This window comes from Buchananella sp. 103232, from assembly GCF_058725725.1.
This window is the reverse complement of record NZ_JBZXJM010000032.1, coordinates 1-45846: the sequence shown is the minus strand read 5'-3', so window position 1 is coordinate 45846 and position 45846 is coordinate 1. Positions and strand designations below refer to the sequence as shown.

Below are 45846 nucleotides of genomic sequence, written 5' to 3'. Positions count from 1 at the left end.
CACAACGAGTCTCTTGGGACCCATAGACGTTTTTCGTGCGCCGCTTCAGCCGGGCAGGATCTCTTGCACCACCTGCAGCCCGCTGCGCACTCCGCGCGGCAGGTCCACCTGGGAGACGTCGCCCGTGACCACCACGTGGGAGCCAAAGCCCAGGCGGGTAAGGAACATCTTCATCTGCGCGGGCGTGGTGTTTTGCGCCTCGTCCAGGATGATGAAGGCGTCGTTGAGGGTGCGGCCGCGCATGTAGGCCAGGGGCGCCACCTCGATGGTGCCGGCCGCCATGAGCTTGGGGATCTGCTGCGGGTCGATCATGTCGTGCAGCGCGTCGTAGAGCGGGCGCAGGTAGGGGTCGATCTTGTCGGTCAGCGAGCCGGGCAGGTAGCCCAGGTTTTCGCCGGCCTCCACGGCGGGGCGGGTGAGCACGATTCGCCTCACCATGCCGTTTTGCAGGGCGTGGACTGCCTTGGCCATCGCCAGGTAGGTCTTGCCGGTGCCGGCCGGCCCCACCCCAAAGACGATCGTGTTGGCGTCGATCGCGTCCACGTACGCCTTCTGCCCCAGCGTCTTGGGGCGGATGGTCTTGCCCCGGTTGGAGACAATGTCCGTGCCGAGCACCGAGGAGGAGCGGTCTTCTGCGTGGCTGGTGAGGATGGAGGCGGCGCGCGCCACGGCGTCCGGGGTCAGGCTCTTGCCGTCGCGGGCAAGCGCGATCAGTTCACCGGCCAGGTTGGCGGCCAGCTCCACCTGGGAGGCGGCGCCGGTGAAGGTGATTTCCGCGCCGCGCGAGTGGACCTGCAGGTGTTTGAAGCCGTCGGCCAGGGCGCGCAGCACCTCGTCGCGCGTGCCGAGCACCAGCAGCGGGTCCACCTCCGGCGGGATCGTTACGGTGCGGTTGGTCTGCGCCCGCTCCTGTGGCGCCGGGGCAAGCTGTGCCGGGCCGGGGATGGCGCTGCCGAGGGCGGCGGCCGGGTTCATCGCCTTACGCATGGTTTGGGGGCTTACCCCGTTCTCCTTTGTTCGCTTCGCCCACTTGGGCACTTTGCATTCAATGGTAAGGGCCGACGACGCCTCTCGCGCCTCCTTGTTTCCCTCGCCCTGCGGCGCAGCGGCCTTGCTTGGCCGGGCGGGAAGGCGGCAACGTCGTCCATCCCCTCGCGCCTTACGGCGGGGCGGCCGCCTTGCACAGGCCGCGCACGGCAGGCTTGCGCCCACCGGCCGAATCGGACTGTACTGGTTGAGGGGCGCGGCCCAATACCGTCCCGTGGCCGCACGGCGGCAGAGAACAGCGAGGTACCGACTATGAATCAGGCTCCCGGCGGGGGCATTTCCTCGCTGGCGTTCGTCGCGTTCGTGGCCCTCGGGGTGTGGATGGCCTGGAATGAGGGGCCCACCTACTTTTGGTCGCTGATGGCTGCGGTGGCGGTGGCCGTGGTGATCATCGTGGCTTTCCTCGCCTGGGGATTCAGGAGGGGCCAGGCCCCCATGCAAAAGCTGCGCCGACGTAAGGGCGTGATCGTCCACCCAGCCACCATGCTGCCGCTCCCGCTGGACGGCTCGCAGGACAAGATCGGCATCCTGAAGAACGAGGCCGCGCTGGTGATCTCCCGGGAGGCGCTCGAGCTGCACGACCTGCGCAAGAAGGAAGCCAACGCGCCGATCGTGCTGCGGCAGGCCGACGTGGTGGGGATTCGCCTGGAGCCGGTCTCGTTCCTGCGGCGGCCGGAATCGGCGCTGTTCATCGACACCCGCGCCGGCACCATCGCGCTTGTGCTGATGCTGCCGAAGGTGGACATGCAGGGCAGGCCGGTTGCTCCGGGCACGGCGGACGTGGCCCAGCAGCTCTACCGCTGGCACGCCGGCATGACCGGGTCCATCGACTTCTCTGGCGGGCAGTGACCCGCGTGATTCTTCGCGCCCGGCGGACTTGCCGGGGTGTTGGCGCGCGGGCCCGCGATTTGGCCGGGCAGCCCGCATAGGATTGGCCCGTGCGTGTTGAAAATGCTGACAGGGTGCCCGTTCTGCTCGAATCCATGCCCGCCAACGTGGGCCCGATCATCGGCAAGATCGTTGAGCAAGTGCCCGAGGCGACCGACGCGGCGGTGACGGACGCGGAGGCAACGACAGCGGAGGCGGGTGGGATTCGCCGCGCCGAGGCGGGCTTCGACGCCGACCTGGTCTTTTCGCTCGCGCTGCAGGGCGAGGCCGCCGCCCCGCAGGTGCCCGAGGGGGTTCGGGTGCTCCCGGTGGCCCCGCTGAAGGAGTTGGGCTCCCAGGCGCTCGCGGAGGCCTCCGGTTCCCTGGCCGACATCCTGGACGCCCTGGCGGAGGACGTGGCGATCCTGCCGGTCGGCCTGGACACGCGGGGCGAGGTTCGTCCGGTTGCCTTCACGGATCCCGGCACCGGGCTGCCCAACCTGCACATCTACTCCAGCGCCGAGGCTTACTGCGCCGACCGCCACGGCACCGAGGGGCTGTTCGTGATCCGCCACGGCGCCGTGCTGGTGGACTACGTGGTCTCGGATGCCGATTCGTTTCACCAGCTGGTGATCGACTCCGCCCCCGACAAGGAGGAGGCCGACGCGATCGACGTCTTTGTGCTGCAGCAGCTGCTGGTGATGACGCAGCCCCCGCTAGGCGAGGACGAGGCCGATGCAGCGGGGCAGGGCGAGGAATGGGACGACGTTGCCACCCGCCCTGCCCGCCCGGCCGCCGCCTACCTGCTGGACCTGCCCTCCCACTGGGCCACCATCGACCTGACCGCGAACGAGGCCAGACGCAAGGAGCAGATTCAGGCGCTGGTGAAGAAGCAAACGGTGCAGCTCTCTGACGCCGGTGCGCAGCTGCGTCACGAGATGCGCACCTGGCTGGCGCGCACCGCCTCGGACGCCGCCGCGCAGGGCGGGCGCGAATTCGCCTTCCTGGTGGCCCGCACCAACCAGGCTGCCGCCGCCCTGAACGTGGTCACCTACTGGCACTCTGTGGGCTCCTCCGGCAAGGCCACGGCCTTCGAGCTGCTGGAGCAGAAGCTGCGCGCCGACGCCGGGCCGGAGGATGACCTGGTGCTGGTGGAGACCGCAGACGACCGCCTGCTGCGGCACACCCGCACCGTGCAGGGCGCCACCGAGGTGGGCGGCGGGAACACCCCGCTGCTCATGGCCGACTACTGGCTGGAGGTACCCGGCGACCCGATCACGCTGGCCCACCTGGTCTTCACCACGCCGCACCTGTTTGCCCGCAAGGAGATCCTGGAACTGTGCGACGCCGTCGCGCTGGGCGGCTCCTGGTTCTACCCAGAGGAGAACTGAGCAGCGGGCGCAGCCCTCTTGGCACACTCGTTTCGGCACTGCAATGGAGGAGTTATGGAACTCAACACAGATTCCCCTCAGCTTGCCGTGCGCGACTTGCGTTTCAGGTACACCAAGGGCGGGGAGGAGCTCTACGGAGGGCTTTCGCATTCCTTCGCGCCGGGAAAGCTGACCGCCGTAACCGGACCGTCGGGGCGCGGAAAGTCCACGCTGCTCTACATACTAGGTTTGCTGCTATCGCCGACTAGCGGGGCAGTTCTCATAAACTCGAAACCTGTTTCCCACCTGCCAGATAGTGCCCGTTCAAGAATACGTTCTAGACAACTGGGTTTCGTGTTCCAAGACTCGGAGCTGGATCCCTCTCAAACCGTTTTGGACTCGGTGATGGAACCGGGCTTCTATATGGGGCAGGATCCGGCCCGGCTTCGCCAGCGAGCGAGCACTCTCTTGGACAAGTTCGGCCTTGGGGAACGCAAGGACCACAAGCCCGGCCAGACCTCCGGCGGCCAGGCCCAGCGCGTGGCTGTGTGCCGTGCACTTGTGAACGAACCGGACTTCATTCTTGCTGACGAGCCGACAGGCAACCTAGACCCCGGGAACGCGCTCACCGTCATAGAGGCCCTTCGATCCGCTGCTGACGAGGGTCGAACCGTAGTAATCGCGACCCACGACCCAGAGGTCAATAGGTTGTCTGACTCCGTGCTGGAACTGTAGGGGCCCAGACCATCAGCTTGGTTAGGGCGAGCGTAAGACCTTAACCGGATCTATCCGCGAGGCCCAGATCGCCGGCAATAGAGCTGAGCCGACCGTAGACGTCAGCAGGGTAATGAGCAGGGCTAATGTTTGCTGCCACACCAAGGGCGCCCCAGCGTAAAGGAAGTATCCGCTTGTTGCGGCTGCAGCCAAGACCCCACCAACCGCAGCTGGCAGAACCGTGCGCAACACCGTAAAGAGCACGAGGTCCGCCCGTGTCATTCCCAGCGCTCTGCGTCGGCCCAGATCGCGCCGGTTCGCTAGAACGTCAGAAACAACCACGGCAATGGTGAAAACTCCCCCCGCAGCCAAGGAAATGAGTAGCGCGGCGTAGTGATAGGAACCGAGGGAGCGCCGCAGCAGCTCACCAGCCATGCCAAGACCAGGTGGGTTCTGAATGGCCAGCTTGTCTGGGGACGGGGACCCAAGAATGCTCACAACTGTCGCCAGGGTTGGGGCAGTGAGGTCCACTCTTCTGACTAGCAAACTCAGCGAGGAGAGAAGGTCGCCATCCTGCGCGGGCGTTACAAGGCCAGCAGACAGAAACTCAAAACCCGGCAGAGGGGCAAAGATTCCTACGATTGGGTACTGGCCTCCCGCCGCGTCTTCTACATAGCCGACGGGCAGGTCGATGCTCTGACCAACTGCGGCATCTTCTGCGATGATGGCTTCCCCCTCGTTGGGCGCGCGTCCCGAGACGATGCGAGCCACGTCGAGCTCATGGGTAACGCGCCAAAGGGGTACGGCGGCCACCCCGGGCAACCTACCGTTTCTTACGTCCACGGGAAAGCTCAGGCCGACGCCCACCTGGACTTGAGACAAGCCACGTACTTGAGTCACCGCAGCGGGCGTAATGAAGTCTGCCTCACCCTGCGAGCGCAAGGTCAGAAGACGGGAACGGGGCTCGTTCAGGGAGTCAGCGAGCGCCGTCATTTGTGCCGCAGAGCGTCCTACCGTCAACAGGGTCAGAACGCAGGTTGCTGCCACAACTATCGTGATCAGCGCACTAGCGACTCTCCTCGTCACAGCCGTGCGCCAAGAGAGCAGGATCAGGTGCCCAAGTCGCATTGCCCAAACACCTCACGACGGGCTAACCGAGGGCGCTGGGGGACCCGCGCCGGGCTCGGGCCCGGATATCTCCACTTGAGCCCCGGCTTCCAAACCGGTAACTACCGCAACGCCATCCTGCACCGAGATCACCGAGACTGGCACGGACACCACCGCGCCCTCAGATCGTTGGCGCACCGAGTACTCCCCGTCCGGCCCTTGTCTCAACGCCGCTTGCGGAATTCCGATTCCCTGAGCCTTCGGCACGAGTACTACTTCGGCGACGAGTGTGAGAGCGGCTTCGGCGGGAAGCGTTCCGCATTGGTCCTGGCAGACCAGTCCCCCGTCTGGGGCGATTAACGCGACGTGGGTACTGCCGTCTTCCTGAACTTTGCCTTCGCCCGTAATGGCGGGCCAGGCGTGGTCCGCGTGGAGAACACGCACCGGCGCGCCAGTCGGCACTAGCGGCACCTGCGTGTTGGAGAGAACCAAGTGGAAAGACGGCGTTACGGAGGGTGACATCACGATAGATTCCCCTCCGGAAAGGACCGAACCAAGCCGGTGCTTTTCACCATCCAGCACTAGGTGAGCCGGTAGAGACGGCAATGCGACCAATTCACCAGCAGCTACTATCCCCGTCTGTTGCAGTCCCAGTTCCTTTTGCCACTGCTTGACCGCCGCTTCGGTGTACGCGTCAAACTGGTCGACTGCCTCACTCAGGTAGCCCAGCTCGACGAGGGCATTGTTCAGCTGAAGGACGTCTGTCCCTTTTGCCTCTCGGGACATTTCCCGATAGAAGGGGACCCTCCCCTCAACCGAACGAACCGGCACATCATTCACGCGATACAGCTCAGTGCCGACATCTGCACTGACTTCTCCCGGCAGTGACGTGAGTACACCGGACATCAGATTGGCCGCCACGGGAGTCTGAGGCTGTTCAACCCGCACTGTCAGAGTGAGCGTTCTACCCACTTCAACCCGTTGCGCGGTGGCAAAGACCGGCTCCGCGCCAGGGTTTGCCGCAGGCTGCCCACCACTTCTAATCTGCATCCCGGCCCAGAAACTCAAGCCTGTCAAGACGGCAACACAGAGCACGATGAGGGACACCCTCAGCGGACGCGGGGATTCACGTTTAACTTGCCTCATTGCCCCTACCCTCACTGGCGTTCTTGCGTGCTACTCACCGTACAGCGCAGCGGCAGGTGGACGGGCAGGGCAGCGCTCAAACAACTCTAACTGCGCCTCGTACGATCCAAACTTGCGCTGGCTCTCCGCGCTCCAGGTATCGAGATTCACTGGTTCCCAGCTAGCGGCGGAGGCCCCCTGCGGGTTCAAACGGCTGGCCAACCACACATCCTTTGAGGGCGGCTCCTCAGCAAACTCCACACCCGCGCTTCGCATGCACGGAACGAAGAAAGTCGTGTAGTACTCGTAGAGCACAGCATCCATCTCTGGAGAATGTTCTACAACGACGCTCTTGGGGGTGAACTGCGCGTAGCAAAGCCAAATCTGCAGAGAAACCGGAGAAGCACCCGAATCGCCCGAGCCTGCTGTTGCTGAATCGAAACGCAAACCTTCGCCAGTCTGATCCAAGCTAACGGCAAATCCGTTTTGGGCCATGCAGTCGACGATTGGTTGATGGTTTTCCCCTAGCTCTATCCACCTAACCAGATCGGGAACAGGGACGCTTTCACCTATTCCCATCACGGTACGGTTTGCCTCCACCCAGCTAAGGCGATCGGCGCTCATCTGCTCGGGACTCTGGGGAGCAAGTTCGACCTTTGTCGCAGGCTTCCACGCCGAGTAGTCATACATGGCCTGCCCCTGCACAACCCCGCCTGGCTGAACGACTTCACCTTGGGAGCAAGCCCCTGCAGATAACGCTACAACAAACGACGCTACGACCAGCTTAATCTTCAAGAGCCCTCCCTCCAGCTTCGCACACATCTGAAAACCCAGGACGTGCTACTTGGTAGCAGAATGGACAATCTACTTATTCAATATTCGCCAAACACCTTTGGCGCGAACCCTAAAATCAGCGCCACTCTACCGCCACATCAACACAATCGCTAACAGTGATACCAAACACACCCTATAGTCTGGGTTCGCATTCTGTCAACAGAAAACTTGTTTAAGGCGAGCAGAGCTAATTCTTCATTCGCGCCTGGAAGCTGGCCCGCGGGCTCTTCATGACGCCCAGTTCAATCTCCACGAAACAGTTGTTGTCCGGCTGCTCTGCCAGGACGCGCGTGCCGATCACGCGGGCCGAGGAGCAGGTGGTCAGGCTGACCGCGTCCAGGCCATCTCCCCCGGTCAGGTCCAGCAGGGCGTCGACCTCCATGCCGTCCAGGGTGTCAGACGAGAGCAGGTCGGTCTCCAGCGCGGCGTCGTGCTTGCCCCGCCACTTCGCCTTGACCAGGTAGGGCACAGGGGTGGCGGCGGTGCCCTCCAGGCTCACGGAGGTGGCGGTGACGCTGATTCCGGTCACCCGTTGCAGGGCGAAGCGGGTGCCCGTCATGGAGGCCAGTGCGTCACCGGTTTCGCGCTGTACGTCACGCAACCAATCCTCGTAGGAGTCCAGCACCTTGGAGTCCTCGCCCACTAGCTTCAGGCCTACCGAAATTGTCACTTCCTGCTTCTGGCCGGCGGTGAGGCGTTCCAGATCAAAGTAGTAGCCACACGGCACGTTCAACCCGTCCGTGGAGGCCTTCACGCGGGTTAGCCCCTCCTGCTCCTCCACCTGCGCGCAGCCGCCGTCCACGTCCGGGATCACCACCAGCATCTCGCCCGAAAGGCTCGCGCCCGGCGCCACGGAGCTGGTCAACGTCAACCGGGTGGTGGAGACCTCCTTGTCCCAGGCGGCCCCCAGGTCCACGCGCAGGCCGCTCTCCGTGAAGTCGCCCACCAGCTGGGCGGCCTGGGTGGTTATCTCCGGGCTCGCCGCCTCCTTCTGCCCATCGGACAGCTGGCCGGTCAGGGCCAGGGCACCAAAGGAAAGGGCCACCACTCCCGCGGCCGCACCGAGCAGCAGGTACAGGGGCTTGCGGCTCTTCTTCTCCGGCGCGGTCTTGGGGGCGGACTCGGGGGCAGGTAGTGCGGCGCTCTTGAGCAGCGTGGCGTCCCCGGCCTGTTCGGACTCCGCAGGCTCGGCCTGTGTGGGGGCTGTTTCCGCCCGCTTGGGCAGTGGGCGCCAGTCGTTTAGCGAGGTCTGGTCCGGGTCCTCCTCCGCCGTCTCGGCAGCAGGACCTGGCTGCGGGGGCGAGGGCTGCTCGGCCGGCTCTGCCTTGCCGCGAGACAGCGCCTCGATCTCCTCCCGCCCGGGGATAGTCAGCGGGGACTTCTCCCAGCCGGTAACGTCCGGCTGCACCGGCAGGGCGGGGGCCTGCCACACCGACAGCGGTAGGTTACAAAACGCGGTAACCAGCTCTGCGGCGGGCAGGCGGTGGACCGGGTTCTTCGCCAGCATCCCGCTCAGCAGTCGCCACAGCGCGCCATCGACGGGCAAAACCGGTGGCAGGGACTCGATGTGCCTTATCCCCACCGCAGTCGGGCCGCCCATGCCCCCAAAGGGGGTGCGACCGGCCAGCAGCTGGTAGAGCACGATCCCGACCGAGTAGACATCGGATGTCTCAAACGCGGTGCCGTAGGCGAAGAGCTCCGGAGCCATGTACTTGGGCGTGCCGATCGCCTCTCGCGCCCCCGGGGAGTCCTCCAGGATCTTGGCGATGCCGAAGTCCACCAGGCGCACGCAGTGACGATCCAGGGGACCGGAGGCGGCCAGCAGCACGTTGTCCGTCTTGATGTCCCGGTGCACGATCCCCTGGGAATGGGCGATGGCCAGTGCCTGCAGGATGCCTATGGTCAGCTCCACCGCCTCGCCGGGGCTCAGCGTGCCCCGAGAGGCCAGCAGCGCGGAGAGGGACGGACCCTCCACCAGGTCCATGACGATCGCCAGCGTGGTGCCCTCCACCACCAGGTCCCTCACCTTGACCACCTGCGGGTGATCTAGGCCCAGCAGCACGTTACGCTCCTGCACAAAACGCGCCAGGAGCGCCGGGTCGGCGCTGTGGTGTTCCTTGAGCACCTTGGCGGCCACCGGGCGGCCGGTGGTGACGTCGGTGGCACGCCACACCTCGCCAGTGGCGCCCCTACCGATCAACTCCGTGAGGATGTAGCGGCTGCCCAGCGCGCTCGGACGGGCAAATGCGTTCACTCGGAGAACCAGAACAAAGAGTGTGCTCCCTGCTGCCCGGCCGGCACGGGCCGCATGCCCGGGTTTGCGGTGGAGGCGTGCAGGGTCTTCAGCTCGCTGGCGGGCAGCGCGCTCTTGCTGCGGAAGTCCAGGCTTCCGCCCGCCAGGCCGTCTGCGGTGCTCAGGGACAGTCCGGCCAGGGCCTCGCGGACGGCGGCGGGCTCGGTGCTCCCGGCGGCCTCGACGGCGCGCACCAGCGCCACCACGGCGTCATGGCTGGCGGCGTCGGCCAGGTGCATCGACTGGGAACAAGGGTCGTCGCGGTAAAGGTTCATGCAGTCCGCGTCCCCCATGGCCAGGCGCATGGAGGTGAAGAAGGCGGAGGCCGCACTGCCATCCTCCCCCGGGGACAGGGCGGTCAGGTCGACAGAGGTGGTCCCCACCGTCAGCAGGCGGCCCTCGGCGGCGCCCGCCGCCATCACCGCCTCACCGAAGCTCGGCGTCACCGCCTCGGCGCTCACCAAGATCGGAATCTGCGCCCCACCCAGGCGCGCATCCAGGGCGGTGACCAGCGCGGCACTCTGCGCGGCCGGGGCAGAAACCACCACCGAGTCCACCTCGCGGGCATCCACCGCAGCCTTAATCGCATCGGCCGTCTTGGCAGCGTCGTCGATGGTGGCTAAACGCGCCCCGTCCACGGGCGCCTGCCGGGAGGGTGCCAGGGCCACGAAAGGCTTCTTGGCGTTCGCACCGGCCAGAGCGTCGGCCACCGCCTGGCGCAGGGCGCCAGAGTCAGCGGCCAGGCTCCACACCTCGGCGTCGGTGGCGGCCGAATACAGGGAGATCACGGCGCTACCGGCCGCGTTGGCGAGCTTCAACGCATCGGAGAGGTGCGAATCGGCCTGGGAGGCAACCACGATCCCGCTCACCCCCTTGTCCAGCAGGGACTTCACGGCGCTGGCCGCACCGGAGGCAGTGCCGTCGTCCAGCGCCACCTCCAGGCTCACGTCGGCCCCGACCAGCGCGAACCGGTAGGCGGCCAGGTTGGCGCCCTCCACCAGGGGGCGGAACTCGGCGCCGGCCCCCTCCACGGGCCCCACGAGCACCCCGATGCGCACTTCCTGCCCCTCCGTCAGGGCGGCGGTCAGGCCGGCGTCGGGCTGCACGTAGGACTCCACGGTCGGCGCCGGGGCGGGCGGTGCGGCAACGTCGTCGGCACAACCGGCAAGCAGCCCCAAGGCCAGGAGGGCACTAGCGGCCCCAGCCACGCGGTTAGCTGCCTTCATCACTCGCCTCCCATGGTGAACGTTACGACCGTGAGTACCGGGGTCTCAGAGGTGCTAAACGGCTTAAAGGACTCCTCCAACAGCTGGGCCCGCTGGTAGATGGCCGAGTGGAGGTTGATGCGGCGCAGCGCCCCCTTGCGGGAGTCGGCAAAGCTGGTCACCGTGCCGTCCACGCCGTTGAGCACGTTGCCCGTCTCCCCCACGTCCGTGGTGATGCCGTACAGCTTGCCGATCAAGCCCAGGCGGTTGTCCGTGCCCGGCTGGCCCAGGTTGAGCAACAGCGTGGAGAACTCGGAGGAAAGCTGGGTGGAGACGGACACGGACTGCTCGGCGGAGCGAGACAGGGCGTTCTGCAGTCCATCCAGCGTGTTGTTCATGGACAGCGAGAGGTCGTCCAGCGCCTTGGTGAGGTCGGCTTCCGTCTTGGCCTTGGCCTCCGTGACCAGGTCAGAGACGTCCTTCTGGGTCTGGGCGCGCTGCTGGTTCATCACGTCAGCCAGCTGCTTGCCCAGCGCGTCCACCTCCGCCGTGGCGGCGGCCAGGGTGCCCTGCGCGTTCGTGCGGGCGGTGTCCAGTTCCTTGTCCACCGCCGTCTGCGCCTGCGTGATCTCATCCTTCAGGGAGGACAGCGCGGTGCCCAGGTGCTTGTCGGTGCAGTAGAGGCGGTTGGCCAGCCACATCACGGCCTGGCCGGGGGCCTGCGGCTGGGTGGCCTCCTGCTCCACCGCCGGGCAGCCGGCGGGGTCCGGGAGAGGCAGCACCGTGGCGTCGGGCCAGACGGTATCGAGGTGGGCGGTCAGCGCGTCAATCTTGGAGTTCACCCCACCAGAGCCGATTCCCTCGGTCGAGCCCAGTACCTTCTCGATCTCCGCCAGGGCGCCCGTGGCCTGCGTCTCCGGGCCGGTGCCCTCCTTGTAGAGGCCGTCCAGCAGCTGTTCCACGCTGGAGCCTGCGGCCACTAGCTGCTGCGCCTCGGAGAGCTCGGCGGCGATCTGGTTCAGCTCCTCCTCGGCCTCGGCGGCCTTGGCGCGCGCGCTGTCCACGCCGCTTTGCAGCTGCGCCGCAGCGGCCTGGGCCTGGTCGTAGGCGACCACCAGCGCATCGGTGGCGGCGGCCAACTCCCCCAGGGCGCAGTCAGGCTTGGCCAGCTTCGCCAGGGCAGCGGAGATGTCGGCGGCGGTGGAGGTCTCGGTGATGCCCGCCGCCCAGGTGGCGTCGCACGCGGAACCGGCGGCGATCGCCTCCACGACGCGGGCGTCCAGGGCGGCCACCATGCCGGACTCGTTCAGCCACGGGCCCACTGGCTTGGCCTGGTCGTGGTTCGCCTCCAACCCGTCCAGGATGTCAAAGAGGCCGGGGGCGTCCGTGGCACCGGAGACCAGCTTGTCCTCCAACTCCTGCAGCTCCCGCGCCACCGCATCCACAGCGGTGCGCACGCCGGTCAGCTCGGTGCGGGCCCTGCCCACGGCCTCGATAGCGGCGTTGGTGTACTGACGCAGGCTGTTCACCTGGGTGCTGGACTGGTCGGAGAGCGTGGTGTTGCTGGCCTTGAGTTCATCCAACTCTGCGGAGATGCTGGTGAGCTGGGCGGCCAGGCCGTCGGCGCCCTGCAGGGCGTCCATCAGCGTCTCGGTGCCCAGGTTCTGGTAGTGCCCCAGGGCCTGGGTGGACAGGCCGGTCAGGTCCGACACGGCGGAGGCAAAGCCGCGCTCCACGCGGTACAGGGAGCAGGCCAGGGACTTGTCGGTGCTCTCCGGTGCCTCACAGGCATCGGCGTTCGCCTTGTCCTCGTATGCCTTCGGATCGCCGACGGCGCGGGTCAGGCCGGCCACGAGCGCGTCGCGGCAGCTCTCGCTCTGGTCGGAGTCCTCAAAGACCGCGCCCATCACGCCCATCTGCGCGTTGACGAGCGCGAACATCGAGGTGATGGTGCGCTGCTCGCCCTCCGCCAGCTGCGGCAGGGTGACGGTGCAGCCCTGCACCGCCGCCTGGGTCATCTTGGGCGAGTTGTTGTCACCTAGCAGGGCGTTGAAGGAGGAAACCAGGGACTTCAAGCCCTGCTGGGTGCCGTTGGTGGCGGAGCCGATGGCGGACTCGGTGGAGGAGCTGATGTTCTTTAGCTGCTCGCTGGTGGCCGTGAGCTGGTCGGTGACACGCTTGGAGCTGGACTGCAGGTCGGTGAAGGTGCGCCCGGCGATCGCGGAGACATCACCCTGCAGGGTGCGGTGCACCTGGTCCACGAAGTCGCGGGCCTCGGTGAGGTTCTTGGACACCCCGGAAACGGTGTTGACGATCTCCAGTTCGGTCTTGCCGGCGTCCCCGTTTGCCCCGAAGGCGGTGTTGACCACGGCCGTTACCGAGGGGTCTGTGGTGATGCCGCCCTCCACCGTCATGGTGAACTCGGGGGCTTCGAAGTCCTTGCTGTCCACCACCAGGGTGAAGGTGGTGGCAGGGCTGAGCACGGGCGGGGCCAGCAGGGCTGCCCACTGCACGGTGGTGACGCCCTCACTCAAGGGAGCCACCACGCCGTCGGTGGCGGCCCGCCCCTCCTGGGCACCAATCACAACGTCACCGGTCTCCACCCGCGCAGAGGCTGCCACGGTCAGCGGGGTGGCCACGAGTTCGCGCTGGCGGAACTGCGCGCCGTTGGATTCGTAGGTGATCTCCTCCGGCTTGGCGGTCAGGTTCTCCACCGACCACTGGAGCACGAAGCGCCCGGAGAGCCCCTTGAGCTGGGAAAGATCGGTGCCCACCTTGGAGTCGTGCCACCACATGGTGCGCACGCGTACCGGCAGCTGTTGGGCGGACTGCGCGGGGGCCAGGCTGGTCTGGTTTTGCACCACCGCGCCGTCCCCGCCCCTGTGCATGGTGTCCACGTTGATCGCGGTCACCGCAGCGGACGGGCTCAGCTTGACGGTCACGTGCTGTAGCTCCGCGCCGCCGGGCGCTTCCGGTGCGCTGCTGGCCTGCGCCGCCGCGCCTGCCCCAATAGCCACCGCACTCAACAGAGCCGTAAGCGACCTGCGCACCCGCAAACCGCTGTTGCCGCCAGTTCCTTGCCTCACGAGTTGCCTCCGATCGAAGACCATCTGCAACAGGCTACCGGAGATTTATTGCCCTTCCTGGGACCCATTCGGGCGCGCCCTACTGAGCGACCTCCGTCACCTTCTATCCTTGTGCCGGGTTGCCTACGCGGGTGTGGGCCCGCGCGCGGGAGGATTGGAGTCTGCTTTGCGTCTGAAGCTCGAACTGGTTTCCACGGACGGGATCCGGCCGGTAATGGTGACCGCTGAGGCCAACACGACGATTTGCGATGTGGCCTCCACTATTCGCAGCGGTCAGACCAGCCTTTACATTCCGGCGGACAATTCCCTCACCCTGGAGTTGCTTTCTGACGAGAACTCCGCGATCGCGGTGCTTCCCCCGCGTTCGCTGGTAACGGAGGCGGCGCTGCGCTCGGGTCAGCGGGTCAGGTTGACGCAGTGGGCGGAGACCGGTTCTAGCTCCGGCAGCTCGGTGCCGGCCCGTCTGCGGGTGATCTCTGGTCCCGACGCCGGGGCGGTCTTCCCGCTGCGCCCCGGCCCGAACGTGATCGGCCGCAGCGACGACTGCGACGTGGTCATAAACGACCGCCAGATTTCCAGGCGGCATGCCCGCATCGTGGTAGGCGCCCAGGTGGAGATCATCGACATGCACTCCGCCAACGGCCTGGTCTTGGCGGACGAACGCGTGGAGCAGGCCGTCCTGGGGCCGCGCACCACGGTCTTGGCCGGCGCCACCACGTTCATCGTGGAGCGCGCTGCGGCCGCTGATTCGCCGGCGCTCGTGGAGACGTCGTTCAACCGCTCCCCGCAGGTGCGGGTGCGCTACAAGGGGCGCGAGTTCGCCGCGCCGGAGGCCCCCAAGAAGCAGGGCGCGCGCAAGTTCCCGCTGATTGCCATGGTGGCGCCGCTGCTGATGGGAACGGTCCTTTTTGCCGTGTCCCGCAACATCATGAGCATCATCTTTGTGGGCTTGAGCCCGCTGATCGCGGTGGGCACCTACCTGGATGCCAAGATCACGGCGAAGAAGGCACGCAAGGCTGACGAGGAGCGCTTCGAGGAGGACATCGCTGCGCTGGAGAAGGACCTGACGCAGGCGCTGGTGGAGGAGCACCTGCACCGCCGCGACGAGATCCCCACCCTGGATTCGGTGATCGAGGCCGGTTTCAGTCTCAGCCCGCGCCTGTGGCACCGCCGCCCCGCCGATTCGGACTACCTGACCGTCAACCTGGGGATGGGGCGGGCGCTTTCGCGCAACAAGCTGACGCTGCCAAGCCGCAAGGACGCCGACGCCGCCACCTGGGCCCGGATCACTGACCTGGCTGAGAAGGTCAATTTCGTGGACGACGTTCCAATCACCGCCCCCTTTAGCGAGGCCCGCAACCTGGGATTGGCGGGACGGGAGGAGTGGCGTCTGCCGGTGGCGCGCGGGCTCGTGGCCCAACTGACCTGTCTGCACTCGCCCGCCGAGCTGGTGCTGTGCGCGATCGCGTCAGCGGACTCCAGCGATGCGTGGCAATACCTGATGTGGCTGCCGCACGTGGGCTCGCCCTATTCCCCCCTGGGTGGCTCCCACCTGGCGGCCGGGCCGGCTGCGGTCTCCGCCCTGGTCTCCGCGCTGGAGGAGCTCGTGGACGCCCGCAGGAAGGCCAAGGCGTCCTTCCCGACGGTGGTGCTGCTGGTGGAGGACGACGCCCCGGTGGAGCGCGGGCGCCTGGTGTCCTTGGCGAAGGACGGCCCCGACGCCGGGGTGCACCTGCTGTGGATGGCCGACGCCCAGGCCAAGCTCCCGGCCGACTGCCGTATCTTCCTGGCCCACGAGGACGACGGCAGCGTGACCGCAGGCTTCGTTGACCAGGAGTACAACGCCCCGATCAGCCGGGTGGAGCCCCTCACCGAGGTGATGGCCGGCAATCTGGCCCGTCAGCTCTCCCCGATCGAGGACGCCGGCGCGCCCGTGATCGACCAATCCGGCATTCCCCGCGCCGTCTCCTACCTGGCGCTGGCGGGAACCGAGTTGGCCAGTTCGCCGCAGGTGACCGTGGAGCGCTGGCAGGAGAACGGCTCGGTGCTCACGCGTGCGGCGCAGGGGCCGCGGCGGGCCGCCAACCTGCGCGCGCTGGTGGGGCAGGGCCCGCAGGGCGAGTTCACCCTGGACTTAAAGGGACAGGGGCCCCACGCACTGGTGGGCGGTACTAGCGGCGCCGGTAAGTCTGAGTTCTTGCAGTCCTGGATCCTGGGCATGGCGGCCGCGCACAGCCCCCAGCGGGTGACCTTCCTGTTTGTGGACTACAAGGGTGGCTCCGCATTCGCGGACTGCGTGCGCCTGCCCCACTCGGTGGGCCTGGTTACCGACCTCTCCCCGCACCTGGTGCGCCGCGCCCTGACTTCCCTGCGGGCGGAGCTGCAGTACCGTGAGCACCTGTTGAACCTGAAGAACGCCAAGGACCTGGCGGCCCTGGAGCGCACCGGGGACCCGGAGTGTCCGCCCTCTCTGGTGATCGTGGTGGACGAGTTCGCGGCTCTGGTGCAGGAGGTGCCGGAGTTCGTGGACGGCGTGGTGGACGTGGCCCAGCGCGGCCGCTCCCTGGGCCTGCACCTGATCCTGGCCACGCAGCGCCCGGCGGGCGTCATCAAGGGCAACCTGCGCGCCAACACGGCCCTGCGTATCGCGCTACGCATGGCCGACGAGTCCGACTCGGTGGACGTGATCGACTCTCCGCTGGCGGCGGAGTTCGACCCGCGCATCCCGGGCCGCGCCGCCGTGCGCACCGGCCCGGGCCGCATCTCCCTGTTCCAGGCGGGCTACGCCGGCGGCCGCACTGTGGCGGAGGCAGGGCCGGGCCGCATCGACATCGAGACGATGACGTTCGGCAGCGGTATTCCGTGGGATATTCCGCGCCCGCAGCAGCACGACGCGGAGGACGAGTCCACCCCCACGGACATCAGCCGGGTGGTCACCGCGATCTCCGGGGCCGCCGACCTGTGCGGCATCCCCGCACCGCGCAAGCCGTGGCTGCCGGAGCTGGGCACCCACTACGACCTGGCGGAGCTGGGGCGCACCTTTGGGGCGTCTTCGAGCTCCGAGCGCCTGCTGTTCGGCATCGTGGACGATCCGGCCCACCAGAGCCAGCACCCGGTCTTCTACAAGCCGGACGAGGACGGCAACCTGGCCGTGTTCGGTGCGGGCGGCTCCGGTAAGTCCGCAGTGCTGCGCTCCCTGGCCTTCGCCGCTGCTGCGACCTCGCCCGAGGCGCGTACCGAGATCTACGGCATCGATTTCTCCACGGCCGGCCTGTCCATGCTGGAGGGGCTGCCGGTGGTTGGCTCGATCATCGACGGCTCCGACCTGGAGCGAATCGGCCGCCTGATGCGCAAGCTCGTGGACGTGATGGAGCAGCGCTCCGCGCGCTTCGCGGCGGCCCGCGTGGGTTCGATCGCCGAGTACCGGCAGGCCACTGGGAGCACCGACGAGGCGCGCATCCTGCTGTTGATCGACGGATTTGGGGCATTCCGCACCGAGTTCGAACTCAACGCCTCCCCCAACTCCGTGTTCGCCCTGTTCTCCCGCCTGCTTTCCGAGGGCCGCGCGGTGGGCATTCACGTCATGGTCACCGCCGAGCGCCACGGCGTGCTGCCCTCTTCGCTCTCCGCCCACCTGCCCACCCGCCTGGTTTTGCGCCAGGCCGACCAGAACTCCTACGCGAGCCTGGACGTGCCCAGGGACGTTTTGGACGACGCTCCTCCCGGCCGCGCCGTCCTTGCCGGCCAGGACAACGAGCTGCAGGTGGCGGTGCCCGGCGGTTCCTCCCTGCCCGCCAAGCAGGCGCGCGCGATAGACGCGCTGGCCGAGGAGCTGCGGGCGCGCGGCGTGGCGCCGGCCCAGCCGATCGTCCGGATGGACACCCAGGTGCACCGCTCCCAGGTGCCCGACTCCGTTGAGGGGCTGCCCGTGCTCGGTATCGAGGAGTCGACGCTGGCCGCCATGCCGTTCACCGGCCAGGGCGCGATGATGATCGCGGGCATGCCCGGCAGTGGCCGCACCAGTGCGCTGGAGTCGATCACGCAGTCCATGCACCGCTGGGCCCCGGCGGCCGAGTTCTTCTTCATCGGCCCGCGCCGCTCCCGCGTGCACGCCCTGCCGCTGTGGGCTGCCACCGCGCACGACCCGGAGGAGGCGGTGGAGCTGGCCGCCAGGCTCAAGCCGCTTGCCGAGGCACCGGCCCAGAACGAGGCCCTGCCGGACGTGGTGCTGGTCATCGAGTCCCTCGGCGAGCTGGTGAGCACGCCGGCGGAAACCCCGGTGCTGGACGTGATCAAGAAGCTGCGCCGCAACGGCCACTTCGTGCTGGCCGAGCAGGAGACCAGCGCCTGGGCCTCGGGCTGGCAGCTGATTGCGGAGGTGCGCAACACTCGCCACGGCATCGTGATGCAGCCCAACCCGATGGACGGCGACCTGCTGTTCAAGGTGGACCTGCCGCGCGTCAAGCGCAGCGACTACCCGCTGGGCCGGGGCGTGTACGTGCGCTCGGGCAAGATGTGGACGGTGCAGCTGCCCATGCCGGAGTCCGGGCGGCCTAGCTGATCGGTGGGCCGGCGGGGCGTCGTCCAACGCGGAGGCGGGCGGGGCGGCGTTCAATCCGGTACCGGCGGGCGGGGCGGCGTTCAACACGGAGGCGGGCAACCCATTGGCTGTCCCTGTGGATGGCCAGTGCGCGCCGTCGGCCGGCCTCAGTACGCTTGGCGTGGCCCGAAGCTTGAGCAGGCGACTGGAAAGGTGAACCCCGATGAACAAGAAGACGACTTTCGCCACCGCTGCGGCGGCCTTCCCCCTGGCGGCGATCGGTCTCTGGCGAATCTGGGCGCGGGGCGGCGATTACTGGCTGATCATGCTCGCGGCCGTCGTCGCCGCGCTGGTGCCGATCTTGCTGTGGGTCTGGCGCCACGGCAAGTCCTTTGGCGGGGAGAGGCTGGCTCAGCTCAGGCAGCGCCCGCACCTGGCCCTGCTGCAGGGATACATCACCTGGACCCACCTGGGCCAGAAGGACGACGCCTTGTCCGCGCTGCGACGCAAGCGCGCCATCCTGGTTCTGGAAGACCGCCTGGAGATCCACGACGTCTCGAAGAAGCCCACCGAGCCGAGCGTGGTGCTGCCGAAGAACCAGATCACATCCATCACCTGTGCCGAGTTGCCCTGGGCCGGGCAGACCTACATCGCGTTGATCATCGCCACCCACCAGACCGCGTACGCGACCGTCTTGATGACCGACCCGCAGAAGGGCCTCATGGCCGTGGGTGGGCAGCCGACCTTCGAGATCGCGGCCAACCTGAACGCCTGGCTGCTCAACTAGCCCGCCCCGGCGGTCGCGTGCCCTGACAAGTCGCGGAGAGCCGTGCTGAGCACCGCCCGGCTGTAGCCGGGCAGTGGGAGGCAGGGGTTTGTCCACCGTTGTGTTTGGAACTGGTTGTGGGTTGGGGCTGGTGTGGTTAGGGTTTTTGCGTTGGTGAGCGTGGGTGCTCTAGTACACGGAAGGGTGCAAGGTAATGGCTAACGCGTACGGCTACACGCCAGAAGAGATGCGTCGCATCGGCAGCCAGCTGGTCTCCATCAAGGCAGAGATCGACGGCAAGGTGCAAGAAGCCCTGGCCGCTGTTAACGGCCTGATCGGTTCTGGTTTCACCACCCAGGCCGCTTCTGGCGCCTACTCCGAGCAGTTCGAAAAGCTCTCCACCGGCCTAAAGCAGGTCAACGAGAGCATGGAACCCCTGGGCAACTTCCTGACCCAGTACGCCAACGCCGTAGTGGACATGGACACCCAGATGAGCTCTTCCCTGCGGGGCTGACCCCGTTATGGCTCTAGCGGCCCCGGTGGGTGCGCGCGTGTTAATGCCTACCCACCGGGGCCGGCCTAGTACGAGGCAACAAGAACAGGGGGGATGGTTTTGCAGTCCATCAGGGTTGATGTTGGCGCACTAGGCACGATCGGGGCCTCGGCCAAGACGATCGCTTCGGAGTTTGAGAGCGCCAACACGAACTCCAACACCATTGCCGCCGCCGTGGGGCACGGGGCTTTGAGTGAGACCGTGCGGGGTTTTGCCCATGACTGGGACGACAAGCGCCAAAAGTTCATCGACGCCCTCAAAGCCTTCTCCGACGCCTCCCTGGCCGTGGCCCATGGGTGGATCAAGCTCGACCAAGACGGCGCCAACACCCTAAACGGCCAAACCCCAACCAGCGCCGGCGCCGCTGTTAGCGCCACTAGTGGCGGGGCCAGCACCCACCCAACAGCCACAATCGCCTAAAGCGATGAGGGGATTAGTTGTCTATGAGTGCGCGGCCTTCTGATTGGAGCGCCCTGGGGCTGGGTGGTGACCCCACCCCGGGGGACCCGGTGGTGGTGCGCAGCGGGGCGGAGCGGTATCGGGGTGTGGCTGATGCGATCAAGCGTTGCGCCGACAGCCTGCGGGCGCTAGAGGCTGGGGCGAGTTCGCGGGCCGAGAGTGTCACCGCGCTACTAGAGCAGCGCGACACCCTGCTCGATGGGATCGGCAAGGCCGAGGGGCGTTATCGCGCGGCCGGGGAGGCGCTGGAGACGTATTCGGCGGCGTTGGACCGGGTGCAGACCGACACGCTGAATGCTCTCTATGCGGCCAGGCAGGCCAGGTGGGAGCGCGATGAGGCCCGTGACAACCAGCGCTATTACCAGGACCTGGCCGACGACTACGCGAATAGCGACGATGAGGGCGGCTTTGGGCATGACCAGCAGGTGCGTTACACGCGGCTAGCCAGGTCTGCCAGGCAGGACGCAGATGCCGCGCAAGACCGGATCGATAACCAAGTTCGGGTGGCCCAAAACGCCGTCCGGGAGCGTGACCTAGCCGCGCAGACCGCTATTGATGCGATCCAGGGTGTTACCGCCACCGATGGGCTTAATGACGGCTGGTGGGAGAACTGGGGAGCCAAGATCCTGGGCTGGATCGCCACCATCGCCGAGTGGGTGTCAGGGATCGCCGGCATCTTGGCCCTGGTCTTGTGCTGGGTGCCCGTGCTGGGGCAGGCGTTGGCGGTTATTGCTGGGATCGCTGGGATCGTGGCTGCACTAGCGAACATCGGCCTGGCCTTGGGTGGGGAGAAGACTTGGGGCGAAGCCCTCCTCTCCGTGGTCTTTGCCGGCCTGGGCTGCATCGGCCTGGGCGGCCTGCGCGGTGCTGTCTCGTCCCTGAAGGCCCTGGGCGGGCTGGGTAAGGCAATAAAAGCAGCCGGCGGCCTGAAAGGAGCATTCCTCACTTTCGCCCGCGGGAGCTTGCGCACTATTGCGCGTGGGCTGAGAGGCATGTGCAAGACCGCGCACACCATGGTCTTCCATCCGATCACCGCGTTCCGCCGTATGGTGGCAGGGTTGAGAGGTGCCGCCCAGCGCTTGCGCATTGCCGTCAACAGGAAGTATCGCTATGTCACCGGCAAGAATCTCGGCCCCGGAGCTAAGGGAAGCGACCTACTGGCCTCAAACGCCCCTTATGGCAGCCGATTTGGCCGGAAGATCGCTGATGCCCAACAGTGGGACGACCTATTCCGCACAGGCCCAGGCCCCTATGACTTCAAGTGGACCAACCCAGCAGAGGTACTCGGCAGTGAGCAAGTGCTGAGGGTGGACCAATACATCGACAGGTATGGAGACGTCATCGACCGAGTTGGCAACTTCGATGGCACTTGGTTCGGCGCCCTCGATGACGGGAAGGTGTTCAGCTTCGAGGCTAGAGCAATATCTACCACCTCTCTGGATCTGGACTACCACCAGCTACGCCTAGTAGACATTCCGCTGGATTGGACGATCGAGGTGTCCTCGGTAGCGCCTAGCCTTGGCTATCCGGGTGGAGCAACCCAGCTCAGAATAATGGACGGCGATGTCCCGATTAGGATGAAGGACTTAATTGAGGAAGGTTACGTAGAACTTTGGCCTTTCAACTGAGTGAGCAGCTTCGCGATTTCATCTCCAAGCTTGGCCAGCACGCCGGATACACATCCGTGCCCGAGGGATACGATGTTTGGCACAAACATTCAACATGTATGCGCATTGTTCACCAAAACGGGGAGTACCTACTAGGCTCCTACGAACGCAACGACCCCCCTCGATTTGATTTCTCCAGCACAGAACTACACCTTCTGGAAAAACAAATAGCTGCGAATCTTGGTGCAGGATACAGGGCAGAGAAAAATCTGCCAGAGTTAGACTGGATGAAGTGGGCAAGAAACGTCAAAGAGGGCTACACCATCGAGCAACGTGACGCTAAACATTGCACCCTTAGCCACGAATCCACGGGGATCATTCCTGTTATAATTCGCACAATTGGGCGCTACAACAGTATTGCTAGCAGATTCTCCTATCTGGCCGGGGAGTCTTTGGACGATATAATCCGCTCTTTCCTTTCCCCCTCTGGGGGGCCTTTGTTTGAAGGAGAGTTCTTAGATCTGAGCGGCCGCTGAACCGTTCCTCTTAGCCCGCGTCAGACTCACTATCCGCCATTTTCGATCTATACTTCACTGATCGCGTCCTTCCGTAGCGGACTGCGCGGAGCTCAGCGCCAACGCTCGCACACTTCCAGAATCGAGTAAAACTATCCCCACCAACATTTCACTCGACTTGCACAAGTGGTGGCGGACCCTGGGGTTTGGGAACTGATTTTCGACGCAATGGCAGCGTTAATTGGGGGTGTTTCGAGGCGCTACGGCTGGGGTAGGGCGGTGGGCGTGAACCCCGTATTCACGCAAGGTTAAGACCGCCTCTGTGCTGTGGCGCCGCAGATTGCAGCTAAGGAATACGGGGGCGTTGGATCGTGGAGCGCCTGGGCAGCACACATAACGAAGGCGAGTTCACGGACCGAGAGCGTCACCGCACTAGTCGAGCAGCACCTCCCCTACTCGACAGGATCAGCAGGACCAATGGGCGTTTCTACAACCGGATTATGCAGCTTTAAGGCGAGAGATGGATCAGACTAGAGGAAAGAGCGGGAATGCCCAAAAAGGCCGGAACAGAAACTATTCGATAGCCTGGTCACACCAGACAATCCAGCCCGCGTAACACTAAACGACGGACGCCAGATAGATATCGTCGACGTATTCCTTGAACAGGTGAAGGGATTGTGAAACATTTTGAAGCAGTTTACACCGGCGAGGAGGGCACTATTGGATCATACAGCCCCCAGTACACGCCAAAGTCATTTGCTGACGATTTCGAGCTAGACCTTAAGTCGCGACACTTTAACGGCAAACGAATCTTCGCAATGCTTGTCTGGGCTGGACCTGATGACATGGAACCGGATGCGGTACGTAAGAATTCATATCATCGCGATAGCTACATGCAGTGCGCAGGCTCCAATGCCGCGATGACTGTTGAGGTGCGCGTGACGCATCCGGATAGGTCGTTCGAGCACTACGTGGTGGCGCGCGAACCCGTACGGGACCCGAACGCGTGGACCACGATCACCTGGGACAACGGCAGCCCAGAGCTTTGCGTCTGGCGACTGCACCCGGAGGAGGTCTTCACCGGCGAGCAGGCTGCGAAGGTGTTTCGGGACTACATCGAGCACGACCAACTCCCACCCAAAGAGTTACTACGCCGAACCGATAACTAACGCATCGCAGACAAACGACCGGGGTGTTGGGATTTGAGGGAGGATGCGCACGGACGGGCCAAACCAAGCAGACAGGAACGCAATCCACTACCCCGGGTCGGAGCCTCGCAGAGCCGGGAGCGGGAGCTACCCTCGCGGGTCGCGGCCCGCCGGACCGCCTGCCGCACCACGAAGCCTGGGGCGGAAAGTTAGACTGGCCAGTACGCAGCAGGCGGCGCGGGATCGAGATGACGCCCGACACGAAGCACTGCAACACGGCGCAGCCCCAACAACCAAGGCCCTTGAAATGAAGAATTTCGAATTCTCGCCCCAATTCACAGCCCTGGTAAGGTGTGCAGCATTTCAGGGGACTATCGAAGAATACGACGATCGCTACGAGATTTGGCGACCGACCAGCGTAGTTTACGTAGTCAAGCGAACACACGGGGAGTATTGCTTAGGAAGCTACGAGCGCGCAGATCCCCCATCGTTTTACTTTTTCACCACTGACTTGGCACTCATCGAAAGATGCCTGATCGCCGACTTCTGTAGCGACTGCAGGGAAGATATTGGCTTCCCGCGGCTTGACATATACCGAATGGCTCGCAGCCTCAAAGACGGGGTCGAGGCATACATGCTCGATTACCGCTACTCCACGCTGCGCGATACCCACACCGGCAACTCGTACCCAATGCGCATACGCGAGCTTTCGGGAATCCCATTGACGGCGACTCACCTATCGCATATCGTCACGGTCCCCATCGAGGAGCTCTTCGCCGCTTACTTGACGCCAAATGGCGCACCGCTGTTCGCGGAGTTCATCTATGAGCGCGGCCTCAGGTAAGCGGGCATGGCAAAGCCACCAGGCTCTTCGCGTCTAGGACGGATACAAGAGGTGAATCGACCCCGCCCGGGTCCGCCCGGCGGAGCGGCAAGTGTGACTGCCCAGTCCAGCTGGGGACCCGCTTACGTCATCGGCTAGGGGGTCCGGACTACTGCGCTCGCGCGCCCCACAGGTTGAGCCTGGTGGCCAGCACGGCCAGGCCGGCCGGGCCTGCGGAGGACGTGCGCAGCACGTGGGGGCCCAGGCGCACCAGCTTCGCGCCGGTGTCCACCAGCGCGGCCGTTTCCTTCTCCCCGATTCCGCCCTCGGGCCCCACCACCAGTGCCACGGCCGGGCAGTCGGCGGGTACGGGCAGCTCGGTCAGGGCGGCGCTTGCCTCCTCGTGTAGCAGCGCCACCAGGGCGCCGCCTTCCGCCTGCTCCCTGATCCAGGCGCACAGCTCCTTCGTGGAGCGCGGCTGCTCCACCGTGGGCACCCAGGAGCGGCGCGACTGCTTGGCCGCCGCGAGCGCGATCGCCTGCCAGCGGGCCACGGCCTTGGGGATCTTGGGGCCGCTCCACACGGAAACCGACCGCTCGGCCTGCCAGGGCAGGGCTCGCTCGATGCCCAGCTCGGTGGCGGTCTCTAGGGCCTGCTCGTCGCGCCCGCCCTTGGCCAGGGCCTGCACCAGGATCAGCGCGGGCTGCGCGGGGGCCTCCCTGCTCCAGGTGGTCACGTCCACCGTCACCCGGTCCCGGGCGGCCGAGCGGACGGTGCCGCGCGCCCGCCCGCCGCGTCCGTCCACCACGTCCACGGCCTCACCGGCGCGGATGCGGCGCACGCTGGCGGCGTGCTGTGCCTCGGGCCCCAGTACGTCCAGGCTCGCCCCGCCCTCAGCGGCGGAAAACTCGGCTTCGCTGACCACAAACACCGGCAGGGACATGGCTACTCCTTAACTGAAGGCCTCACGCAGGCGGCTGAAGAAGCTCTCCTTGCCGCGCGGGGTGGGGCGCACACTCTCCTCACCACGCAGGGCGGCTAGCTGCTCCAACAGGCCGCGCTGAGCGTCGTCCAGGTCAGTGGGCGTCTCTACCGCCACGTGCACGTACAGATCTCCACGCGTCTGACGGTGCAGGCGGGTCATTCCCATGCCACGCAGGCGGATCTCGGCTCCGCTCTGGGTGCCGGCGGGGATCTCCACGTCCTCCTCGCCATCCAGCGTCTCCAGCGGGAACACCGTGCCTAGCGCGGCGGCGGTGAGCGGGATGGAGACGAAGGCGTGCAGGTGGTCGCCGTTTCGTTCCAGCGTCGGGTGGGCGATCTCCACGATCTCCACGTAGAGGTCCCCGTTGGGGCCGCCGCCGGGACCGGCCTCGCCGCGCCCGGACAGGCGGATGCGGGTGCCGTCGCCCACGCCGGCGGGGATGCCTACCTTGACCTTGGAGTGGGAGGGCACGCGGCCCTGCCCGGCACACTCGGTGCAGGGCGAGGCGATCACGGTGCCGTATCCCTGACATTCCGCGCACGGAGAGGTGGTGACCACCTGGCCCATGAAGGAGCGGGTCAGGCGCTGCACGGTGCCGGAGCCCCCGCAACCGGAGCAGGTCACCGGCTGGGTGCCCGCCGCGCAGCAGGAGCCCTCGCAGGCGCCGCAGCGCACGTAGGTGTTGAAGCTGATCTCCTTCTCCACCCCGAACGCGGCCTCCGCCAGGGTCACCTCCACCTGGGCCAGGGCGTCGCGGCCGCGTTGGCTGCGGGACATCGGCCCGCGCATCCCGCCACCGGCTGCCTGGAAGAAGGACTCGAAGAAGTCACCGAAACCACCAAAGCCCTGCGGGCTGGGGTTGTCGTATTCGCGGCGCTTTTCCGGGTTGGACAGGGTCTCGTAGGCGACGTTGATCTCCTTGATCTTCGCCTCGTTTTCCTCGGAGCGGCCGGCCAGGTCAGGGTGGTACTTGCGTGCCAGCTTCTGGTAGGCCTTCTTGATCTCCGCCTGGGTGGCGTCACGCGCCACCCCTAGCACCTCATAAAAGTCGCTCATTGTTCCTCTATGTTTGCCTCACAGGTCGTGAGCACCCAAAAACCTCGACAGGTAGCTGGCCACAGCGCGTACGGCTGCCATAGCGGCCGGGTAGTCCATGCGCGTCGGCCCCACCACACCCAGATGCGCCATCGAGTTCGCACCCCCGTAGGCGGCGGTGACCAGGGAGGTCTCCGCCAGTTCTTCGTGGCCGGTCTCCGCGCCGATTCGCACCTCGATGTCGCTGCGGTCCATCTCCGTGAACAAACGCAGCAGGACGACGTTCTCTTCCAGCGCCTCCAGCACCGGCGTGATGGAGCGGCGAAAGTCCGTGTTGCAGCGCGCCAGGTTGGCGGTGCCGCCCACCACGACGCGTTCCTCGGCCTCGCACTCCGTCACCGAGGCGACCTCCCGCAGGAGCGCGGAAACGAGGTCGCGGTCGGCAGGGGCCACGGTGTGCTCCACCTCGGTCAGGGCGGCGCGCACCTGCGCCGAGGTCCGCCCGGCGCACAGCACGTTGACCTGCACTCGCAGGGAGGCCAGGTCCGCCCCGGCCAGGTCGGCTTCCACGATGCGCTGCTCCACGCGCCCGGAGTCGGTGATGACCACCATCAGCAGGCGCCGCTCGGCCAGCTCCACCAGTTCCACGTGGCGTACGCCGGCGTGGCAGAGCGTCGGGTATTGCACCACGGCCACCTGCTGGGTGAGTTGGGCAAGTAGCCGGGCGGTGCGATGGACGACGTCGTCCAAATCCACCGCCTGGGAGAACAGGGCGTCCACGGCGCGGCGTTCGGCGGCCGAGAGGGGCTTGATCGCGGCGATGCGGTCCACGAACAGGCGGTATCCCTTGTCGGTGGGCACGCGACCGGCGCTGGTGTAGGGCTGGTGGATGTAGCCGGCCTCCTCCAGCGCGGCCATGTCGTTGCGGATCGTGGCGGGGGAAACGTCCAGCGAGTGGCGCTCGACGATGGAGCGGGAGGCCACCGGCACACGGGTGTGCACGTAGTCGCTCACGATCGCCTTGAGCACCTCCAGGCGACGGCCCGAGACCGGCTCCGTGTTCTCCAGCGCACCGCGCTCCTTGGGCTCCGCCACTCCCCCTCCTTTCAGCACTCGCCACCCTAGAGTGCTAACTCTAGCGCGGCGGCGGGCGGGCATGCCTGCGGCGGTGCGGCCTGGCGACTGTGGCACCGCCCGCACTGCGGCGTTTTCCCTTCGGATGCACGACGTCCCGCCGGCGCCCCGCTATAGGTGCCGGAGCGCGGGGCGGCCCGTTTGCTCCGGCGGGGCGGGGCGGCAGCGTCGTCCATCCCGACCGCACACCAAGCGCTCCGCCCGGCTTAAAAGCAAGCCAACCCGGAATAAAGGCCACCAAAAGGTGGGGGTCGCCACTGCGTTGCAGTACCCTCATGGTGTGCTGCGACACAGCAGCGCCGTTTTGACCAGTCTCGGAAGGGCTCAGACATGGGTTTGATTCAGGCTTTTGTTGGGGCCGTTGGCGGCACCTTTGCTGACCAGTGGCTCGACTTCGTAACGGTGCCGGAGGGTATCTCCCCCACTGCGGCCGTGTTCCCCGGCGTGCTCAAGGGGCAGAACGCTGGTCGTGGCTCCAACACGCGAGGCTCCGAGAACATCATCTCTAACGGCTCCAGGATCGTGGTGCCTGAGGGCTACGGCGTCCTCCTGTTCCAGGAGGGTGGCCTGACCGGCTTCGTCGCCCAGCCCGGTGGCTACATCTACTCCTCCACCGACCCGCAGTCCCAGTCAATCTTCGCTGGCGACGGCATCGTCTCCTCCTTCATCAAGCAGTCCTGGGAGCGCTTCAAGTTCGGTGGCCAGCCGGCCGCGCAGCAGGCTGTCTACTACGTCAACCTGAAGGAGATCCCGAACAACCGCTTCGGCACCCAGTCTGAGATCTACTGGGACGACGCCTACCTGGGTGCCCAGGTGGGTGCGCTCACCCGGGGCACCTACACCCTGCGGATCATCGACCCGATCCTGTTCGTCAAGCAGTTCGTGCCGGTCAACTACCTGATGCCCGGCGGCCCGGTGTTCGACTTCCAGGACATGGACAACCCGGCCGCGAACCAGCTGTTCACCGAGGTCGTCTCTTCCCTGGCGCCGGCGTTCTCCAAGTACACGAACGACCCGTCCAAGGGCAACCGCATCACCCGCATCCAGTCGGACTCCCTGGGCTTTGCGCAGTCCCTGTCCGCTGCGGTGGAGGAGGGCTACCAGTGGACCTCCACCCGTGGCCTGGTGATCCCCACGGTGACGATCACCGCCATCGAGTACGACGAGGACACCCGCGCCCTGCTCAGCGACGTCAAGAAGGCCGACGCCCTCTCCGGTGCGCGCGGCGGTTCCTTCCTGCAGCAGTCCGTGGCACGCGGCTTTGAGGCGGCCGGCCAGAACGGCGGCGGCGGCATGGCCATGATGGGTATGGGCCTGGGCATGACCGGGCAGGCGCTGAACTTCCAGCAGCAGCAGGGTGCTCCGGCGCCCTACCAGAACCCGTTCCAGCAGGGCTACCCGCAGGGTGCCCCGGCCGGCTACCCCCAGCCCGGCTACCCGCCGCAGGGCGCTCCGGCCGGCTACCCCCAGCCCGGCTACCCGCCGCAGGGCGCTCCGGTCGGCTACCCCCAGCCCGGCTACCCGCCGCAGGGCGCTCCGGCCGGCTACCCGCCGCAGGGTGCCCCGGCCGGCTACCCCCAGCCCGGCCCCGGCATGCCCGCCCCTGAGGCTGCCCCCGTCGCCCCGGACGCGCCTGCCGCGCCCGCTCCCGCCGGCGAGGCCCCGGCACCCGAGGCTCCCGCCGCCCCCGGTGGCGAGGACCCGGTGGCCAAGCTCGCCCAGTTCAAGGCGATGCTGGACCAGGGCCTGATCTCCCAGGCCGAGTTCGACGCCGCCAAGGCCAAGGCTCTGGGCCTCTAATCGATTCGCGATGAGTAATCCGAACGCACACGGTGCCGGGGAACCCAATTCCGGTTCCCCGGCACCCGAATCGACTGCGGCCAGCAGGGCCGACTACGCGAGCCGGGTGACCTCCCAGGGGCTTCCCCCGGACTATCAGCCTCCCGGCGGTGTGCCGCAGGAGGTGCTGGACGCCCACGCCGCCTCCGGCCCGGCAGGCATGGGGAATCAGCCGCCGGCGGCCACTGTGCCGGCGCGTCCGCGCGAGCAGTACATCGACACCTCCACCGCCAAGAAGCACGGTCAGGACAAGTGCCCGCGCTGTGGCGCCACGGAGATCCTGCTGCGGCCCACCACGGGCATGCTGATGTGTCAGTTCTGTCGGCACGAGTGGGCCGAGGCCACCATCGAGGAGAAGTTCGGCCTGAACGCCCCGATCGGTGACCTGCACGGCCGCGTGCTGGGCACCGGCGTGAAGGACATCCCGGAGTCCGTCTCTGACGTGATCACGCTCAAGTGTCAGTCGTGCGGCGCCGAGGTGGTCATCAACACGGCGCAGAACGTCGCCTCGCGCTGCCACTGGTGCCGCAACACGCTCTCGCTCAACACCCAGGTGCCCAACGGCGCGGTGCCGGACGGTCTGCTGCCGTTCAGCCTGCCGCGGGAGGAGGCGATCAAGCGGATCAAGGAGTTCGTGCGCAAGCGCCGCTTCTTTGCCCACCCCGGGTTCGTGCGGTCGTTCGCCCCCACCGAGGTGGTGGGCGTCTACCTGCCCTACCTGGTGATCGACGCTAACGCCCGCGTGGAGTTGCACGGCACCGCCGAGATCGAGACGCGCCGCTACACGCGCCAGGTGAGCAAGGACCGCTCGGAGACCTACTACGACGCGGACGTTTACCAGGTTTCGCGTTCCTTCAGGTTGCTGGCCGACGACATCGTGCTGGAGTCCTCCGCTGAGCGCGCCAACATGGACACGTCGCTGAACACGAACAACGTGATCAACTCGATCCAGCCGTTCGACCTGAAGAACGCGGTGGCGTACAACGCCCACTACCTGCAGGGGTTCACCTCCGAGCGGCGTAACGTGCAGGTGGAGCAGCTGGTTCCCTTCGCGTGGTCCAACGTGCTCTCGGTGGGCCGGGCGCGCGTGAACGAGACCCTGAAGGCCTACGACCGGGGTGTGCGGTGGGAGCACGAGCGCATCGAGGTGGAGGGCTCCCGCTGGGTGTCCGTCTACCTGCCGGTGTGGCTCTACAGCTACTACCAGGACTTCGGTAACGGGCGCGGCCTGAAGCACTACGTGGCGGTCAACGGCCGCACCGGCGAGACCATGGGTTCCATCCCGGTTCGGCAGGGCCGCCTGGTTGCGGTCTCGTCCGTTATCGGTGTGATTGGCACGATTCTGGGCGGCATCGTCGCCTTCTTTGGAGGGTAGTCATGAGTCTGATTGTGCAGTTGCTGGAGCCGGTGCAGGCCGTTGCCTCGATGGCGATGGAGAGCGATGGCGATAACCGTTGGGCGCTGCTGCTGGCGGGCCCGATCGCCGGTTTCGCGTTCTACTCCATTACCTTCATGCGCTACCGCAACACTGACAAGCGCCACGCGTTCGAACACGAGACGAGCGCGCAGATGCTTGACGTGGACGGCAGCGACCGCAAGGTTGGCGAGGTGAAGGGCACCCGGGATCGCTTCATCGAGGGAGACATGAAGCACCAGCCGTTGAGGCGGCTCGGTGAGAACTCGGTGATCCTAGAAAAGCGGTAGGCGGCAGGCCTTCGACAGCAAACACGCGGGGTGGCTTAAGCTGCCCCGCGTGTTTGATCGTTATGGACCCGATGCGGTTGCCGCCGCGCGCCAGCGCGCCAACGCCCCCACGCCCACCGTGCCCGCGCAGCCGGGCCTGGTGGTGGAGGACGTGGCCACGGGCTACGTGGGCGCCGTGGTGCGCACCGAGAAGATCGGGGGCCGGCACGTCGTGGTGCTGGAGAACCGCTTTGGCCGCACCCGGTCCTTCACGCTGGGTCCGGGCTTCTGGGTGGATGGTAAGCCGGTCATCCTGGCCCCGGCGGTGCGCGCCCCCCGTCCGCCGGCCGCCCCGCAGGGCGTGTCTCACTCCGGGCGGGCGTTGACGGCGTCGGGCAGCTACAAGGTGGAACTGGGCCGTGCCAAGGTAGCGCGCGCCTCGCGACTGTGGGTGGAGGGCAAGCACGACGCGGAGCTGATCGAGCGCGTGTGGGGCGATGACCTGCGCGTGGAGGCCGTGGTGGTGGAGCTGCTGGACGGCGTGGGCAATCTGGAGGCGGCGCTGGCTGACTTTCAGCCGGGCGACAATCGCCGTGCCGGCATCCTGCTGGACCACCTGGTGCCGGGCTCCAAGGAGAGCCGGATCGCGCAGGAGGTGGCGCGCCGCTTCCCCACCGGGGTGCTGATTCTGGGCCACCCGTTCGTGGACGTGTGGCAGGCGGTGCGCCCACAGTTGTTCGGCTTGCAGCGCTGGCCCGCTATCCCCAAGCACGTGGACATCAAGGTGGGCACCCTGCAGGCGTTGGGTTGGCCGCACCGCACCAAGGAGGACGTCGCCGACGGTTGGCGCCGCATCCTGGCCAAGGTCAACTCTTACAAGGACCTGGACCCGGCCTTGCTGGGCCGGGTGGAGGAGCTGATCGACTTCGTCACCGCCGGTAGCGACGCCTGAGCGCCGGGTCGTTGCTCCCTATCGGTGGGTCCTACCGGCTGCGCCCTCCCGTTGCTCCCTACCGCTGCGCCCCGTTCGCGCGGGCGTCAGCTCGAGGAGCGGTTAGGGTGAAGCATGCGCGTTTTGAAGCCGGCCGCCGTGGCGGTCACCCTGTTAGTCAGCCTGGCCGCCTGCTCTAGCCCGGGCGCGGACCCTGATCACGCGCCGGCCCCGGAGGCCGGGAAGGTGGCCTCCGAGCAGGCGGGGGTGCCCGCCTCGCCCGCTCCCGGGCAGGGTGGCGATTCCGGCGCGGCCGGTGATGCCGGTGCGGGGCCCGGTCCGGCGACGGCGCAGGAGAAGCCCTTGCCGCCCCCGCAGGAGGTGCTGGCGGATTTCGACGCCGCGCTGGTGAAGCTGGGCGGGACCTACGTGGCCGAGGCCCCGGAGGGTTGGTCCGGCCCCACCTACCCGGAGCAGGAGGAGGAGTTCTTCGCGCACCTAGCTCCCCTGGTGGAGCCGGCCGTGAAGGAGGGCTGGCGCGAGGCCCCGAGTGGGGACAAGGTGGCCGCCGTGCGGGCGTGGGTGCGTGAGTACCCGGCCACCACCTACAACCCGGCCCTGATGGCGTACATGTGGGAGATGACCTGCGTGGCGGTGGAGAACGCTAGCGAGGACAGCCCGCTGCCGGCCGCGATCGGTGACGCCGCTGATGACAGCGCGCTCTCCCTGTCCATCGCCTACACCTGCCCCGCCCTGCAGGCCGCCAACTAGGCCGTTTGGCGGGTGGGGTGTGGACGACGTTCCGCCCGCCCCTGCGTGAACGCGGTCGCCCGGCGCAGCTAGTCGGTGAGTGCACCCACCACCGTGTCCGCCAGTAGGCGTCCGCGCAGGGTGAGCACGATCCGTTCGGGGAGTGCGGCCTGCTCGATCAGGCCCTGGGCGGCCAGGCCCGCCACGACGTCGGCGGGGAAGTCTGCGGCGGCTAGGCCGTCGCTGGTGCGGATGCCGAGCAGGACGCGCTCCAGCTCCCGGGTCTGGGCGTCCAGTTGCTCGCCCGCAGCGGCCGGGCTGAGCCCGGCGTTCACCCGGTCGGCGTAGGCGCGCGGGTGTTTGACGTTCCACCAGCGCAGCGCGCCGACGTGCGAGTGCGCCCCCGGTCCCAGGCCCCACCAGTCGTGGTCTCGCCAGTAGGCCAGGTTGTGTTTGGATGCCGCCGCCAGCCGCGAGGCGGGCAGGTGCTCCTCCCCGAGGGCGGGCTTGGCGAAGTTAGAGATCTCGTACCAGCGGTAGCCGGCGGCGCCGAGCACCGAGTCGGCCAGCTCGTACTTGTCCGCCTCGTCGTCGTCGCTCGGGGTGGGCAGTTGACCGCGCCGCACCTGGGCGGCCATCTTGGTGCCCTCCTCGATCACCAGGGCGTAGGCGGAGATGTGGCTGGGGGCCAGCTCCACCGCCGCCTCCAGGGAGGCGCGCCAGTCGGCCAGGCTCTCCCCCGGCGTGCCGTAGATCAGGTCCACGCTGGTGTGCAGGCCGGCCCCCTTCGCCCAGTCCACCACTAGCGGCATGCGCTCGGGCCGGTGGGTGCGGTCCAAGGTGGCCAGCACGTGCGGGACGCTGGACTGCATACCGAAGCTGACTCGCGTGAACCCGGCGCCCGCCAGGGTCTCCAGGTACCGCGGAGTGACCGACTCCGGGTTGGCCTCCGTGGTCACCTCCGCCCCCGGGGCCAGCCCGAACTGCTCGCGCAGCGCCGCCAGGATCGCGGCCAGGTCTGCGGCCGGCAGCAGCGAGGGGGTGCCGCCACCGAAGAACACGCTCGTGGCGGGGCGGGGCGCAAATCCTGCCTCAGCCAGCACGCGCGCACCCAGGCGGGCCTCGGCGAGCACCGAGTCGGCGAAGCTGCCCGGCTCCGCTCCCGGCCCGAATCCCACCGTGTACGTGTTGAAGTCGCAGTAGCCGCAGCGCACCGAGCAGAAGGGAACGTGAACGTACAGCGAAAGCGGGCGCGCGGCCGCCACCTCGGCGGCCGCGCGGTCCAGCCTTCCGGTACTGGGCCATTCGATGCCAGTTGGGAGCGTGGGGCTCATCGCGCCCGGCGCACCGCAGTGAAATCGGCGATCTGCCGCCCGGCGTCGATGCCCTTTTGCTCAAAGCGCGTCAGCACGCGCCCGGCGAACCGCTCCCCCGGAGCGGCCGTGGTCTCAAAGACGTCCCGCGCCCCGGCCAACACCTGCCCCATCTGCTCCGCGTAGCTCTCCCAGTCCGTGGCCAGGCGCCAGACGCCGCCGTCTTGCAACAGGCTCGCCACCGTCGCCGCGAAGCCTGCGCTGACCAGGCGACGCTTGTGGTGGCGCGCCTTGCGCCACGGGTCCGGGAAGAAGGTCCACAGCTCGGCCACCGAGGCGGGCTCCAGCAGCACCGGCAGCGCCTGGGCGGCGTCGGCCTCCACCACGCGCACGTTGGAAACCCCGGTCTCCTTGACCCGCCGCAACAGGCCCACCACGCCCGGGCGCCACACCTCGAACGCCAGGTGGTTGATCTCCGGGTGCGCGGCGGCGTGCGCCACCAGGGCCTCGCCGCCGCCGCAGCCCACCTCCACCAGCAGCGGGGCGCCGCGACCAAACACCGCGTCCAGGTCCAGGCGGTAGTCCAGCGCCACCGTGGTCATGCCCGGCCCGCGCCGCACCGGCACCACCACCGCGCCGTGGGCCTCCTCCCACAGGCGCTGGCCGCGCTCTGGCAGGCGCCCCGAGCGACGCGCAAAGGAGGCGACCCGGGAGGGCAGGCGCCCGTCCAGTCCCGGCATGTCGATACCGGCGGCCTGCGGGAAGGCCTCCACGTACTCCGCCGGGGCCAGCTCCGGCCCACCTTCGCGAGCCGAGCCAGCGTCCGAACCTGCCGCGCAGGCCTCGCCCAAACCTGCCGCGCAGGCCTCAGCTTCACCCAAACCGGCCACACCGCTCACGGCGCCGGCCTGTTCAGAGCGGCAGGCGGCAACGTCGGCCACCTACTTGTCCTTCTTGCCGGTAGGCGCATCGGAGGTCAGGGCGGCAATGAAGGCCTCCTGCGGCACGTCCACGCGGCCGATCGCCTTCATGCGCTTCTTACCCTCCTTCTGCTTCTCCAGCAGCTTGCGCTTACGGGTGATGTCACCGCCGTAGCACTTGGCCAGCATGTCCTTGCGCAGCGCGCGGATCGTCTCGCGGGCAATGATGCGCGAACCCACCGCCGCCTGAATCGGCACCTCGAACTGCTGGCGCGGAATCAGGTCCTTCAGCTTGCCCGTCATCATCACGCCATAGGAGTAGGCCTTGTCCTTGTGCACGATCGCGCTGAACGCGTCCACCTGCTCGCCGTGCAGCAGGATGTCCACCTTCACCAGGTCCGCGGCCGCGTCCCCCTCAGGCTCGTAGTCCAGGGACGCATAGCCGCGAGTCTTGGACTTGAGCTGGTCAAAGAAGTCGAACACGATCTCAGCCAGCGGCAGCGAATAGTGCATCTCCACTCGGTCAGAGCTCAGGTAGTCCATGCCGTGCATGGTGCCGCGCCGCGACTGGCACAACTCCATGATCGCCCCCACGAACTCGGTCGGCGTCAGGATCGTGGAGCGCACCATCGGCTCGCGCACCTCCTTGACCTTGCCGGCGGGGAACTCGCTCGGATTGGTCACGTCCACCACGGTGCCGTCCTCCATCGTGACCGTGTAAGACACGTTCGGGGCGGTCGAAATCAGGTCCAGGCCGAACTCCCGCTCCAGGCGCTCGCGCACGATCTCCAGGTGCAGCAAGCCCAGGAAGCCCGTGCGGAAACCAAAGCCCAGCGCCGCCGAGCTCTCCGGCTCGTACACCAGCGCGGCATCGTTCAGCTTCAGCTTGTCCAGGGCCTCGCGCAGCGCCGGGAAGTCAGAGCCGTCGATCGGGTACAGGCCAGAGAACACCATCGGCTTGGGGTCCTCGTAGCCACCCAGCGGCTCCGAAGCGCCGGCCACCGCCGTGGTGACCGTGTCACCCACGCGGGACTGGCGCACGTCCTTCACGCCCGTGATCAGGTAGCCCACCTCGCCCACACCCAGGCCCTGCGAGGGGCGCGGCTCCGGGGAAATCACGCCGATCTCCAGCAGCTCGTGCACAGCGCCGGTAGACATCATGGACACGCGCTCGCGCGGGCGCAGCTGCCCGTCCACCACGCGCACGTAGGTCACCACGCCACGGTAGGTGTCGTACACCGAGTCAAAAATCATCGCGCGGGCCGGGGCGTCCGCGTCCCCCACCGGGGCCGGGATCGACTGCACGATCCGGTCCAGCAGCTCCGGCACGCCCTGGCCCGTCTTGCCGGACACGCGCAGCACGTCATCCGGCTCCACCCCGATCAAACCCGCCAACTCCTCGGCGTGCTTCTCAGGCAGCGCGGCCGGCAGGTCGATCTTGTTCAACACCGGGATGATCGTCAGATCGTTCTCCAGCGCCATGTACAAGTTGGCCAGCGTCTGCGCCTCGATGCCCTGCGCGGCATCCACCAGCAACAGAGCGCCCTCACAGGCCGCCAGCGAGCGGGAGACCTCGTAAGAGAAATCCACGTGACCGGGGGTGTCGATCATGTTCAGCGCGTACGGCTTACCGTCCACCACCCACGGCATGCGCACCGCCTGCGACTTAATCGTGATGCCTCGCTCACGCTCGATGTCCATGCGGTCCAGGTACTGGGCGCGCATCAGGCGCTCCTCCACCACCCCGGTGGCCTGCAACATCCGGTCGGCCAGCGTCGACTTGCCGTGGTCGATGTGCGCGATGATGCAGAAGTTACGCAACGAGCCCGGCGGCGTGGCAGCGGGCTGGATTGCGGCGGTTTGCGCGGCGGAAGCGATGGGCACGCTAAGGCCTTCCTACAAGTGGACACAGACTGCCTGCAATCTTCCCACGCTTCGCCCCAAACTGCCCCATCGCCGCAGAGGCGGCCTGATCACACGCGAGTCCCCGGCCCGCTCGGCACGCGGGCGGGGGCAAGCTCCCCGGTCACACGCGGGCCGGGTACAGGGGGCGCGGGCGGGACGTCGGCCCTCACCCCAGCAATCGCACAGGAAAGACTGCCAAAATGAGGCCATGTCCTCTGCTTACCCCTCCCCCAGCCTGCCCCTCGCGTTGCGTTACACCGGCCGGGCGCTGGCGGGATTCTCCCTCCTGTTCGTGGGCGCCTTCTTCCTGCTGGCGCTGCTCAAGGGCCTGACCGGAGACACGCTGTGGGCGTGGATCCCGCTGGTCTTCGCCGTCGTGCTGGCCATCCCGCCGGTGCGCCTGTGGATCAACACCGGCGCCACCCGCACCGCCAAGCCCACCCAGCCAGACGTCTACGGCCAGGAGAACTACGACCCCGCCGTCTACGACGGCCAAGTGATCGAGGCCGTGCAGATCGACGCCTCCGAGGTTGCCGCGATCAACGCCGCCGCCCAGGAGCGCGCCGAGCAGGCACGCCGCAGCGCCGAAGAGGCCGCCCGCATGCGCGTCAACGCCGCCCGCGCCCGCGCCTCCAGCTCCGCGCGCGACTCCGTGCTGTCCGTCGTGGCCATCCCGGTCGCCTCGCTGGGCGCGCTCGTCACGCTGATCTCGCTGCTGTTCTAGGCCGCTGGGGTCCTAGGATTCCCGGGCTCCTCTGGTTTCCTGGTTTCCTGGGTTCCTGGGGTCCTGGGTTCCTGGGGTCCCGGGTTCCTGGGGTCCTGGGTTCCTGAGGTCCTGGGCTCCCGTCTGCTGGGCGCGCCGCCCTTCCCAGGCTCGCCCCACCCCCACAGTCGCCACGCCACTACTTTCTCGGGCCGCTCCCCACACGCGCGGCCCTCCCTCTTCCCCAGTCACCACTTCCCTCTACTACCCGGCGGATCAAGATGGCTAACTTCCTCTCTCGCGTACTGCGCATATTGGCCGACGCTCTTCTGGACGCGTTTTCTTCTGATTCTGGGCGAGCCTCCGGCCGCAGCAAGACTCACCCTCGCGGTGGCGGCGGGGGTGCGCGCGGTAGCGGCGCCCGCAGCGGCGGGGCGCGTAACGGTGAAGCTCGTAGCGGCGGAGCTCGTAGCGGCGACGCACCCAAGCCTGCTCCCGCCCGGGGGCAGGCGCCTGCGGCTACGGGCTCCCCGGGCGGGCAGGTCCGTGAGTTAAGGCAGCTGCCTCGCTTCCAGTACGCGCCCCAGCGCGACGGGGACGCGGACCCAGGCGAGGTGGTGTGGGCGTGGGTGCCCTTCGAGGACGACCCCACCCAGGGCAAGGACCGCCCCGTGCTGGTGCTGGGGCGGGTGGGCTCGCAGCTGGCCGTCGTCACGCTGACCTCCAAGGACCACGGGCGCGGCGGCGGGCAGCGCGGCAACCGGGTGTACGTGGATGTCGGCACCGGCGCGTGGGACCCGCAGGGTCGCCCCTCCGAGGCGCGCGTGGACCGGGTGATCGCGCTCGACCCGCAAGCCGTGCGACGCGAGGGTGCCAGCCTTGACCGCGCCACGTTCGAGCACGTGGCGCACGCCGTGGCGAGCCTGCACTGATCACTTCGGAAGCCGGCGCGGCGGGCCGCTTCGGCGGCGAGGTGCGCGGCGGGGCTAGCGCGGTAGACCACTTGGGCGGCCTGGGTGCGACGGCCGGCTCGGTATGACCGACGGCCCGGGTCGCACGCTGGCCCAGGTTGCACGATGGCAAGCTCGGCATGACCGACGGCCCGGGTCGCACGATGGCCGTCGCGGCGGGCCTGGTGTGGGCAACAGCACCGGTGCCTCCGTACCCACCCCCTCGAACTAGCGGGACATACCTGGTAGAGTCCCTGCCTGGACTTCTAGCCTGGTCGGGCTGGGGTCCGGCCGCATCTGTAAATCCACGGGGCATCCCCACGCCCTCAGTCCGCAGACGGCACTGCCCTCACCGACCGTGACCCATCCAGTAAGAGAGTCAAATCAAGTGGCAAACATTAAGTCCAAGATCAAGCGCATCAAGACCAACGAGAAGTCTCGTCTGCGCAACCAGGCCGTGAAGTCCGAGCTGAAGACCTTCGTTCGCAAGGTCCGCGAGGCCATCGCCGCTGGTGACAAGGAGGCCGCCGAGGCTGCGCTGCGCGTTGCTAGCCGCAAGCTGGACAAGGCCGTCTCCAAGGGCGTTATCCACAAGAACCAGGCCGCCAACCGCAAGTCCAAGCTGGCGACCCAGGTTGCGGGTCTCTGATCCAGACCGCAGGTACGGGGCCGTGGCGCTGAGCGCCACGGCCCCGCCGCTTTTCCAGAAGCCAGCTTCCCGCTCCCGGGACAGCTGCGCGTTCGCAAAGCAACGGCCCGGGCCTCCTCAACGAGGAGGCCCGGGCCTGACTGGGTTTGCAAAACCTCCGGGCTAGTCGTTGATGACCATGGCCTGGCCGGTAGCGGCGTCGACCTGCACCTTCTGGTCGTCATCGCCGGTGGGGCCGTCGATGTCTACGTGCCACACGGGCTTGCCGCCGATCATCTCCAGCTCCGCGGAGTCAAAGCTGCCCTTCAGCAGGGTGAAGGCGGTCTGGATGGCCGCCTCAATCGGGACGGTGGCCCCCTGCAGGGAGAGCGGGCCGTCGTCATCGTTGTCGGGAACATTGCTGATCACCGCGCCGTCACGGACCTTCACGTCCATGGGGGTGGTGGCGCCGTCCGGGAGGATCTCCACGTCCCACTCGTTGGGGTTGCTGGAGTCCACGTCCAGGCCAACAACGGTGCCCGGCTGGGCGGCCAGGGCCGTGGTCATCGCGGCCAGCCCGACCGGGGGAAGCACGTCCAGCGCGACGGACGGGAGCGCACCGGGCGCGGAGGTGGTGGCCGGGGCCGCCTGCGTGGCGGTGCCGGACTGATCGTCTGAGGTGGGGGCCTCAGAGGCGGGGACCGTGACCACCACGGTCTTCTCGGGAGCGGGGGTGGATGAGGGGGAGCTGCAGGCCGCCAGGCCTAGCAGGGTAACGAGTGCCAACGGAACCAGGGGACGAATTGAAGTACTCATGTCCCCAGCATCCCAGCCGCCCGGTGCCTCCGCCCCGCAAACGGCCGTTTTACTGGCCTTCCTAAGAGAACTCTAATCAGCGCCTCACGAGCCTGGCGCCAGCGGGTCCAACCTCCTAGTCAGCATCGACCCGCCCCACCCCAACCAACTCACCAGAGGTGGACACGCACCGGAACTCGACGTTCGCCCTCTCAACTCGACGTTCGCCTCCTCAACTCGACGTTCCCACCCCACCTAACGTCTAGATTCACCCCCAAACGTCGAGATTGGCCACCAAACGTCGAGCTTCGCCACCAAGCCCCGCTCCCAATCCCTCCAGTCAACCCAGGTGGGCCCGTCCCGCAACGTCAAACCCAAGCCCGGCCCCAGCAAGCCCAAACCCCTAGTCAGCATCGACCCGCCCCACCCCAACCAACTAACCAGAGGTGGACACGCACCGGAACTCGACGTTCGCCCTCTCAACTCGACGTTCGTCTCCTCAACTCGACGTTCGCCTCCTCAACTCGACGTTCGCACCCCACCTAACGTCTAGATTCACCCCCAAACGTCGAGATTGGGCACCAAACGTCGAGCTTCGCCACCAAGCCCCGCTCCCAATCCCTCCAGTCAACCCAGGTGGGCCCGTCCCGCAACGTCGCTCCCAAGCCCGGCCCCAGCAAGCCCAAACCCCTAGTCAGCATCGCCCCGCCCCACCCCAACCAACTCACCAGAGGTGGACACGCACCGGAACTAGACGTTTGCCCTCTCAACTCGACGTTCGCCCTCTCAACTCGACGTTCGCCCTCTCAACTCGACGTTCCCACCCCACCTAACGTCTAGATTCACCCCCAAACGTCGAGATTGGGCACCAAACGTCGAGCTTCGCCACCAAGCCCCGCTCCCCGGCCCCCGAACACCCGGGCTGGGCGTCAGCTGCGTGGCCGGGCGGGAAACCATCTGAGGGGAGGACTCCACTTCCGCAATGGCACGCCCAGACACAGGCGGGCGGGCGGCACAACTCCCCGGCGACCCCCACATAAGCCAAGTCCGGCCCAGACACAGGCGGGCGGGCGGCACAACTCCCCGGCGACCCCCACAAAAGGCAAGTGCGGCCCAGACACAGGCGGGCGGGGAGACGCGCCGTGAGGCTCGTCTCCCCGCCCGTCACAGTGGATTCGCGACCGACCCGGCTAGCGGGCCAGCCCGGCGGAGTTGCTTGGGTTAGGCCAGCGCGCGCCCCTTGGTCTCTGGCAGTAGCAGCGCGCTCAGCGTGGCCAGTGCGAAGGCTGCGGCGAATACGCCGAAGACTACGTTGGTGGACACCGAGCGCAGCATCACCGGCACCAGCATGGGCGCGGCGATGGAGGCCAGGCGCCCAAAGCCGGCGGCCCAGCCGGCACCGGTGGCACGGATGGCGGTCGGGTAAACCTCCGGGGTCACCGCGTAGACGGCACCCCACGCACCCAGCGCGAAGAAGGACAGTACGCATCCTGCGGCCACGATCGTCACCGGGCTGCCGGCCTGGGAGAAGAACACGGCGCCTGCACCGGCGCCGGCCAGGAAGGTGGCCAGGGTGGCGCGTCGGCCCCACTTCTCGATCAGCCAGGCGGCCACGGCGTAGCCGGGCAGCTGGGCCAGGGTGATCACCAGGGTGTAGGCGAAGGACTTGGTCAGGCTGGTCCCGCCGGCCACGAGGAGGCTGGGCAGCCAGATGAAGGCGCCGTAGTAGGCGAAGTTCAGGAAGAACCATACGCCCCACAGGCCGACGGTCCGCTTGAGGAACACCGCGCTGAACAGCGCGCGCACGCCGGTGGCCGCACCCACGTGCTCCTGCTCCACCACCGCAGAGGCCGGGGCCGCCAGCACGCCGCGCAGGGGCCGGCCGGCTTCGAACTGGCGCACGGAGGCCTCCGCCTCCTCGTGTCGCCCGGCTTCCTCCAGGAAGCGGACGGATTCTGGGACGCTGCGGCGCACGTAGAGCGCATACAGGGCGGGCACGGCGCCGATGGCCAACGCCCAGCGCCAGCCGTTCTCGCCTGGCACCACGTAGTAGCCGATCAGCGCGGCCAGGATCCAGCCGACCGCCCAGAAGGCCTCCAGCAGCACGATCACGCGGCCACGGATAGAGGCGGGGGCGAACTCGGAGACCAGGGTGGAGGCCACGGGCAGCTCGGCGCCCAAACCCAGTCCGACGATGAAGCGGAACACCAGCAGTAGGCCCAGGGAGGTGGCCAGCGCGGACGCGCCGGTGGCCAGTCCAAAGATCAGCAGGGAGAGCGCGAATACCTGCTTGCGTCCCAGCTTGTCGGCGATCAGGCCACCGAAGGTGGCACCGACGGCCATGCCGGCCATTCCGATCGAGGCGATCAGGCCGGTCTGGTCCTTGGTCAGGCCCCAGTCGGCCGCCAGGGCCGCCATCACGAAGGAGATGAGTCCAACATCCATCGCGTCCAGTGCCCAGCCCAGCCCGGATCCCACCAAGAGGCGGCGGTGCTCCGTGTTGAAGGGCAGTTTGTCCAGACGCTCGTTTCTCGAGAGGGAAGTCATTCTTGAATGATAGGTAGCGCGTCCATGGACTGGGTTACCCGCCTCCACATAGTGAAAAGGCTCGGTGCCCTCGGCGCCCCGGATTCCGCTCAGTAGTTGAGCTTTAGAGCGGGGTTGGGGCGCCGTCCGTGCGCCTCGCAGATGCGGGTGATGGCGCGTTCGACCGCGTACTCGCCGTCCTTGCCGCCTCCCTTGACCTCCGCGTCGGCGGCCGCCACGGCCCGGATTGCCGCCGCCAGGCCGGGCTCGGACCACTGCGCGGCCTCCCGCTTGGCCCGGTCCACCATCCACGGCTGCATCCCCAGTTCGCGGGCGCTCACGTGCGGCCCCGCGCTCAGCCGGGCCAGCAGGCGCACCTTGGCCGCGAGCGCACCGACGATCATGTTCGGCCGCACCCCGGTGGCCAGGGCGTGCCGCAGCAGTTTGAGCGCGGTGGCGGCGCGGCCTGCCACGGCAGCGTCGGCCACGCTGTATCCGGTGGCCTCGATGCGGCCGGAATAGTAGCGAGACACGTGCGCGGCGGTGACGGTCTGCACGCCCGACGCGCTCACGTCAGACAGCAGCTGCGCCACCGCAGCCGACAGCTCCCGCAGGTCCGATCCGAGCGCGTCCACCAGCGCCTGCACCGCGTCGGGGTCGATGCGGAAGCCGGCCCGCCGCACGTCTGCCTCCACGAAGGCGGCCTTGTCCCGCTGGCTTTTGATCTGCTCTCCCGCCACTACCGGGTAGCTGGCCGCGATCGCATCCAGCAGCTTCTTGCCGCGCTGGCCGCCGTTGTGCCGCGCCACCAGCCACACGTCCGGCTCGGGCGCGGCCACGTAGGCGAGCGCGTCGCCGATCAGCGCGTCGCTGGCCAGTTCGAGGTCCGGGATGAGGATGAGGCGCCGCTCCCCGAAAAGGGAGGGGCTGGTGACCACGGACAGCGTGCCGACCTCGTACGTGGCCGCATCTAGCTGCGTGACCTCAACCTGCGGGTCGGCCTGGCGCGCCTGGCGCAGCAGCGCACTCTGCGCCCGGTCCGCCAGCAGCGGCTCGCCGCAGCGAATCAGCACCACCGGCGCCAAGGTGGCCTGTTCCCACGACACCGAGGCGGTCTTCTTAGCTGCGCACATGCCTATACCTTGCCACGCGCCACCCACATTTGTTGACCCGCCCCTCTGGCTGCCCGTGGACGACGTTGCCGCGCCCACCACCCGGCGCAGAGGGACGACGCTGCCGCGCCCACCTGCCCGGCGCAGAGGGACGACGTTGCCGCGCCCCCGCCCGGCGCAGCGGGGCGCCACCGCCGCACACACGCACCACCTCACCCGCCTCGGCAGCGTGCCTCCACCCGCAGCCCCGCCACCTGGCCGTCCCCGTTTCGCCTGGCCGCGAGCGCGATGGGGCCGCACCGGTCGGTGCGGTAGACGCGCCCCCACTGCCGGTAAGCGCTCTCCACTCGCGGGGCGGGGTGCCCGTATGTGTTTTCGGCTCCCACGCTGATGAGTGCCACCGGCGCGCGCACCGCTGCGGGCAGGGCGGCGTCCCAGTTGGCCGAGCCGTGGTGGGGTACCAGCACTACCTCCCAGGTGGAGTCGGCGGGCGACCACGCCGAGCTCGCAACTGCCAGCTCGCGTTGGGAGGCTTCCTCCGCGTCCCCGGGCACCAGCACATCCAGTCCCGCCCGCTCGATTCCCACCACCAGGGAGGTGTTGTTCATCCCTTCCTCTGTGAGCCGGCTGGCCCGCGCCAGTCCCGCCGATGGCCCCAGCACCCGCCACCTCACCCCGCCGGGCAGCTCGCCCTGCTCCCCCACTTCCGGCACGCGGTGGGGCACCCCCGCCGCCTCCAGCTGCGCAATGACGCGGGCGTGCGTGGCCTGCGGCACCACCCCGGGCCCCAGCAGTGCCTGCCCCACCGGCACGGTGGCCAGCACGGTGGGCAGGCCGTCTATGTGGTCTGCGTGCAGGTGGGAGATGACCAGCAGGTCGATTCGGGTCACGCCGGCCTGCGCGATGCACCGGTCCACCTCCCCGTCGGCCGGCCCGGTGTCCAGCAGCACCGCGCCGCCCGACTCGGTGCGCACCAGGGCTGCGGAGCCCTGCCCCACGTCGCACTGGTAGACCTCCCAGTGCCCGCCCAGCCCCGGGCCGGGCGCCCACCGCCACCACGCCAACGCGCCGACCAGTAGGACGAGGAGCGCCAGCCCCCACCATGCCCACGCCACAGCGCGGCTAGACCCGGCCCGGCCGCGCATGGCCCTCCCGCTGACCCGTCGCTCGCGCCAGGTCAGCGCCTGGTGCCCGACGTTCCTCCCGCCTCCCCCGCACGCCTCCCGCCCCTCGCGGCGGTCGCCCCAGGCACGCCCGATCCGGCTGCGCCAGGCTTTGCCTCGTCGCGAGCCGGCCACTGCGACCCCTGCGAAAGCAAGCAACAACGCGGCGGCGGAGAGCGCCGCTCCAACCGGCCCGCTTACCCACGGCAGGTTGGCGCCGGGCAGGCGGGCAAAGAAGGCGGCCACGGCCGCGATCCAGGCGGAGAGAACGTCGGCCAACCAAAGGGCGGGAACGCCCCACCACGCCTCGCCGGCAGCCAGGGCGAGCAGGGCAGCCACCGTGGCCGGACCCACCGCGATCCCGGCTAGCAGGTTGGCCGGGACGGAGTACAGCGGCAGGGCCGGGTTTAGCAGGACCGTCACCGGCAGGGTCGCCGCCTGGGCGGCCACCGGCACCGCCAGGGCCAGGGCGAGCCAGCGCGGCAGGCGGCGCGACAATCGACGGGCCAGGCGGGGCGCGAGCAGGACTATCCCCGCTGTGGCCAGGAAGGAGAGCACGAACGAGTAGTCCAGGGCGTTGTGCGGGTCGGCTAGGAGCATGACGGTGGCCGTGAGCCAGAGTGCTCCGGCGGTGGTAACCGCCCGGTTAAGTGCCAGCCCCGCTAAAGCGATCGCCACCATCGTGGCGCTGCGCACCACCGAGGCGCTGGGCCCCACCAGCCAGACGAACCCGGCCGCGCACAGCCCCGTCAGCGCCAGGCGCAGCCACCTGGGTCCACCCGCCAGCGCCGCCACCAGGCCCACCACTATCGCCAGGTGGGCGCCGGAGACCGCCGTGAGGTGGGTGAGAGAGGTGGCGCGCATCTGCGCTGTCAGCTGGGCAGGCAGGTCGGTGCGCTGCCCCCAGCCCAGTCCAGCCACCAGCGGGGAGCTCGCCCTGGAACGCACCGCCGCGCTGGCTTGCTGACGCCACTCCACCGCAGCGGGAGAATCCAAGCTGATCGGGGGCCGCCGGGCCTTTAGGCGCACCAGGGCGCGCTCGTGTCGCCCCACCTCCTTGGTGGTGCCGGAAAACCTGATTCGCTGCCCCAGAGAAAGCTCGCTCCACACCGAATCGGTGGCGCGCACCTCTACCCGCCCGCCCACCGGGGTCCAGGAGGCGCCGCCCGCCAGGCGAGCGGGGCCGGCTCCTGTGCTTCCGCGTTGCACCTCCCCCAGACGCACGCCTGTTCGTGCCCGGCTCCCCCTATCTGGGCTCGCACCCGCCCCCGCAGGCGCCCCGGACTGGAGGCGTTCCAGGCAGACCTCCACCCGCCACCCGAACTTGGTGGGCGCGGGCCATGCGCGCACGCTGCCCTCCAGCGTGAAGCGGCGCACGAAAAACGTCTATGGGTCCCAAGACTTGGTTGTAGATG

The 45846-nt window shown here is 67.7% G+C and carries 35 protein-coding genes and 1 pseudogene; 19 read left to right on the top strand and 17 right to left on the bottom strand.

What is annotated here, in order from left to right; translation table 11 throughout:
- Window positions 1-48: 48 nt before the first annotated feature.
- A pseudogene (locus tag AC4PWQ_RS05155) lies at window positions 49-975 on the bottom strand (PhoH family protein); the annotation flags it as partial.
- Between the two features lie 324 nt (window positions 976-1299).
- Between AC4PWQ_RS05155 and AC4PWQ_RS05150 the strand changes: the two are divergent.
- The 3 genes from AC4PWQ_RS05150 to AC4PWQ_RS05140 all read left to right on the top strand — a co-directional run bounded on the left by AC4PWQ_RS05150 (window position 1300) and on the right by AC4PWQ_RS05140 (window position 4019).
- Window positions 1300-1896: a hypothetical protein gene (locus AC4PWQ_RS05150; protein ID WP_492089975.1), complete on the top strand. Its 597-nt coding sequence runs from the start codon at window positions 1300-1302 to the stop codon at window positions 1894-1896.
- Window positions 1897-1985: 89 nt separating this feature from the next.
- Window positions 1986-3305: a hypothetical protein gene (locus AC4PWQ_RS05145; protein WP_492089974.1), complete on the top strand. Its 1320-nt coding sequence runs from the start codon at window positions 1986-1988 to the stop codon at window positions 3303-3305.
- Between the two features lie 54 nt (window positions 3306-3359).
- Entirely contained in the window at window positions 3360-4019 is a 660-nt protein-coding gene (locus AC4PWQ_RS05140; protein ID WP_492089973.1) for an ABC transporter ATP-binding protein, read from the top strand.
- A gap of 21 nt (window positions 4020-4040) precedes the next feature.
- Here the strand turns inward: AC4PWQ_RS05140 and AC4PWQ_RS05135 are convergent, their stop codons facing one another.
- The 6 genes from AC4PWQ_RS05135 to AC4PWQ_RS05110 all read right to left on the bottom strand — a co-directional run bounded on the left by AC4PWQ_RS05135 (window position 4041) and on the right by AC4PWQ_RS05110 (window position 13579).
- On the bottom strand, window positions 4041-4991 hold the full coding sequence (locus tag AC4PWQ_RS05135; protein WP_492089972.1) for an FtsX-like permease family protein: 951 nt from the start codon (window positions 4989-4991) through the stop codon (window positions 4041-4043).
- A 147-nt stretch (window positions 4992-5138) separates the two neighbouring features.
- Window positions 5139-6026, bottom strand: coding sequence for a peptidoglycan-binding domain-containing protein (locus tag AC4PWQ_RS05130; RefSeq protein WP_492089971.1), 888 nt, complete (start codon window positions 6024-6026; stop codon window positions 5139-5141).
- A gap of 255 nt (window positions 6027-6281) precedes the next feature.
- On the bottom strand, window positions 6282-7025 hold the full coding sequence (locus AC4PWQ_RS05125; RefSeq protein ID WP_492089970.1) for a hypothetical protein: 744 nt from the start codon (window positions 7023-7025) through the stop codon (window positions 6282-6284).
- A 226-nt stretch (window positions 7026-7251) separates the two neighbouring features.
- Complete coding sequence (locus tag AC4PWQ_RS05120) at window positions 7252-9318, bottom strand: serine/threonine-protein kinase (protein ID WP_371164404.1); 2067 nt, start codon at window positions 9316-9318, stop codon at window positions 7252-7254.
- Window positions 9315-10583 (bottom strand): type 1 periplasmic-binding domain-containing protein, encoded by a 1269-nt coding sequence (locus AC4PWQ_RS05115; RefSeq protein WP_492089976.1) that lies wholly within the window; start codon window positions 10581-10583, stop codon window positions 9315-9317. Before AC4PWQ_RS05115 ends, AC4PWQ_RS05120 begins: the two co-directional genes overlap by 4 nt.
- On the bottom strand, window positions 10583-13579 hold the full coding sequence (locus tag AC4PWQ_RS05110; protein WP_492089969.1) for a hypothetical protein: 2997 nt from the start codon (window positions 13577-13579) through the stop codon (window positions 10583-10585). Before AC4PWQ_RS05110 ends, AC4PWQ_RS05115 begins: the two co-directional genes overlap by 1 nt.
- A 235-nt stretch (window positions 13580-13814) precedes the next feature.
- Here AC4PWQ_RS05110 and AC4PWQ_RS05105 point away from each other — a divergent pair, with 235 nt between their 5' ends.
- The 8 genes from AC4PWQ_RS05105 (at window position 13815) to AC4PWQ_RS05070 (ending at window position 24080) form a co-directional block, all read left to right on the top strand.
- A complete protein-coding gene (locus tag AC4PWQ_RS05105) occupies window positions 13815-18209 on the top strand; it encodes a type VII secretion EssC family protein (protein ID WP_492089968.1) in 4395 nt (1464 codons plus the stop codon).
- A 202-nt stretch (window positions 18210-18411) separates the two neighbouring features.
- Entirely contained in the window at window positions 18412-18975 is a 564-nt protein-coding gene (locus AC4PWQ_RS05100; protein ID WP_371151845.1) for a hypothetical protein, read from the top strand.
- Between the two features lie 193 nt (window positions 18976-19168).
- Window positions 19169-19468 carry a WXG100 family type VII secretion target gene (locus AC4PWQ_RS05095; RefSeq protein WP_371164400.1) on the top strand — a complete coding sequence of 100 codons (300 nt, stop codon included), beginning with the start codon at window positions 19169-19171 and terminating at the stop codon, window positions 19466-19468.
- 93 nt (window positions 19469-19561) lie between these two features.
- Window positions 19562-19927: a hypothetical protein gene (locus AC4PWQ_RS05090; protein ID WP_492089967.1), complete on the top strand. Its 366-nt coding sequence runs from the start codon at window positions 19562-19564 to the stop codon at window positions 19925-19927.
- Window positions 19928-19950: 23 nt separating this feature from the next.
- A complete protein-coding gene (locus tag AC4PWQ_RS05085; protein WP_492089966.1) occupies window positions 19951-21594 on the top strand; it encodes a TNT domain-containing protein in 1644 nt (547 codons plus the stop codon).
- On the top strand, window positions 21579-22109 hold the full coding sequence (locus tag AC4PWQ_RS05080) for an Imm61 family immunity protein (RefSeq protein ID WP_371151841.1): 531 nt from the start codon (window positions 21579-21581) through the stop codon (window positions 22107-22109). The genes AC4PWQ_RS05085 and AC4PWQ_RS05080 overlap by 16 nt, the downstream gene beginning before the upstream one ends.
- Before the next feature lie 656 nt (window positions 22110-22765).
- A complete protein-coding gene (locus tag AC4PWQ_RS05075; protein ID WP_492089965.1) occupies window positions 22766-23257 on the top strand; it encodes an NTP pyrophosphohydrolase in 492 nt (163 codons plus the stop codon).
- Window positions 23258-23543: 286 nt separating this feature from the next.
- Window positions 23544-24080 carry an Imm61 family immunity protein gene (locus AC4PWQ_RS05070; protein ID WP_492089964.1) on the top strand — a complete coding sequence of 179 codons (537 nt, stop codon included), beginning with the start codon at window positions 23544-23546 and terminating at the stop codon, window positions 24078-24080.
- A 148-nt stretch (window positions 24081-24228) separates the two neighbouring features.
- Here the strand turns inward: AC4PWQ_RS05070 and AC4PWQ_RS05065 are convergent, their stop codons facing one another.
- From AC4PWQ_RS05065 to hrcA, 3 genes are read right to left on the bottom strand one after another with little or no spacing between them, the layout of a single operon-like run.
- Window positions 24229-25002, bottom strand: coding sequence for a 16S rRNA (uracil(1498)-N(3))-methyltransferase (locus AC4PWQ_RS05065; protein WP_492089963.1), 774 nt, complete (start codon window positions 25000-25002; stop codon window positions 24229-24231).
- Window positions 25003-25011: 9 nt separating this feature from the next.
- Window positions 25012-26100, bottom strand: a complete 1089-nt coding sequence (gene dnaJ / locus AC4PWQ_RS05060) for a molecular chaperone DnaJ (protein ID WP_492089962.1) — start codon at window positions 26098-26100, stop codon at window positions 25012-25014.
- 18 nt (window positions 26101-26118) lie between these two features.
- A complete protein-coding gene (gene hrcA / locus AC4PWQ_RS05055; protein ID WP_371151836.1) occupies window positions 26119-27174 on the bottom strand; it encodes a heat-inducible transcriptional repressor HrcA in 1056 nt (351 codons plus the stop codon).
- A 369-nt stretch (window positions 27175-27543) separates the two neighbouring features.
- Between hrcA and AC4PWQ_RS05050 the strand changes: the two genes are divergently transcribed.
- The 5 genes from AC4PWQ_RS05050 (at window position 27544) to AC4PWQ_RS05030 (ending at window position 32437) form a co-directional block, all read left to right on the top strand.
- Window positions 27544-29013 (top strand): SPFH domain-containing protein, encoded by a 1470-nt coding sequence (locus AC4PWQ_RS05050; RefSeq protein ID WP_371151835.1) that lies wholly within the window; start codon window positions 27544-27546, stop codon window positions 29011-29013.
- A gap of 10 nt (window positions 29014-29023) precedes the next feature.
- Window positions 29024-30427: a hypothetical protein gene (locus AC4PWQ_RS05045; protein ID WP_371151834.1), complete on the top strand. Its 1404-nt coding sequence runs from the start codon at window positions 29024-29026 to the stop codon at window positions 30425-30427.
- A gap of 2 nt (window positions 30428-30429) precedes the next feature.
- Window positions 30430-30756: a hypothetical protein gene (locus tag AC4PWQ_RS05040; RefSeq protein WP_371151833.1), complete on the top strand. Its 327-nt coding sequence runs from the start codon at window positions 30430-30432 to the stop codon at window positions 30754-30756.
- A 49-nt stretch (window positions 30757-30805) separates the two neighbouring features.
- Entirely contained in the window at window positions 30806-31687 is an 882-nt protein-coding gene (locus AC4PWQ_RS05035; protein ID WP_371151832.1) for a DUF3097 domain-containing protein, read from the top strand.
- A 114-nt stretch (window positions 31688-31801) separates the two neighbouring features.
- A complete protein-coding gene (locus AC4PWQ_RS05030) occupies window positions 31802-32437 on the top strand; it encodes a hypothetical protein (RefSeq protein WP_492089961.1) in 636 nt (211 codons plus the stop codon).
- A 68-nt stretch (window positions 32438-32505) separates the two neighbouring features.
- Here the strand turns inward: AC4PWQ_RS05030 and hemW are convergent, their stop codons facing one another.
- The 3 genes from hemW to lepA are packed head-to-tail and all read right to left on the bottom strand — an operon-like array spanning window position 32506 to window position 36533.
- A complete protein-coding gene (gene hemW / locus AC4PWQ_RS05025) occupies window positions 32506-33750 on the bottom strand; it encodes a radical SAM family heme chaperone HemW (RefSeq protein WP_492089960.1) in 1245 nt (414 codons plus the stop codon).
- Window positions 33747-34670, bottom strand: a complete 924-nt coding sequence (trmB, locus tag AC4PWQ_RS05020; protein WP_492089959.1) for a tRNA (guanosine(46)-N7)-methyltransferase TrmB — start codon at window positions 34668-34670, stop codon at window positions 33747-33749. Before trmB ends, hemW begins: the two co-directional genes overlap by 4 nt.
- Complete coding sequence (gene lepA, locus AC4PWQ_RS05015; protein ID WP_371151828.1) at window positions 34671-36533, bottom strand: translation elongation factor 4; 1863 nt, start codon at window positions 36531-36533, stop codon at window positions 34671-34673.
- Between the two features lie 229 nt (window positions 36534-36762).
- Here lepA and AC4PWQ_RS05010 point away from each other — a divergent pair, with 229 nt between their 5' ends.
- From AC4PWQ_RS05010 to rpsT, 3 genes are all read left to right on the top strand, one after another.
- The gene (locus AC4PWQ_RS05010; RefSeq protein WP_492089958.1) at window positions 36763-37278 is read left to right on the top strand and encodes a hypothetical protein; all 516 of its coding nucleotides are present in this window, start codon (window positions 36763-36765) and stop codon (window positions 37276-37278) included.
- Window positions 37279-37538: 260 nt separating this feature from the next.
- Window positions 37539-38189, top strand: a complete 651-nt coding sequence (locus AC4PWQ_RS05005) for a type II toxin-antitoxin system PemK/MazF family toxin (protein WP_371164388.1) — start codon at window positions 37539-37541, stop codon at window positions 38187-38189.
- A 406-nt stretch (window positions 38190-38595) separates the two neighbouring features.
- The gene (rpsT, locus tag AC4PWQ_RS05000; RefSeq protein WP_371151825.1) at window positions 38596-38856 is read left to right on the top strand and encodes a 30S ribosomal protein S20; all 261 of its coding nucleotides are present in this window, start codon (window positions 38596-38598) and stop codon (window positions 38854-38856) included.
- A 162-nt stretch (window positions 38857-39018) separates the two neighbouring features.
- Here rpsT and AC4PWQ_RS04995 read toward each other — a convergent pair whose 3' ends face one another.
- The 4 genes from AC4PWQ_RS04995 to AC4PWQ_RS04980 form a co-directional block, all read right to left on the bottom strand.
- A complete protein-coding gene (locus tag AC4PWQ_RS04995; RefSeq protein ID WP_371151824.1) occupies window positions 39019-39651 on the bottom strand; it encodes a PepSY domain-containing protein in 633 nt (210 codons plus the stop codon).
- A 1200-nt stretch (window positions 39652-40851) separates the two neighbouring features.
- Window positions 40852-42177, bottom strand: coding sequence for an MFS transporter (locus tag AC4PWQ_RS04990; RefSeq protein ID WP_371164387.1), 1326 nt, complete (start codon window positions 42175-42177; stop codon window positions 40852-40854).
- Between the two features lie 89 nt (window positions 42178-42266).
- Window positions 42267-43289: a DNA polymerase III subunit delta gene (holA, locus tag AC4PWQ_RS04985; protein WP_371151822.1), complete on the bottom strand. Its 1023-nt coding sequence runs from the start codon at window positions 43287-43289 to the stop codon at window positions 42267-42269.
- Between the two features lie 191 nt (window positions 43290-43480).
- On the bottom strand, window positions 43481-45808 hold the full coding sequence (locus AC4PWQ_RS04980) for a ComEC/Rec2 family competence protein (RefSeq protein WP_492089957.1): 2328 nt from the start codon (window positions 45806-45808) through the stop codon (window positions 43481-43483).
- Window positions 45809-45846 lie beyond the last annotated feature (38 nt).

Bases quoted from the DNA above. Each gene is read 5' to 3' on its own strand.
- AC4PWQ_RS05150 (WP_492089975.1), top strand. From the start codon at position 1,300: ATGAATCAGGCTCCCGGCGGGGGCATTTCCTCGCTGGCGTTCGTCGCG.
- AC4PWQ_RS05140 (WP_492089973.1), top strand. From the start codon at position 3,360: ATGGAACTCAACACAGATTCCCCTCAGCTTGCCGTGCGCGACTTGCGT.
- AC4PWQ_RS05135 (WP_492089972.1), bottom strand. From the start codon at position 4,991: ATGACGGCGCTCGCTGACTCCCTGAACGAGCCCCGTTCCCGTCTTCTG.
- AC4PWQ_RS05115 (WP_492089976.1), bottom strand. From the start codon at position 10,583: ATGAAGGCAGCTAACCGCGTGGCTGGGGCCGCTAGTGCCCTCCTGGCC.
- AC4PWQ_RS05100 (WP_371151845.1), top strand. From the start codon at position 18,412: ATGAACAAGAAGACGACTTTCGCCACCGCTGCGGCGGCCTTCCCCCTG.
- AC4PWQ_RS05095 (WP_371164400.1), top strand. From the start codon at position 19,169: ATGGCTAACGCGTACGGCTACACGCCAGAAGAGATGCGTCGCATCGGC.
- AC4PWQ_RS05090 (WP_492089967.1), top strand. From the start codon at position 19,562: ATGGTTTTGCAGTCCATCAGGGTTGATGTTGGCGCACTAGGCACGATC.
- AC4PWQ_RS05085 (WP_492089966.1), top strand. From the start codon at position 19,951: ATGAGTGCGCGGCCTTCTGATTGGAGCGCCCTGGGGCTGGGTGGTGAC.
- AC4PWQ_RS05070 (WP_492089964.1), top strand. From the start codon at position 23,544: ATGAAGAATTTCGAATTCTCGCCCCAATTCACAGCCCTGGTAAGGTGT.
- AC4PWQ_RS05065 (WP_492089963.1), bottom strand. From the start codon at position 25,002: ATGTCCCTGCCGGTGTTTGTGGTCAGCGAAGCCGAGTTTTCCGCCGCT.
- dnaJ (WP_492089962.1), bottom strand. From the start codon at position 26,100: ATGAGCGACTTTTATGAGGTGCTAGGGGTGGCGCGTGACGCCACCCAG.
- AC4PWQ_RS05050 (WP_371151835.1), top strand. From the start codon at position 27,544: ATGGGTTTGATTCAGGCTTTTGTTGGGGCCGTTGGCGGCACCTTTGCT.
- AC4PWQ_RS05045 (WP_371151834.1), top strand. From the start codon at position 29,024: ATGAGTAATCCGAACGCACACGGTGCCGGGGAACCCAATTCCGGTTCC.
- AC4PWQ_RS05040 (WP_371151833.1), top strand. From the start codon at position 30,430: ATGAGTCTGATTGTGCAGTTGCTGGAGCCGGTGCAGGCCGTTGCCTCG.
- AC4PWQ_RS05030 (WP_492089961.1), top strand. From the start codon at position 31,802: ATGCGCGTTTTGAAGCCGGCCGCCGTGGCGGTCACCCTGTTAGTCAGC.
- hemW (WP_492089960.1), bottom strand. From the start codon at position 33,750: ATGAGCCCCACGCTCCCAACTGGCATCGAATGGCCCAGTACCGGAAGG.
- AC4PWQ_RS05010 (WP_492089958.1), top strand. From the start codon at position 36,763: ATGTCCTCTGCTTACCCCTCCCCCAGCCTGCCCCTCGCGTTGCGTTAC.
- AC4PWQ_RS05005 (WP_371164388.1), top strand. From the start codon at position 37,539: ATGGCTAACTTCCTCTCTCGCGTACTGCGCATATTGGCCGACGCTCTT.
- AC4PWQ_RS04995 (WP_371151824.1), bottom strand. From the start codon at position 39,651: ATGAGTACTTCAATTCGTCCCCTGGTTCCGTTGGCACTCGTTACCCTG.
- AC4PWQ_RS04990 (WP_371164387.1), bottom strand. From the start codon at position 42,177: ATGACTTCCCTCTCGAGAAACGAGCGTCTGGACAAACTGCCCTTCAAC.
- holA (WP_371151822.1), bottom strand. From the start codon at position 43,289: ATGTGCGCAGCTAAGAAGACCGCCTCGGTGTCGTGGGAACAGGCCACC.